Source organism: Oceanobacillus saliphilus, from assembly GCF_023522835.1.
GTDB lineage: Bacteria > Bacillota > Bacilli > Bacillales > Amphibacillaceae > Oceanobacillus > Oceanobacillus saliphilus.
This window is the reverse complement of record NZ_JALCZU010000008.1, coordinates 173,014-228,754: the sequence shown is the minus strand read 5'-3', so window position 1 is coordinate 228,754 and position 55,741 is coordinate 173,014. Positions and strand designations below refer to the sequence as shown.

The 55,741-nt window shown below is 37.9% G+C and carries 52 protein-coding genes and 1 riboswitch (1 of these 53 cut by a window edge); of the genes, 2 read left to right on the top strand and 50 right to left on the bottom strand.

Annotated features, from left to right (window positions below; translation table 11 throughout):
* From MN204_RS14450 to MN204_RS14415, 8 genes are all read right to left on the bottom strand, one after another.
* On the bottom strand, window positions 1-282 hold a 282-nt coding region (locus MN204_RS14450; RefSeq protein ID WP_249871790.1), incomplete at its 3' end, for a hypothetical protein.
* A gap of 348 nt (window positions 283-630) precedes the next feature.
* Entirely contained in the window at window positions 631-819 is a 189-nt protein-coding gene (locus tag MN204_RS14445) for a hypothetical protein (RefSeq protein ID WP_249871789.1), read from the bottom strand.
* A 219-nt stretch (window positions 820-1,038) separates the two neighbouring features.
* The gene (locus MN204_RS14440; RefSeq protein ID WP_249871788.1) at window positions 1,039-1,935 is read right to left on the bottom strand and encodes a serine hydrolase domain-containing protein; all 897 of its coding nucleotides are present in this window, start codon (window positions 1,933-1,935) and stop codon (window positions 1,039-1,041) included.
* Window positions 1,936-1,951: 16 nt separating this feature from the next.
* Window positions 1,952-2,884, bottom strand: a complete 933-nt coding sequence (locus MN204_RS14435) for a GNAT family N-acetyltransferase (RefSeq protein ID WP_249871787.1) — start codon at window positions 2,882-2,884, stop codon at window positions 1,952-1,954.
* Between the two features lie 709 nt (window positions 2,885-3,593).
* Window positions 3,594-4,166: a histidine phosphatase family protein gene (locus MN204_RS14430; RefSeq protein ID WP_249871786.1), complete on the bottom strand. Its 573-nt coding sequence runs from the start codon at window positions 4,164-4,166 to the stop codon at window positions 3,594-3,596.
* 80 nt (window positions 4,167-4,246) lie between these two features.
* The gene (locus tag MN204_RS14425; RefSeq protein WP_249871785.1) at window positions 4,247-4,531 is read right to left on the bottom strand and encodes a hypothetical protein; all 285 of its coding nucleotides are present in this window, start codon (window positions 4,529-4,531) and stop codon (window positions 4,247-4,249) included.
* 32 nt (window positions 4,532-4,563) lie between these two features.
* The gene (locus tag MN204_RS14420) at window positions 4,564-4,782 is read right to left on the bottom strand and encodes a helix-turn-helix domain-containing protein (protein ID WP_118890171.1); all 219 of its coding nucleotides are present in this window, start codon (window positions 4,780-4,782) and stop codon (window positions 4,564-4,566) included.
* A 10-nt stretch (window positions 4,783-4,792) separates the two neighbouring features.
* The gene (locus MN204_RS14415; protein WP_249871784.1) at window positions 4,793-5,269 is read right to left on the bottom strand and encodes a DUF2975 domain-containing protein; all 477 of its coding nucleotides are present in this window, start codon (window positions 5,267-5,269) and stop codon (window positions 4,793-4,795) included.
* Between the two features lie 1,219 nt (window positions 5,270-6,488).
* Here MN204_RS14415 and MN204_RS14410 point away from each other — a divergent pair.
* Together MN204_RS14410 and MN204_RS14405 are read left to right on the top strand one after the other, a co-directional pair.
* Complete coding sequence (locus MN204_RS14410) at window positions 6,489-6,791, top strand: hypothetical protein (RefSeq protein WP_249871783.1); 303 nt, start codon at window positions 6,489-6,491, stop codon at window positions 6,789-6,791.
* Window positions 6,792-6,995: a helix-turn-helix transcriptional regulator gene (locus tag MN204_RS14405; protein ID WP_249871782.1), complete on the top strand. Its 204-nt coding sequence runs from the start codon at window positions 6,792-6,794 to the stop codon at window positions 6,993-6,995. It abuts the gene before it with no gap.
* 214 nt (window positions 6,996-7,209) lie between these two features.
* On the opposite strand, the gene MN204_RS14400 is transcribed toward MN204_RS14405, so the two are convergent.
* From MN204_RS14400 to phaZ, 42 genes are all read right to left on the bottom strand, one after another.
* Window positions 7,210-8,244: a serine hydrolase domain-containing protein gene (locus MN204_RS14400; protein WP_306798714.1), complete on the bottom strand. Its 1,035-nt coding sequence runs from the start codon at window positions 8,242-8,244 to the stop codon at window positions 7,210-7,212.
* A 308-nt stretch (window positions 8,245-8,552) separates the two neighbouring features.
* The gene (locus tag MN204_RS14395; RefSeq protein WP_249871780.1) at window positions 8,553-8,819 is read right to left on the bottom strand and encodes a hypothetical protein; all 267 of its coding nucleotides are present in this window, start codon (window positions 8,817-8,819) and stop codon (window positions 8,553-8,555) included.
* 111 nt (window positions 8,820-8,930) lie between these two features.
* Window positions 8,931-9,509 (bottom strand): hypothetical protein, encoded by a 579-nt coding sequence (locus tag MN204_RS14390; RefSeq protein WP_249871779.1) that lies wholly within the window; start codon window positions 9,507-9,509, stop codon window positions 8,931-8,933.
* A gap of 140 nt (window positions 9,510-9,649) precedes the next feature.
* On the bottom strand, window positions 9,650-10,195 hold the full coding sequence (locus MN204_RS14385) for a GNAT family N-acetyltransferase (RefSeq protein ID WP_249871778.1): 546 nt from the start codon (window positions 10,193-10,195) through the stop codon (window positions 9,650-9,652).
* Window positions 10,196-10,356: 161 nt separating this feature from the next.
* A complete protein-coding gene (locus tag MN204_RS14380; protein ID WP_249871777.1) occupies window positions 10,357-10,812 on the bottom strand; it encodes a GNAT family N-acetyltransferase in 456 nt (151 codons plus the stop codon).
* A 142-nt stretch (window positions 10,813-10,954) separates the two neighbouring features.
* Entirely contained in the window at window positions 10,955-11,512 is a 558-nt protein-coding gene (locus tag MN204_RS14375; RefSeq protein ID WP_249871776.1) for a hypothetical protein, read from the bottom strand.
* Window positions 11,513-12,093: 581 nt separating this feature from the next.
* Entirely contained in the window at window positions 12,094-13,764 is a 1,671-nt protein-coding gene (locus tag MN204_RS14370; protein WP_249871775.1) for a hypothetical protein, read from the bottom strand.
* A gap of 440 nt (window positions 13,765-14,204) precedes the next feature.
* Entirely contained in the window at window positions 14,205-14,633 is a 429-nt protein-coding gene (locus tag MN204_RS14365) for a hypothetical protein (protein ID WP_249871774.1), read from the bottom strand.
* Between the two features lie 126 nt (window positions 14,634-14,759).
* Window positions 14,760-15,182 carry a hypothetical protein gene (locus MN204_RS14360; RefSeq protein ID WP_249871773.1) on the bottom strand — a complete coding sequence of 141 codons (423 nt, stop codon included), beginning with the start codon at window positions 15,180-15,182 and terminating at the stop codon, window positions 14,760-14,762.
* Window positions 15,183-16,014: 832 nt separating this feature from the next.
* Window positions 16,015-17,394 (bottom strand): 23S rRNA (uracil(1939)-C(5))-methyltransferase RlmD, encoded by a 1,380-nt coding sequence (gene rlmD, locus MN204_RS14355; protein ID WP_249871772.1) that lies wholly within the window; start codon window positions 17,392-17,394, stop codon window positions 16,015-16,017.
* Between the two features lie 189 nt (window positions 17,395-17,583).
* A complete protein-coding gene (locus MN204_RS14350; RefSeq protein WP_249871771.1) occupies window positions 17,584-18,492 on the bottom strand; it encodes a diacylglycerol kinase in 909 nt (302 codons plus the stop codon).
* Window positions 18,493-18,653: 161 nt separating this feature from the next.
* On the bottom strand, window positions 18,654-20,084 hold the full coding sequence (gatB, locus tag MN204_RS14345; RefSeq protein ID WP_249871770.1) for an Asp-tRNA(Asn)/Glu-tRNA(Gln) amidotransferase subunit GatB: 1,431 nt from the start codon (window positions 20,082-20,084) through the stop codon (window positions 18,654-18,656).
* Window positions 20,084-21,550 carry an Asp-tRNA(Asn)/Glu-tRNA(Gln) amidotransferase subunit GatA gene (gene gatA, locus MN204_RS14340; protein WP_249871769.1) on the bottom strand — a complete coding sequence of 489 codons (1,467 nt, stop codon included), beginning with the start codon at window positions 21,548-21,550 and terminating at the stop codon, window positions 20,084-20,086. Before gatA ends, gatB begins: the two co-directional genes overlap by 1 nt.
* A 75-nt stretch (window positions 21,551-21,625) precedes the next feature.
* Window positions 21,626-21,922: an Asp-tRNA(Asn)/Glu-tRNA(Gln) amidotransferase subunit GatC gene (gene gatC, locus MN204_RS14335; RefSeq protein ID WP_249871768.1), complete on the bottom strand. Its 297-nt coding sequence runs from the start codon at window positions 21,920-21,922 to the stop codon at window positions 21,626-21,628.
* Window positions 21,923-22,693: 771 nt separating this feature from the next.
* Entirely contained in the window at window positions 22,694-24,217 is a 1,524-nt protein-coding gene (gene putP / locus MN204_RS14330) for a sodium/proline symporter PutP (protein ID WP_249871767.1), read from the bottom strand.
* Between the two features lie 517 nt (window positions 24,218-24,734).
* The gene (locus MN204_RS14325; protein WP_249871766.1) at window positions 24,735-24,878 is read right to left on the bottom strand and encodes a hypothetical protein; all 144 of its coding nucleotides are present in this window, start codon (window positions 24,876-24,878) and stop codon (window positions 24,735-24,737) included.
* Between the two features lie 25 nt (window positions 24,879-24,903).
* Window positions 24,904-26,184, bottom strand: coding sequence for a helix-turn-helix domain-containing protein (locus tag MN204_RS14320; RefSeq protein WP_368858672.1), 1,281 nt, complete (start codon window positions 26,182-26,184; stop codon window positions 24,904-24,906).
* A gap of 279 nt (window positions 26,185-26,463) precedes the next feature.
* On the bottom strand, window positions 26,464-27,567 hold the full coding sequence (locus tag MN204_RS14315; protein WP_249871764.1) for a CamS family sex pheromone protein: 1,104 nt from the start codon (window positions 27,565-27,567) through the stop codon (window positions 26,464-26,466).
* 12 nt (window positions 27,568-27,579) lie between these two features.
* Window positions 27,580-29,583 carry an NAD-dependent DNA ligase LigA gene (ligA, locus tag MN204_RS14310; RefSeq protein WP_249871763.1) on the bottom strand — a complete coding sequence of 668 codons (2,004 nt, stop codon included), beginning with the start codon at window positions 29,581-29,583 and terminating at the stop codon, window positions 27,580-27,582.
* A 13-nt stretch (window positions 29,584-29,596) separates the two neighbouring features.
* Window positions 29,597-31,816: a DNA helicase PcrA gene (pcrA, locus tag MN204_RS14305; RefSeq protein ID WP_249871762.1), complete on the bottom strand. Its 2,220-nt coding sequence runs from the start codon at window positions 31,814-31,816 to the stop codon at window positions 29,597-29,599.
* 19 nt (window positions 31,817-31,835) lie between these two features.
* Window positions 31,836-32,525 carry a heptaprenylglyceryl phosphate synthase gene (gene pcrB / locus MN204_RS14300; protein WP_249871761.1) on the bottom strand — a complete coding sequence of 230 codons (690 nt, stop codon included), beginning with the start codon at window positions 32,523-32,525 and terminating at the stop codon, window positions 31,836-31,838.
* 307 nt (window positions 32,526-32,832) lie between these two features.
* The gene (locus tag MN204_RS14295) at window positions 32,833-33,129 is read right to left on the bottom strand and encodes a YerC/YecD family TrpR-related protein (RefSeq protein WP_249871760.1); all 297 of its coding nucleotides are present in this window, start codon (window positions 33,127-33,129) and stop codon (window positions 32,833-32,835) included.
* Window positions 33,130-33,152: 23 nt separating this feature from the next.
* Window positions 33,153-34,220: a DUF3048 domain-containing protein gene (locus tag MN204_RS14290; RefSeq protein WP_249871759.1), complete on the bottom strand. Its 1,068-nt coding sequence runs from the start codon at window positions 34,218-34,220 to the stop codon at window positions 33,153-33,155.
* A 52-nt stretch (window positions 34,221-34,272) separates the two neighbouring features.
* Entirely contained in the window at window positions 34,273-36,015 is a 1,743-nt protein-coding gene (locus MN204_RS14285; RefSeq protein WP_249871758.1) for an adenine deaminase C-terminal domain-containing protein, read from the bottom strand.
* Between the two features lie 341 nt (window positions 36,016-36,356).
* On the bottom strand, window positions 36,357-37,055 hold the full coding sequence (locus tag MN204_RS14280; protein WP_249871757.1) for a DJ-1/PfpI family protein: 699 nt from the start codon (window positions 37,053-37,055) through the stop codon (window positions 36,357-36,359).
* A gap of 516 nt (window positions 37,056-37,571) precedes the next feature.
* Window positions 37,572-38,147, bottom strand: coding sequence for a hypothetical protein (locus MN204_RS14275; protein ID WP_249871756.1), 576 nt, complete (start codon window positions 38,145-38,147; stop codon window positions 37,572-37,574).
* Window positions 38,148-38,352: 205 nt separating this feature from the next.
* Window positions 38,353-38,778, bottom strand: a complete 426-nt coding sequence (locus tag MN204_RS14270) for a MaoC family dehydratase (protein ID WP_249871755.1) — start codon at window positions 38,776-38,778, stop codon at window positions 38,353-38,355.
* Window positions 38,779-39,132: 354 nt separating this feature from the next.
* Window positions 39,133-40,380 carry a phosphoribosylamine--glycine ligase gene (purD, locus tag MN204_RS14265; RefSeq protein ID WP_249871754.1) on the bottom strand — a complete coding sequence of 416 codons (1,248 nt, stop codon included), beginning with the start codon at window positions 40,378-40,380 and terminating at the stop codon, window positions 39,133-39,135.
* Window positions 40,381-40,441: 61 nt separating this feature from the next.
* Window positions 40,442-41,974: a bifunctional phosphoribosylaminoimidazolecarboxamide formyltransferase/IMP cyclohydrolase gene (gene purH / locus MN204_RS14260; protein ID WP_249871753.1), complete on the bottom strand. Its 1,533-nt coding sequence runs from the start codon at window positions 41,972-41,974 to the stop codon at window positions 40,442-40,444.
* Window positions 41,975-41,990: 16 nt separating this feature from the next.
* Window positions 41,991-42,551, bottom strand: a complete 561-nt coding sequence (gene purN / locus MN204_RS14255) for a phosphoribosylglycinamide formyltransferase (protein ID WP_249871752.1) — start codon at window positions 42,549-42,551, stop codon at window positions 41,991-41,993.
* Window positions 42,548-43,567, bottom strand: coding sequence for a phosphoribosylformylglycinamidine cyclo-ligase (gene purM / locus MN204_RS14250; protein ID WP_249871751.1), 1,020 nt, complete (start codon window positions 43,565-43,567; stop codon window positions 42,548-42,550). Before purM ends, purN begins: the two co-directional genes overlap by 4 nt.
* A 350-nt stretch (window positions 43,568-43,917) precedes the next feature.
* Window positions 43,918-45,327 carry an amidophosphoribosyltransferase gene (gene purF, locus MN204_RS14245; protein WP_249871750.1) on the bottom strand — a complete coding sequence of 470 codons (1,410 nt, stop codon included), beginning with the start codon at window positions 45,325-45,327 and terminating at the stop codon, window positions 43,918-43,920.
* Entirely contained in the window at window positions 45,303-47,531 is a 2,229-nt protein-coding gene (gene purL, locus MN204_RS14240; protein WP_249871749.1) for a phosphoribosylformylglycinamidine synthase subunit PurL, read from the bottom strand. The genes purF and purL overlap by 25 nt, the downstream gene beginning before the upstream one ends.
* Window positions 47,515-48,198 (bottom strand): phosphoribosylformylglycinamidine synthase subunit PurQ, encoded by a 684-nt coding sequence (gene purQ / locus MN204_RS14235; RefSeq protein WP_249871748.1) that lies wholly within the window; start codon window positions 48,196-48,198, stop codon window positions 47,515-47,517. The genes purL and purQ overlap by 17 nt, the downstream gene beginning before the upstream one ends.
* The gene (gene purS / locus MN204_RS14230) at window positions 48,195-48,446 is read right to left on the bottom strand and encodes a phosphoribosylformylglycinamidine synthase subunit PurS (protein ID WP_067725220.1); all 252 of its coding nucleotides are present in this window, start codon (window positions 48,444-48,446) and stop codon (window positions 48,195-48,197) included. The genes purQ and purS overlap by 4 nt, the downstream gene beginning before the upstream one ends.
* Window positions 48,443-49,156: a phosphoribosylaminoimidazolesuccinocarboxamide synthase gene (gene purC, locus MN204_RS14225; protein WP_249871747.1), complete on the bottom strand. Its 714-nt coding sequence runs from the start codon at window positions 49,154-49,156 to the stop codon at window positions 48,443-48,445. Before purC ends, purS begins: the two co-directional genes overlap by 4 nt.
* Entirely contained in the window at window positions 49,153-50,460 is a 1,308-nt protein-coding gene (gene purB / locus MN204_RS14220; RefSeq protein WP_249871746.1) for an adenylosuccinate lyase, read from the bottom strand. The genes purC and purB overlap by 4 nt, the downstream gene beginning before the upstream one ends.
* Window positions 50,457-51,587: a 5-(carboxyamino)imidazole ribonucleotide synthase gene (purK, locus tag MN204_RS14215; protein WP_249871745.1), complete on the bottom strand. Its 1,131-nt coding sequence runs from the start codon at window positions 51,585-51,587 to the stop codon at window positions 50,457-50,459. Before purK ends, purB begins: the two co-directional genes overlap by 4 nt.
* Window positions 51,574-52,065 (bottom strand): 5-(carboxyamino)imidazole ribonucleotide mutase, encoded by a 492-nt coding sequence (gene purE, locus MN204_RS14210; protein WP_249871744.1) that lies wholly within the window; start codon window positions 52,063-52,065, stop codon window positions 51,574-51,576. The genes purK and purE overlap by 14 nt, the downstream gene beginning before the upstream one ends.
* Window positions 52,066-52,226: 161 nt before the next feature.
* A riboswitch (purine riboswitch) is annotated at window positions 52,227-52,328 on the bottom strand.
* A gap of 354 nt (window positions 52,329-52,682) precedes the next feature.
* Window positions 52,683-54,188 (bottom strand): acyl-CoA synthetase, encoded by a 1,506-nt coding sequence (locus tag MN204_RS14205; protein WP_249871743.1) that lies wholly within the window; start codon window positions 54,186-54,188, stop codon window positions 52,683-52,685.
* A 459-nt stretch (window positions 54,189-54,647) separates the two neighbouring features.
* Window positions 54,648-55,391 carry a 3-oxoacyl-ACP reductase FabG gene (fabG, locus tag MN204_RS14200; RefSeq protein ID WP_249871742.1) on the bottom strand — a complete coding sequence of 248 codons (744 nt, stop codon included), beginning with the start codon at window positions 55,389-55,391 and terminating at the stop codon, window positions 54,648-54,650.
* Window positions 55,388-55,741: the final stretch of an intracellular short-chain-length polyhydroxyalkanoate depolymerase gene (phaZ, locus tag MN204_RS14195; protein ID WP_249871741.1), read on the bottom strand. 567 nt of this gene lie beyond the right edge of the window; only the last 354 of its 921 coding nucleotides appear in the window; the start codon falls outside the window, past its right edge; its stop codon occupies window positions 55,388-55,390. The genes fabG and phaZ overlap by 4 nt, the downstream gene beginning before the upstream one ends.

Sequence of the window (55,741 nt, the reverse complement as noted above, 5' to 3'; positions counted from 1 at the left end):
AGGCCCAATCCGTTTACTATTCTCACTTTTTCTTACTAGTTTCACAGCAGCTTTATTTATAATAATCGGTAACAATAAAGCGAAGATAACCGTCGAAACGATATTAATAGCAATATGGATTGGCTGAGGGGATGGATTAATGAAAAATATTGTGAAGATAAACAGCAGAATCGCTAAAATTTTTAAGATAGTAATTCGTTTTCTTGACTTATCTAGCGTTTTTAGAGAATCCCGTTGAAGTGCAACCAGATTTTCAAATTTCAGTTCACCCTTTAAATTCATCTTCCTATAATCACTCCTTTACTTTAAAAATTCATCTCTGTCCTTATTGTAAATTCAACAAAAAGAGGGGCTTAACCTCCATAGGGAAAGCACCCGTTAGATATAATAGCTTATATCTTTTAAGAACGCATAAAGTTCAAGTAAGTAATACAATATAAACGGAACTGTCAAAATTATTAACGCTAAAATAGATAAATAAACAACTTTCAAATGACTTTTCTATTTAATGGGTAAAAATAATAAAAAGGAAATCATGAAAATGAAACACCACCACTAACATCTACTATTTGTGTTCGCAAAGAAGCTAATGTTCTTGTTGAATAATCGCACCATTTAGTTTAATATTTTTTATTCATTCAATCTCAAAAATTCAGCAATAATATCGGAGCTACCTGGTGTAAATAAAAAGATTGATAAACCAATAACGCCTAATATACCCCTTTTTTTTGACAATGAATGATGTTTAAACGCTTGTAATCCTGCTCCTAAAATAAAAAAAATCCCTACAAAAAGAATTATGAAATAATAAAACCCCACTACATCACCTCATTTTTTAATTTGTAAAACTAATCTGCTCTGTTAGCTCAATATCTCTATATCAATAATAACATAAAATTCCGAAAATAATCTTCACAAAAAAGACAAAGGCAATCAATTTCAATGACCACCTTGTTTAACTCTTGCACCAGTTAGTTCAATAAAAAAAGGGATAATTAATAACTAGATAATAATAAACTAAGGAGCACTAAAAAGCACTTACTGACTGAGCGTATAAGGCAATAGGAAGTCCTTAAAATATTGTAAAGGACTTGCTTCATCATCTTTCATACTACCTGTCAAAACCACTACCAATTGATAGTCAGGTGCGACAATGATATATTGTCCCTCATATCCAGACGCAAAAAATATCTTACCTATTTGATTGTCGAAATCCATATTCCACCAGTGATATGCGTATGTATAATTTTCATCAATTTTAACCTTGGAGCTTGTAGATTCCTCAATCCAATAAAGGGGTACAATTTGTTTGGATTTCCATACTCCATTTTTAAAATATAGTGTACCGATTTTTAACATATCAACTGTTTTCATCGTTAATCCGAATCCACCAATGGCTATACCTTGAGCATCATGGTTCCACTTATAGTTTGTTATTCCAAGAGGAGTAAATAGATGCTTTTTGGCGAAGATTTCGGTATTTAATCCTGTTGTTTTTTGTAAAATTGCACTTAATAAATGTGAAGAACCACAACTGTAGACCATTTCTTCTCCAGGGAGGTTTTCGATTTCCTGTTTAAGTACAAAATTTACCCAATTTTTGCTGGGTATCATACTACTATTACCCGGCCAGTGTAGCCCTGAAGTCATTGTCAACAGGTGTTTGATTGTGATTTTCTGATTCTCTATATCTTTATTTAATCTTGGAAAGTAATTAATTATTGGTGTGTTAACATGTTCGATATACCCTTTGTCTATCGCAATCCCGATCAATGCGGATAAAATGCTTTTTGTCACAGAATATATTTTATGTTGTTTTTCTTTCATTTTATTGTTTCGATAATATTCAAATATCACAGTATTATTCCTCTGGACAAGTGCACTATCAACTTTGTCTTTTTTTAGTTTATTTTCAAAATCGTTTAATGAATTCATTCTCCTGGTTATCCCCCTATATGTTAATCCAATATCTTCTTTCTTCTTTTTTAAATTCAAAACCAATCGACTTATAAAGTTTTAATGCAGATTCATTTTTAGTTTCAACGAGAAGCTGTATGTATTCAAGATTGCAGTTGTTTTTCAGATGACGAATCCCTTCTGTTATTAAATGCTTGGCGAGACGACGGTTTCTCCAATTAGGCTTAACAAAAACATTTTCTATTGTGCCTATATTCTCATCTGTTTCCTTCCAAGCCATAACACTGCCAATGATTTCATCGTTGTAAAAAGCAGTAATGGAAGTCCAGTATCGATTACTCTTATATACACGAAGTTTCCCTAAACCCGTAGGATTTTCTGGCCAAATTTCATTTTCCGTCTGTAAATATTTTATTTCTTCTTCGTAGGTGTCCATATTCCAATGTTTTATATTGACAGGACTTAGCGTTAAGTTTGATTTAGGAACAGATTTACCTATTGCAAAATTCATCCAAAAAAGACTTTCAAAATGTTTAAATCCTTTTGATTCAAGGTAGGAATTATCTTTTGTTTCGGCTGCATAGTTACCTGCACATAATTTTATAGGAAACTGCGGTGGTAGTTGCTTCTTGAGTAATATAGCCCTTTGTAGTAAACGCTCATAAAGAAGATTCCTAATTTCGTTATGATTTTCCCACTCCGGATCAACTTTTATATTGAAAAAGATTAAATGGTCGGTATCAGCTTGATAATCCTCAGCAATCGAATTAATCACTTGCACTTGTCCTTTTGCAATCAATGATCTTTTGTTAAAAACGCAGTATACATTATCCCATGTATTTTTTGGACCCGGCCACCAATAGATCACATCTTCTCGGTGTTTGATCAATTTCTTATATAATTGTACTACTGAGCCCCAGTCTCGTTCATGATAGCTTCTAACGTAAAAACTGCCCTCTACAATCATCGTATAATACCCCCTTTTTTTTAGTTTAAAGTACATTAGTTAATAATATTTCTTATTGAACGCTACTGCCTCTACAGTATAAATTCAACAAAAAAGAGTGCTTCTCCTTCTTTAAGGATTGCACCAGTTAGTACAGTAAGAGTAAATGACTATAGATTCATTCTGCTTCTTCAATTTTAACGAAACGTTTAATTATAATATCGAAAAATAACAGGTATCAGATACTCCCATCCCTTATAAAGTTGCTCTTTTGAAAGTATCTTCCAAGGATTAAACATCGTTTGGCCATGCGTATTAAAATATAATTCCTCCCCAATATGATAAGCTGCATGTTGAACTATTCCATTTTCATCTTTCCAAATCACAATGTCCCCTTGAGATGTTCTGTCGATAGAAAAAATAAATCCTTATCAGGTACGTAATTGTCCATCCATGACATTAAGACTTTTTCTGTCGGTTTAATTATCATAATTTATTCTTCCAACTTGTGTTTCTGCTCATTAACGCAGTACCTATAAACAAATAGTAACATAATATTTACATATTAATTTTAAGATTCCGAAATTATTAGTTTAGAAAGGTCTATCAAGTGAAATTATAGTTCTTCAACTCCTGCACTCGCTTATTTAAGTGTGTTTCTTCACTAGTTACATAATCTAACAGGTTGTTACATCATATTTTTCCAATACTTTTAGTATCATATATACCCCTATGTAAACTTCCACATTCTATTAACTTCCACCAGTTCTTCTCCATTAAATTCCATTCTGTATACATCTGGTTTTGATGTTTGGAGTAAAAATTCCAAATCATAGTTACTATCAAAATAACCCATCATTAAAGTCATTACAGCTCCGTGAGTACCTACAACTACTTTCTGTCCTTGATAAGTATTTAATATTTCTTTTAAGGTTTTTGTAGCTCTTGCCTGGCAGTCTGCATTAGACTCTCCTCCAGGTAAAGTAAAGTTTGGTTCAAAAAACGACTTGCTTAACAACGGGAATAATTCTTTATCAGAAATTCGCTTATTTTCCCTTGTAAAGATTCTCTCTTTAAGGTCTTCGAATACCAAAACGTTTTGCCCTAATCGATCTGCTAGTTCCTGAACAGTTAGGATTGAACGCTTGTATGGACTGGATGTAACAACGTTAATACCTTCCTCTTTTAAGACATTAGTTATTCGTTGAGCATCTATTTTCCCTTTAATAGTTAACCCTCTTGATCTTTCATTTCCGACTTTTGGTGAATCACCATGTCTCACCATATATATATAAGTTTTCATATATAATTGCCCCCAGTATTTATCTTTCTACAGTGACGTTTATTCCGCAATTGTGCCCGTTTGCTTTAAAAAATTAAAAATTACCAATCTAATTTCAGCAGTTCTGCAATTAAATCAGAACTACCAGGCATCAATAAAACTATCGACACCACAACGAATAAGATTCCAATTACAAATAATAAAATTACTACCTTAACCGCTGAAGAGACACCTTTTTTCATGATTCCTATAATTATCAAAATGACACCTATTAAAAGCAATAGTAAATACCAAAAACCCATGACATCACCCCTTCTGTAAATCACCTGTTCTTCAACAATCTTGGCCCGATTGTTGAACACAAGTTGAAGAACACTCTTCCACAATCCTGCCCCGATATTAAAGTAGTCTAAATAAGTTAGTCAATATCTTTGTCGCTTCTGTACTCTAAGATGTCACCAGGCTGGCATTCCAACACCTCACAAATAGCCTCTAAGGTTGAAAATCTGATAGCCTTTGCCTTTCCATTTTTTAATATAGAAATATTAGCCATCGTTATCCCAACCCTATTTGAGAGCTCAGTTACACTCATTTTCCTTTTTGCTAACATCACATCAATATTGATTATAATTGCCATTGTTTTCACCTCAAACTGTTAAATCATTCTCTGACTTTATATCTAGTGCATTTCTTAATAATTTTTGAAGAACTCCAGCAAATACTGCTATAACAACCGAGGCAAAAAATATTATAAAGCCGATAATTGCTATTCCTGGATGCAAAGCACTTTGTGACATAAGTAAGATGGACCCTATTACATACAAGATATTTATAGTAATTGCACAATACTTAATTAGGTTTAAAGAGTTTACAGATGACTCCGAAAAGGCATCTTCATTATCAATTAATTTCAGAAGTCTTATAGCCTGATACAGAGCAACAAAAAATGGGATAGTAGTTAAATACAAACCTAATAAAACAGGATACTGTAAAAAAGCAAACTCTGGAAACATTTCTGCCGTATCATTTGCCAACCACGGTAGGAAAAAAATACACAAAGAAAGTACGATAACTCCAATAAGAAAAACAGCTATCTTTAAGAAAATTGTTGAACTTCGTTTCATTAAAAAGCACCTCACTTATTAACTGATAATTACACCTTAATACATTATTTATTGAATAGCAATAAATATTTATCATATCTTGTTATTTCTTTATTTTTATATTTAATACCTTCAATTTCTAGCAAAATTAAAAGCATACCTTCTTCACAAAGGAATGCCTTTATACTTCGAGTTACTCATAATTAATAATCCTTCTTCAACTAAACTGCCATATAGTTTAAGTACATTCCTTCACAATACCTATATTATTTTCCATTTTACTATATATTCAAAATAATTATAACCCATTTATAGCATATTCAACTTAATTCTAAAGGCAAGAAATTAAGATCTTACAGAGAAGGGAAAGGATTAGGGAGGATAATAACACCTATAATTATAAGATTATTTTTCCGTATGTAGTGTACTTTAGGTATAAATCACCTTAGTTAGTCACTGGTTAAAACCTATGTGGTCGGTTGTTCCACATAAGCTCCCCCATATAAGATGAAAAAATTGTCCACTATTTAATAGAGATAACCAACTACAAAATGTACTTCATAACCAACCAGAATAAAAAACGAAGGCCTATTGAAGGGTAACGGGTTCTGTTTTGAGGTGCAAATTGTAAATTAAATGCACTTTTAGAGTCTGATTTGGATAGCAAATCAGACTCTTTATTTTTGTAGTTATATCAATGTTTATGTTATAAAGCTCTTATTTTTAGATATTACTTTAGACAGTGAATTATCCTATGTACAGAAGTTTCTGTACATAGGATAATTCCTTTGATAAAACAACTTCTTCTCTTACAATGCCACAAAATATACAATACTTCATTTTTTAAAACCTCCATTCTTCATTAAGAACTTTTTTGCCTTCAAACAAAGCATCCGTTACTTTAAGTGCATATTTTTATAAGAAAGAAATTGTTGCTTAATTATATACTCATTGTCTTATAAAAAAATGTTGCACCTATTTAAAGGTGCATCTCTTATTTTTATGTTTTTTCAATAACAAAATGTTTTTAAATTAATCCATCTAACTTAACTTAACGAATGCGACTAAAGAACCCTCACGCAAGATTGGAAACCATTCTTTTCATAAGGCTGTTTTCCAAAAGATTGTTGTTTTTAGTTATAATTTAAAAAATGTAAAAAGTATTTGACATTTCCGAAGCTAATGCTACAATGATAAATGTCAAATACTTTTTACATTTTTATTGAGGAGGGAACAAAAAATGGATTGGGTAAAAATTGTGTATTCAGTCATATTGTTAGTTTGCGGAATTTTGATTCTTGTTGCGGCAAGTTCTCGAAAGGGTGATGAAAGAAGGGAGTTTATCAAAGCGAAAGCTCAATCATATTCATTTATCGTAGTTATAGGTGTGCTAATTTTAGAAGTTGCACAATCAATTTATCTAACTTTTCAAGAGAATGCTTCATATAATGGTTATAAAATTTCGCCAATAATGTTTCTGACGCTGATTTTAATTATATACCTGGTAACATTACTAATTTACAGAAAAAAATATGGTGATTAAATGAAAAATCACATTAAGAAATTAAGAAAATCAGCTAAATTATCGCAGGAAGAACTGGCTAAGCACTGTAAGGTATCCAGGCAAACAATAAATGCAATTGAAAATGATAAATACGACCCTACTTTACAATTAGCGTTTGACATAGCCTCTGTATTGGATACCAAAGTAGATGAGCTTTTCATCAGTAGTGCTATTAGAAAGTGATAAATTGACCTCATATCGAGGTCTTTTTTATGCACTCCTCAACACTTGAACAATTCTTCTGTGTACTATCCTGCCATTTACATAAATGAATAGCATTACCATTGTTGCGGTAATGCACCCGTTAGCAAAACAATAATAAGGCTCTAATTACCAAAGTCTAATAATAATTCTCAACTTTTCTTGGAGTTGTTGTGGATATTTGGAACAGCTTCCATTATTGAGTTGTACTTGTTTTTATGGAACATTCATAAACAATGTCTCCAAAAGCCCGAATGTTATTGAGATAATCAAATCCTTCAGATGAACCATAACGGTTTAACATTCTTACTGCTACTAGGTTTTCCTTTGGAATGACGAGCAGGGCTACATTTGTGTAGCCGAGTAATTGATAAGAACCTTTTGGTACTTTATCGCCTATTTGGTTAAAGGAATGGTTCGTATCTTTAACAAACCATAAAAATCCATTCTTATGTATAGGGAGTCTCGGGTTAGGAGTCTGAATGGATGTTGCCATTTGAATGATTTCTTTAGGGATTAGTTGTTTCCCTCCCCATTCCCCTTCTTTTAAATGAAGGTAGCCCCACAAGGCAAGCTCTTTTGCAGACACATACATATTCATTCCAGAACCATCTATTACATCTGTCTCCGTCCAGGTGAGGTTATCTGCATCTCGAATAGTGCCAGCAATTTTTGAATGAGGCTGACTCATCTTAATCCATTCTGTCGATTGAAAATCGACAGGCTTAAATACCTGCTCTTTAACAATATCAGCAACGGACTGTCCCGTTGTTTTTCTGATAATTGTTGTCAACAAGTCAATACTGGGACCTCTATATGCCCACGATTCACCTGGTTTATATTCACTTTTTAGTTTACCATCAACTATTCTAAGTCCATGTGTGTGTGTTAATAAGTGACGAATGGTCACACCTTCATATGCGGAAAGATGGGAATTTTTAACAAACTGTCGAATCGGATCATCAATAGAAAAATAGCCATTGTAAATAGCGTAAGCAGCAGCAAAACCAATATAAGCCTTTCTTACAGATGCAATGTGGAATTGAGTGTCTACTTGAACATCTCGAGCATGTTTACCATGCGACTGTTTACCCAAATAAGACTCTGTTACGATCTTTTCGTTATGAATAATAAATAGAGCACCACCACTTGAACCCAACTTTTCAGCACTTTCTTTTACATGAGTATGTACATCTTCAAACAAGTTTGTGTTATCATTTTTTAATAGCAATTTATTCACTCTCCCTTTGAATATTAAAAAATACCCCCAATATGATTGGAGGCACTCTGCAACATTACTGTTTTAACCATTAAGGAAACCAACAAAAATTATCTCACTTATGTCATCTGGATAAGTATTGTGAGAGTAGCATAGCCCGATAATTTTAGCAATACTCTGTTATATACCAAACATTGTATACACTTTAGTTTCCATTTCTTTAACTTTCCTGCCCGTTAGCTCAATAAGGAACAAGGCTTTGCCCTCTTCTTGAAGTAAAGCACCAAATTGTTGAATAAGAAAAATAATATTATTAATTTTTATTCGTTAATATTAAGCATCTTATAATAAGCAAAAAGAGTGATAGGAATGCCTATACCAAAAAGGATACTTCCAGCAGCTAAGAAGTTATTTATATTACCTTCGATTATTATTAGGTATGTTGCAGTGTCCGTGCCACCTTGTTTGACTAACCAATTTTCAGCAAGTGATGTTCCGAAATTAACACTGAAGAATAGTAATATAGCACCAATTGCGGTTAATAAGGAGCCTAAAACAACAAAACCTTTTAATTTATCTCTTGTCATCACACTTCCCCCAATTCCCTCTTTTACTTTATGCACTGCTGTTATTTCTATAGATTCAACATAAAAGGGTGCTGATCATTCTTTTTGAATCGCACCCATTAGTTTAATAAGTTAATTTTCAAGTTCATTCAGATCAAATCTTGCTATTTCTTCATTTTCGACTGTAATAACTAAAAATGCATTAAATGCATTATCTCTAAGCTCTTCTAATTTTTCTTTTGAAGGCACAAGGATTGGTACGTCGGGATTTTTTTCACTTACACCTAAAAGATAATGAAGAGTATACTTTGCATTTTGGTCAGGTTCAAGAACTAATGAAGAAGTTTGGCCGAAGCCTAATCCACTTTCATTGTAATCTTCAGGGTTATAAATATTAAAGCCTATTACATCTTCTGACACGGATTTTAATATTTCTTTGGGTTCAATCTCAAGTACGATTCCTTTATCAACTTCTCCAATACCTAATGTTTTATTACCAGTATTTTTAATCGTGAACTCATAAAACAAAGCTGTAGGTATTAGCTCCTCTCCCTCTCGTCCTCCTTCCGTTATCCCAATTGACCCAAGTAAATTTTTATCTTTAACAATATCAACAGTCGCATCTAACAGTTCCAGAGATGAATTTGATGAACAAGCTGATAAAATGAATAAAACAAAAATTAGGCTGATAAAATGTTTCCATAACCTCAAGAAATCACCTCCCTAATCTTCAATACGGATTAATTATCGCATAAGTTTCAATATTATGGTTATTTATAGCGTAATTAACAAAAAGGGTGCTTCTCCTTCTTTTCGGATTGCACCAGTTAGTTGAATAAGAAGCGTTTTAATTACTTCCATTCATCAACCAAAAGTCCGTAAAAAACGTGATCAACATAATGGTCATATAGCCACTCTGCTTGTCTAATTACACCTTCTTTTGTGAAGCCAAATCGTTCAGGAAGAGCTCTACTTTTATGATTTTCAACTGCAACAGTTACTTCAATCCTATTTAATTTAAGTTCTTTAAAACCATAATCAATTACATTTTTAAATGCTTTGGACATTATGCCTTTACCTTGAAATTTTTCACCCAACCAATAACCTATAACTCCAATTCTGTTAGTCTTATCTATATCATTAAATCCAATTGTACCAGCGATTTCTCCACTATATATAATTGCAAATGACTTTGGATAACCTCCATTTTGTACTAATTCATTAAGTCTAGTTTTAATATTTTTAGCAGAATCTTCAACAGTCTTTATATTATCAAGCCAACCAAGCCATTCTTTCAAATATGATTTCGAACTAATAGTTAAATTAAAAAATTCCTCAGCATCATCTTCATTAAACAATCTTAAAGAAACTTCTTCATCAATTTTATGTGTAAGCAAACCTTACTCCCCCTCGTTGTTATCCTTTAATTTATACTTTTCCATCTTACACTAACCTGCTTCGTTTAAGTAGATTGCTTCACAATCTCAATCTCCTTCATTAATTAATTTAAGAAAGGCAATGCCTTTTTTAAGCATCGCCCCAGGTAATTAAAGAAATTTTACTGTTGATATGGAGTTTTAAGTACCTTTTGCATAAATAGTTCGGGATTAACATTCTGTTCAAAGCCATATTGGCTATATAATAAATGTGCATCATTAGTAGCTAACATAAATCTCCGAACTCCCTTTAGATCGGAATGGCTTGTAATAATATCCATTAACCATTTTGATAGCCCTAATTTCCGATAATCTGGTAATATAAACACATCACAAAGATAAGCGAAAGTCGCTAAATCAGTAATTATCCTTGCAAAACCAACTTGTTCAAAAACATCTTTACCTACTTCACCTTTATAAATTCCAAAACATAACTGAGAATTTTCAATTGCCTTTTTTACTGTTTGCTTGAGTATCCCCTTTGACCAATATGCTTCTTTACTTAAGAAGTTATGTATTAATGATAACTCTAAATAATCTTTATTCGTAGAAATTGAAAATCCATTATTAATCCACATATCTAATTTACCCTCCAATTTTAAAACTGTAATTAAATTACTGTTCTAAATTATGTTAAACTAAACTGCCCCTATACTTCGATAAAAAGGGTACGATCTCCTTCTTGAAGAAACGCACCCGATAGTTTAATAAATCATTATTCTATCTCTCCTCATAAAGTAACTTTCCAGTCGTAGAGTAAGCAGTAATTTTGTTTATAGTTTCATTGCCATCATCCTGCTTAGAAATAAGATACCAAAATTTTCTATCCTTATTTTTTACAATACTTGCTTCCTCCGTAAAATCGTCATATTCGACAATAATACGTTCAATTTTGGGATCAAATACTTCGCCAAAGAATACCGATGAATAAAAATTTTCTTTTTCTAAAGAAATTTCCCCTTTGTGCCAAGTTGATTGGCTAAAGGTAAATGATGTTGTTTCCATATTGGCAGTATACTCAAAACTATAATTCCCTTGAGAAACCAATTCATTTTCTGTATTGGAAAAGTTAAGAATGCCATAACCATTAGGTGATTGATACAGAGAGAATCCATTATCATCTATTTCATTAGTATAAAATATATCTTCTGATGAGATATTACTTTCTAATGCTACTTGTTGTATAACGTTAGTTTCTGATATTTCTTCATCATTTACGTCACTACAACCAGACACAAATACAATAATTACGAAGAAAATCGATAATAGTAATTTCATCAAAACACCCCCATTACACACTTAATTCAAGGAATAGGTAAATAAAATCCAACGCCATCCATTTTCTCACCCTTTCTTATTCTCTATATATAATTTCTATTTCTGATCCTCAATATCCTTCTTCCACTAACCTGCCATATAGTTTAAGTACATTCCTTCACAATATCTATATTCACTTCTATTTTACTATATATTCCGAATAGTTATAACCCACCTCTAGCATATTTAATCTTGATTCTCCCCTTTACTTTTACCTTGCCTATTAAATCTCAAGGCAATGGAATTCATAGAAGAGAGAAGGGACAGGATTAGGGAGGTTAATAACACTTACAATTATATATTTAATTTTTCAGAGGATAAAACTATATAATTAGAGTGGTTAACGTAAACACGCAAAAGATTACGCTTCGCTGGAGAAATAATCTAGCTTATTTCTCCGTATTTAGTGTATTTGAGGTGTAGATCATCTTAGTTAGTTACCAGGTAAAACCTATGTTGTCGGTTGTTCCACATAAGCTCCCCCATATAAGATGAGAAAATTGTCCACTATTTAATAGAGATAACCAACTACAAAATGTACTTCATAACCAACCAGAATAAAAAACGAAGGCCCGCCTATTGAAGGGAGCCATCACTTTTAATTCTCTGATCCGTCTTTGTAGTGTCTTAGGGTGAATCCTCAATATATTACATATATCTTTTTTCTTCAAACCTTCATCTAAAAGGCTTTTTATTTTTTGCTTTTCTCCCTCAATTAACGCCCGTTTACTGATATTTGGGTCTCCGTATGTCTCTTCTCTATACTGTCTTACCTTCTTCACCCTGTTCCTTCGTTTTTTCTCTGTACCGCTTATAATTGTCTCCAACTTCATTTTTTCTTCCATTTCTGGAGTAATGCAGAGCCATTCTAAAATTGTTTCGTTTTTATAAAAGTACTGTTTACGCTCTACATTTCGGGTATTTTGTTCGATGAGGTGTGATTTTAGTGGGATTTTAAAGTGGTCATTTATTTCAAGCATTAAGTTCTTGGCTTCCATTGGGGTATATCCAGCCGAAAGAGCATGTGATCTGACCATGAAGCATAAGAACTTTCTTCCATCCAAGTCTCCATTAAAGTACTCGACAATCCGAAAGTAATCTCTTAATCTTTTTTTGTTGAGGGTAAAAGTATTAAGAGGAGGGACGACCTTGTCTTTATTCTTTGTCTTTGATTTCCATTCCAAGTACCAATCTGGTAGGGGATCTAGCCATTTCTCTTTTATCTCTTCTATCTCATACTCATAGCCAAACTGCTTAATTTGGATTGTGCTGCCATCTTTGCTATTGATACTGCCTGCAATTCGTCCATGAGACGTGATAGGTTGAGCTTCCGCCCCATAATTGGATAATCTTTTGGCAAACACTTTTGAAATCCTTCTTGCTATATTCTTTAATGCTTCGGAACCTTTTTTCACGTATAGGTCCTTAATTTTGAATAGCAATCTTAGTTGGTGACCATATTCAATAGCTGATGGAAACGGAATTGTGTTCCCAACCTCAGATTCAAGAATTGACTGCCATACTTGCTCAGGTGACTTTCCCTTATGCTTTGGACTTTTTCTGTAATCTACATCTACCTGTATCAACGGGATGGAGAATACATTCTCATCGGTTGAACTTTTCATTGTTTTGTAAGTGGACAGGGAATACATAAGTTCTACATTACGACTAAAAGTGTAGGAGTGTAAAATTGCGGAGAGTTTTGTCTTATCTTTGAGGGTATCTATTGGGTAGAAGTAGGTTTCCTTAGTCTCCTTGTTCAAAAAATGAACAAAAACATTGGCATCAGTATCAAAAGCAAAAGAAAAGAAATTAGCCATTTGAGAAATGTTAATACTCTGACTATCAGTTATCCTAACAGTGGTTTTTGGGGTTATTGTAGATTCAGTCGCTTTAGTGGATTTCTTCTTTTTCTTATTTCTATTCTTCTCTGTTAATTGTAATCGCTTATAAACATAATGTCGATGTATGAAAAAACCATACCTCTTTAGCAGCCTGTCAACATCTTCAGTTGAAAGGCCAATCATTATCTCCAATAAGTCGTCTACACTCCTTGGTTTGTAAACACAATATACTTTCTTCGTCTTTTGATCATATGTAGGAATCATGTTAGGATATTTAATCAATTTTTCCTTATGGTTTTTATGATATTCCGCAATGGCTCGTTCAGATTCTGAATCTTGATTTTGAAATAATTGTTCTGCTAAACTCACAATAAAAAAACCTCCTTTTTATAGAAAATCATAGATGACTTCTAATGATTTATTTGTTTTGTCTTTATTCTACTTGCCCATGGCTATGGTTTTACCTCTATACACGTCTTAGGAGGTTCTAGTAATTCCTTGGATAAATTCTATTTAACTTGAAGATGGTATTATGGGGCTATTATGAAGCTGGTTAAATTAGCGGAAACATATTGGCTTAAATGCGGGAGATAAGCAATCCAAACTTTAGAATAATAATCCGCTTTATCTTTCAGATTGTAGGGGTCTGGAATAAAAAAACACGATTAGATTCAGATTTTAACTTCTCTTAAAAAGTGAAATTGGTTCAATGTTAATTTTGTCATAAAAAACCGAAGGCCTACCGAAAAAACACTAGTAAAACCCTCGGTTTAATTTTAATTTTATTTAAGGCAGAGACTTTCTGTTCATTACTTCTTTCTATTCTTATAGTCTGATAAAGAAACAACATTACTTGGAAGTGCTACATTACTATAATCTGTATCTTCCTTCTCCTCCACCTTTTTAAGATATTCACAAGGAATATATAAATCAAATCCAATAATAGCTTGTCCTTTGTCATCAACAATAAAAGTGCCGCCTGATTCTTCAACTTTCTTAATTGGATAAAGCTCATTTATAGAAAAATTCTCACCATGCTCTTCTGCTAACGCTAGGTCTAATTCAGAAAATACTACATGGGTTGCTTCTTGCATGGGACAAACTGTATACCCTCTTGTTTCAGGTACTTTAGTGTGCCAATTTTCGGTAATGAATTCTAAATAATCACTAGATAATTCTAAATCTTCGGGATCGAACTTGGGATTTTCACTTAGATCTATGATAGTCTTCTTTGTCATATGCCTTCATCCTTTACTTGTATTTGATTGTTTGGAAATCACCATTTCGATACAACCCGATTTGGTATTGGATCGGCTAAAAGTGATTGATTGTTTATTGAAATGCCATTAACATTCATGATTCTACTACCAATTAACTTTTTCGAAATCCGATAATATCACTTGTCTGACATTAATTGCGTTTTCTTTCTTACTTTGCATAGATTGCGATTGGAAAGCTACACTTAACTCATGAATTATCTTTAAAAAGTCTGATAATACATTGTCAAGATATAAGTCATAAACATCTTTTACAATTCTATAAACTTGAATTTCTTGCAAATAATCTCCACTGTACATTGTAAAAGAAAACGCATCAATATCATTAAAGTGTTGAACGTTTATCCAAGTTTCAACACTCCACTCTTCTTTTCCATCAGAAGAGTCTTCGTAAACAAACGTATCTACCGATATAATTAGGTTTTGCTCTAACATATCTTTGCTGTAGTATATAAACTCTACATCTGTACCTTCAACATATTTTCGATTTAATCCGTTAATTAAGTTCATATTTACCTCTCCATTCTTCTTATTATCTTTTCTACTATTCATTTAACTTTATATTTTTATTTTATCTGCTGAAAAGATCTAATAGGTTGCCTGGCAAGTCACATTTGCAATATATTTTGTACTTAAACCAAAAAAGACTAATCTACTGATTAGCCCTTATTAAAGATTATGTGCTTGTATTTCCTATCAAAATGGAGAACGCACAGCTCAGAACGCCATATTAAATCGAACCCATTCAGTTCTCATTTCTCTTATTTCCATTTCCACATTATGGATGAAATATTACAAACTCAACTGAATTCTTTTCTCTACTATGTACAACCTTTTTATAAATCACCGAAAACCTCCCCCTCAAACCCGCATTTCACCGTTTCAGTTAAAATAAAGTTTTCCGACCTAACCCCACTTTTTCATAATTTTATGATAAAGTTTTGCCGTTTTCCGCCGCTTTTTCACCTGTTTTTTCACCTTTTTTTCGGTTTTATAATAAAGATTTCTCATTTTGTTGCGTGATAGAAAGATAGTAGAACACAGGAAAGAGAGAAAAGAAAATACGAAATAATATTGAGGAAAACCTGAATGGTTTGTTGATACAAAACACGGGTGGGATATTGGACAAACCCAGTATTGATAATGGTTATGGCGATAATAAATTCATAAATGAACTATTGAAAAGATATTGAAATGTATTGATTTAGACATGAAAAATCCCGGGTTTCTATTGAAAAAAACCCGAGAAAATATTGGATCCAATCCCGAAATCGGAAATGTTTATTATTACGAAATCCGGGGTGTAATCGGAAATGTTTATTATGTTTACGGGATGTTTAAATTAGTTAGACACCCGTTTCTCCAACCACGCTACCGCCTCCACATGCGGTGTCTGAGGAAACATATCAACTGGTTGGACTTCTTTTGTCTCATAACCGCCATCTTCGAGAATTCGGAGATCACGTGCCAATGTTGATGGATTGCAGGATACATATACAATTCGTTTCGGCTCCATATCAAGCATTGCCTGCAGGAAGTCTACGTCACAGCCTTTGCGTGGTGGATCGACGACAATGACATCTGGATCAAGACCGTTTTTCTTCCATTCCGGCATGACTTTTTCAGCTTCGCCCACAAAGAATTCCGCATTGTCTATACCATTGAGCTTCGCATTGTTGTTGGCGTCATTAATTGCCTCAGGCACTACTTCGATTCCATACACTTTTTTAGCCTTTTGGGCAAGGAACAATGAAATAGTACCAATACCGCAATAGGCGTCAATAACGGTATCATTGCTGTCAATTTTGGCATATTCCAATGCCTTGTCATAAAGTGTCTTTGTCTGCGCAGGGTTTACCTGGAAGAAGGATTTTGCCGAGATAGCAAATGTGATATCACCAATTTTGTCATATATATATTCTTCGCCCCAGAGTACTTTTGTCTTATTTCCTAAAATGACACTTGTACGCTGATCATTAATATTTTGGACAATTGACTTGATTTGCGGGAATTGCTTTGTCAGTTCTTTGATAATCAGTTCTTTACCAGGCAGCTTATTCGATCGCGTAATTAATACAACCATTGCTTCGTTCGTTGCATAGCCTGTCCGAACCATAATATGACGCAATTCACCACTGTGTTTTTCCTCGTTATAGGCTTTGACGCCCATACGATTTGCAATCTCTCTCGTTGCTTTCACGATTTCATTGATTGTTTCATCCTGAATGCTGCATGTGTCCATATTTTCAAGGATTCGGTGACTTCGTTTTTGATAAAACCCAACAATAAGTTCTCCGTTCTTTTCGCCAACAGGAATCTGAACTTTATTGCGGTAATTCAGTGGGTTTTCCATTCCGATTATCGGATGTACGGGGACATGATCGAGATGTGCAACCTTTTTCATCACGTTTCTCACTTGATTTTCTTTCATTTCCAACTGCAGTTTGTAGCTCATATGTTGCAATTGGCAGCCGCCACAGTGGACATGACAGGAAGCTGTAACACGTTCGGGACTTTCCGTTTTGAGCTCGAGCAATTTACCGAAGCCAAAATTTTTATTTACTTTAACTACTTTAATAATCGCTTCTTCACCGGGTAAACCATTAGGTACAAATAATGGATAGCCGTCAATTTTGGCAACGCCATTTCCTTCATGTGTTAAGTCCTCGAAGGTCAATGTTACCGTATCATTTTTCTTAACAGGAGCTGTATGTTTAGCCATTTATATATCTTCCTTTTACGTACAAATTTATGTGTTATCTATCTTACCATATTTTCTCCGGGAAGTTTATGAATTACCCGCATGGTTCTTATTCGACAAATTTCGGGAGTGACAGGAACTGTTCGGTTTTCGACATAATTCGGGAAGTGACAGGCACCAAAAAGTCACCAAAAAAGGAAGACTTCAATATCAGTCTTCCTCTTTTTCGATGAAGTCTTCTGGTACACAAAATTCAATGTGCTGCTGTAGGTTTATGAATTCGCCCGGTAGCATTCCGCCATATTCTCCATCAATATTCAATTGCATGGTTTCATCGGTGTTCACTTTTATGTTCCTTGCCTGTGTATAGATGATGTTCTTACTTTTCAAATGCTCACCTCTTAAAGCAAGGGTTGCGATTTGGATAAATTCGGCGAGGTTTGTTTTGCGCAATATCAGCAAATCAAATAAACCATCATTCATTTTAGCATTAGGGGCAAGTTTTTCAAATCCGCCTACCGAATTTGTGTTGGAAACGAGAAACAGCATGATATCTTCTTCCATTACCTGGCCATCATACTCAATCTTGACTTTGGAAGGTTTCAGGGATGGAAGCATTTCGATTCCCTTTATATAATATGCCAACTGTCCAAGCACTGTTTTTAGTTTACTTGGTACATCATAGGTCAGTTCCGTCAATTTTCCGCCACCGGCTATGTTCATGAAGTAATGTTCGTTTACTTTACCAATGTCAAGCAACATGGATTTTCCAGATAAAATAATATCGACAGCTTTTTTGATATCCCTTGGAATATGCAATGCTCTGGCAAAATCATTTGTTGTACCGGCTGGGATGATTCCAAGTCGAGGTCGTTTTTCATAGCCTGCTAGCCCATTTATAACTTCATTTATCGTGCCATCTCCACCAGCGGCTACCACGAGATCATAACCACGTTCTACGGCAAATTTTGCTGCGTTAATGGCATCGCCTTCGGATGTGGTCGCATGTGCAGATGTTTCATACCCCGCTACTTCAAACCTTTCCAGAACACTTGGCAATGCTCTTTTTATTGCTTCGCGTCCAGATGTTGGATTGTATATGATACGGGCCTTTTCCATTTTATTTCCTCCCCTACATGTTCACAATACAGGGTTTCTTTGATGAAATTTTTTCTTGATCTTCATTCCTATCATAGTTCTTTTCTCAGTGGTTGAAAAGATTTATGAAGCTATACTACGGAGGCTGTCATTTCATGAAATGACAGCCCTGGAAAATACATTTATCTTTTATCCAATTCTTCTGCAAGAATTTTGTTTACCAATGGTGGGTTTGCCTGGCCTTTCGTTGCTTTCATAATTTGCCCAACGAGGAATCCTTTAGCCTTCCCTTTCCCATTTTTAAAATCGATGATGGATTGTTCATTCTCATCAAGGATTTTATTGACAACTTCTTTTAACTGTTCTGGGTCTGAGATTTGTACAAGTCCCTGGTCCTTCACGATTTGTTCTGGATCTCCACCTTTTTCAACCAGTTCTGCAAATACTTTCTTTGCGATTTTGGAAGAAATGGTTCCATCTTCAATCAGTTTAATCATTTTTGCCAATGCTTCTGGTGTAATGGCTAATTCCTGGAGCTCTTTATAATGCTTATTCATATAGGCAGATACTTCACCCATCAACCAGTTGGATACTTGCTTGATATCGGCACCATGGTCCACTGCCTCTTCGAAGAAATCAGACATTTGCTTAGACGCTGTAAGTACATCGGCATCATATTCTGATAATCCTAACTCAGATACGTAACGCTGTCTGCGGGCATCCGGAAGCTCTGGAATTTCACTGCGCACGCGTTCTTTCCATTCCTCATCAATATATAATGGCACAAGATCCGGTTCTGGGAAGTAACGGTAGTCATCAGATCCTTCTTTGACACGCATTAAGATGGTTTCTTTTGTCTTTTCATCGTAGCGACGTGTTTCCTGCAGAATTTCTCCGCCGGAAAGTAATACTTTCTCCTGACGTTTCTCTTCAAATTCAAGACCTTTTTGTACGAAAGAGAAGGAATTCAGGTTTTTCAGTTCTGCTTTTGTTCCGAATTTTTCCTGTCCAATTGGTCTGAGTGAAATATTGGCATCACATCTAAGTGAACCTTCCTGCATCTTCACATCGGATACTCCTGTATATTGAATAATATTTTTCAGTTTTTCCAAATATGCATATGCTTCTTCCGGTGAACGCATATCCGGCTCTGATACGATTTCGATCAACGGTGTTCCTTGACGGTTAAAGTCAACATAGGAGTAGCCATCTTCGCCATGTGTCAGTTTTCCTGCATCTTCTTCCAAATGTAGGCGTGTAATACCGATTTTCTTTTTCTTGCCATTCACTTCGATTTCGATCCAACCATGTTCACCGATGGGCTGATCAAATTGAGAGATTTGATATGCTTTCGGATTATCCGGATAAAAGTAGTTTTTACGGTCAAATTTTGTATTCGTCGCAACTTCACAGTTTAGTGCCATTGCAGCTTTCATAGCAAAGTTTACCGCTTCTTCGTTTAATACCGGGAGTGTACCTGGGTAACCAAGGTCAATCGGGTTTACATTCGTATTTGGGTCAGACCCGAATTCATTGATGCTCGGGCTGAATATTTTTGAATTTGTTTTTAATTCTACGTGTACCTCAAGTCCAATAATCGTTTCAAAATTCATTAGTTGGCACCTCCAAGCTGAGGTCGTTTTTTGTGATGTTCTGTTGCCTGCTCAAATGCATGTGCAGTCCGATATACCGTACTTTCATCAAAGTGCTTTCCGATAATCTGCAATCCGATTGGAAGACCATCTGCAGAGAATCCGCATGGAATGGAGATTCCAGGTACTCCTGCCAGGTTAACAGGGATTGTCAGGATGTCATTGGCATACATGGTTAATGGATCATCTGTTTTCTCGCCTACTTTAAATGCTGGCGTCGGTGTTGTCGGTCCAATAACAACGTCATAATCTTCAAAGATTTTGTCAAAGTCATTTTTAATTAATGTCCGCACTTTTTGCGCTTTTTTATAGTAAGCATCATAATAACCAGAACTTAGGGCGAACGTTCCAAGCATGATTCGACGTTTAACTTCAGGACCAAACCCTTCACTGCGGGAATTCTTGAACATATCAATCATGTTATCTGCATTTTCAGTACGTACACCGTAACGGACACCATCAAAGCGGGCCAGGTTGGCAGATGCTTCAGATGATGAAAGCAGGTAATAGGTCGCTACTGCATATTTGGAATGTGGCAAGGATACTTCTTCCCATGTTGCACCTAATGATTCATAAACCTTTAATGCTTCCAGTATAGATTCCCTTACTTCGGGTGTGACACCTTCAGCCAAGTATTCTTTTGGAACTGCTATTTTCAGGCCACTTACATCATTTGTAAGTGCTTCTGTATAGTTAGGTACGTCCAAATTTGCACTTGTCGAATCCATTTGATCATGCCCAGCGATAACCTCAAGAACACGAGCATTGTCCTCAACAGTACGCGTAATCGGTCCAATCTGATCCAGGGAGGATGCGAATGCGACTAGTCCGAAACGGGATACACGTCCATACGTAGGCTTCATTCCCACCACGCCACAGAAAGCTGCAGGTTGACGAATAGAACCACCAGTATCGGAGCCAAGAGAGAATAATACTTCTCCAGCTGCTACTGCTGCTGCAGATCCACCGCTTGATCCACCAGGAACGTAATCGGTGTTCCAAGGATTTCTTGTTGGGTCATAGCTTGAGTTTTCGTTAGACGATCCCATTGCAAATTCATCCATATTTAATTTACCGACAGCTACCATTTGTTCTTTATTCAATTTCTGAACAACGGTGGCATCATATAACGGGTCTGTGAAGTTATCGAGGAATTGACTCGCACACGTTGTACGTAGTCCCTTCGTCATGATGTTGTCCTTAATTCCACCAGGCATACCAAACAGGCTTGCGGAAGTATCCGTTGCCTCGTCCAGTTCTTTCGCCTTTGCTCTAGCGTTTTCTTCATCCAATGTTAAAAATGCATGAACCTGATCATCTACCTCATTAATCCTTTTGTAGGATTCATCAACCAGATCCTGCACTGTTATTTCCTTATTATGTAACATTTCTTCCAATTCTTTAATCGTATGGTCAAATAATGCCATGTAAGGTTTCCCTCCTTATTCTTAGAAAAACTTGGTTATTACATTTTTGCACGTATCCAGATTAAAGATGGATACTTAGCTATCTGCCATTATGGATGGCACGCGGAATTGACCGCCATGGTGATCAGGAGCATTTTTTAATGCATCTTCCTGTGTGATCCACTCTTTCGCTTCATCTTTACGCATAATATTTTTCAAATCAAGAACATGGGTTGTTGGCTCTATACCATCCGTATCCAGTTCATTCAGCTGCTCTGCATAGTCGATGATTGCACTTAATTCATCTGACAGTTTATCGACTTCTTCATCTGTTACAGCAAGTCTCGCCAAATGTGCCACGTGTTTTACTTGCTCTTTTGAAATGTCTGCCATTGCTCATACCTCCAACTAGAAGTTTTATATATTGTTGTACTTTTTCTCATTACATTATTATAACACTATTGATAATAGCAGAGATAGTCACTTGTAGGCAAATCCTGTCGCACGAAGGTGAATTTTTGCGAATATTGATTGAAGAAAAGTGCAAGGCCTTGATACCCCGACATAAAAAAAGTGCAGCTAATGACACCACATTCTGTAGCAATGCGTAGCTTGTGAAGGTCTTTTGTCTATGCTTTTTTGTCTTGTTTTGATCTTCATGGCGGTGAATGAAGATCTTTTGTGATGCTTTCTTGTTTTGTTTTGATCTTCATGGCAGTGATGAAGGTCTTTTGTGATGCTTTCTTGTCTTGTTTTGATCTTCATGGCAGCTATGAAGGTCTTTTGCGATGCTTTCTTCTCTTGTTTTGATCTTCATGGCAGCGATAAAGGTCTTTTCAGATGCTTTCTTCTCTTGTTTTGATCTTCATAACAGCGATGAAGGTCTTTTCAGGCACTTTCTTCTCTTGTTTTGATCTTCATGGCAGCGATAAAGGTCTTTTCAGATGCTTTCTTCTCTTGTTTTGATCTTCATAACAGCGATGAAGGTCTTTTCAGGCGCTTGCTTCTCTTGTTTTGATCTTCATAACAGTGATGAGCGACTTTTCTTTGAAACATCGATACTTGACTCCTTTATGAGGACCGATGTGGTTGTTTATGTATGAGAATTAATTAAACTACTTAAAAAAACATCCACCTCTATTCAAATAGAAGTGGATGTATGGACTACCTTTCTTTTGTTATGCGGACCGCTTGGTCAAATTCCGCTTCGACTTCTGGTGCAGGTTTGCCCAGAAGACTTACGATTACGATAATAACCATACTAATGAGGAAACCAGGCAGTAATTCATACAAGTCAAAAATTCCGCCTTCCAAGATATCTCCCCAGACTATAACTGTAAGAGCACCTGACAGAATACCTGCAAGCGCACCATTTCTTGTTACGCCTTTCCAGAATAGGGAAAGGATAATCAATGGTCCAAATGCGGCACCAAACCCTGCCCAAGCATAACTTACGAGTTCCAGCACGGAACTTTCCGGATTCATCGCAATAATAACCGCAATTAATGCAATCATGACAGTTGCAATTCGTCCGACCCATACGAGTTCTTTTCCTGAAGCTTTTTTACGGAAGATTGCTTTATAAAAATCTTCCGCTACAGCTGAAGATGAGACGAGTAATTGCGAATCAATCGTACTCATAATCGCTGAAAGGATTGCGGCCAACAGAATTCCTGCGATTACCGGGTGGAATAATAGTTGTGAAAAAGCAATAAAGATTTTCTCCGGATCTGCAAGCATTTGTATTCCATTTTCGGATCCAACCTGTATTCCAAAACCGCCAAGTACGGAAACGTCCTGGGTACTTATAAATGCCAACCCGACAAACCCGGTAAATATGGCACCATATAAGCCCAATACCATCCAAGCAGTACCAATGAAACGCGCTTTAGGCACATCTTTAGCAGAGCGTAATGCCATAAACCTGACCAGGATATGCGGCTGACCGAAATATCCAAGCCCCCATGCTAATGATGAGATAATCGCAATCATACTAACACCTTGAACCATATTAAGATGTGTGGAATCAATTTCTCCAACAGCTTGTACTGCTGCGTTCCATCCACCCATTTCATTTAATGCCACAATGGGAACAACAATCAAGGCCAGGAACATCAATATGCCTTGAATGAAATCTGTCCATGCTACAGCAAGGAAACCTCCCAGCAACGTGTACCCTACTACAACAATAGCTCCAATCCACAATGCCGTATCATAGGAAAGTCCAAATGATGCTTCAAAGAGTTTAGCACCTGCTACCATCCCTGAAGAAGTGTAGAACGTAAAGAACAGGAGAATTACTAAAGCAGATAAAACGCGAAGAATATGGGACTTATCTTTAAAACGATTCTCAAGGAAATCCGGAAGTGTAATGGAATTGGCGGATACCTCTGTATAAACGCGCAATCGCTTTGCAACGAATTGCCAGTTCAAATAGGCACCGATTGCCAGACCGACTGCCATCCAGGCCTCTGACATTCCGGCCGCATAGATAGCACCGGGCAACCCGAGTAAGAGCCATCCACTCATATCTGAAGCACCAGCACTCAATGCAGCTACACCAGGCCCTAAATTTCTTCCTCCCAAAACATAGTCTGATAAATTATTAGTTCGACGATACATGATTAAACCTATTACAAGCATTCCAATTAAATAAATGGTAAAAGTAATTAATGTTGTAAGACTCACTCTCTATTTTCTCCTCTCTGTAAACATTGTAATGATGGATAATAAAAGGACAATCGGCATTGGCACAAATAACCAAAACCATGTAGCACCCCTGATTGCATATTCCATCCTATCTACCTCCCCTGATTCAGTTTTTTTATGATTCCCCGTGAAATGACCTTTATTATGATTTCATAGATTACAAATATTTTCAACCCAAGAAAGTTGATCCAGAGCCATTTTCAAGTTTTTTAACAGGTACAAACCTGGTATATTCAGCTCTATCTTTTTATAAACTACGATATGTCGTTATATAATGAATTGAAGTCGCTTAGAACATAAAATACTGCTGTTTTATCCAAATACCTTCTTTTCCCTTCATCTTTTAATGAGACGAAATTTATTTTAAAAAATTATTATCGAAAGTTTTCCCTCTCTAAAAATTGGAAAAAAAAATACCTGAAACAGGTTCCACTCCGTTTCAGGTCAATCCATCATATAGTAATAGGGTAAAGAAAATAAATTGATTAAAAACTTATTAGAACTGTACTGTTGTGCTATAAGCTTTCAAAATACTTGGCTCGCGATCCATACTTAGTTCTACTGGGTTAGTTTCTTGAACAAATGCAAACCCACCTATCAAAAGAATTCCTAACGATAATCCAGCTAAAAATTTTTTCATAATTTTTCCCTCCCTTTAGGAAATATCATATATTTGTAATTTGCTCATAGGCAAAATTAGCCTCTTTGTAATATTTTGCAGCATCTTTATATTTATAAAGTTGTTCATAATATTTAGCTATTAATTCCGCATAAATTATTATACTTGCATAATCCTTATGTTTCTTAAGATAAGGTATAAAATTCTTTACAACCATATTTTCGAAATCAGTAAATCGTTCTGATAACAAATAATTATAAGTATGAATAACGTAATAGAAAATCTTATAAGGTTTAATATCATTGAATTGGTCAATTAACTCTAAACCATATTTAATGCTCTTTTTAGCTTCCTCATAGTCCTCAATATTATAATATTCTCTTACCAAGGAAGACACTGAAGCTAATCTTTCAACTAAACTTACTTCTGTATCAAAAATAATCTCTTTATAATACTTAATTGCTTCAACTGGTTCACCTTTTGATGAATATAAATATCCTAAGTTTTGATTAGTAAGTTGAATCAGTTGTCTATTTTTATTTAACTTTCCAAGGTGTAAAGCTAAATTAAAATTTTTAATTGCTTTGTCATACAATTTTATACGTCTATAAGAGATCCCCAATACATTATGACATTGGGCACATCTTATAAAGTTATACTGTTTCATAAAAACATTTAAAGCCTTATTAGCATATTCTATAGTTTCCAAAGTATTGCGAAGCTTACTTTGAGTGACTGCAATAATGTAATTTAGATCAGCAACTTCCTCTTCAGAAACATCAATCTGATTAATCTTTTCCTCAGCCATTTTATACATTCTCATGCTTTGGTAATACTCTGAATCTTTCAACGTGCTATAATTCCCTCTAAACTTATACCAATAAAATTGCTGCAAATTATCAAATGTACTTGAAACCTCATTCAACTCATTGATCTTTTTCAATGCCTCGTCATATTCGCCCAGAATCAGATAATACCTAACTTTATGAATTTCAAACATCATCAGGCTGTCGGAAAGGTTCCTGTCCATCATTTCCTGGATTTTCTTATAAGTAGCGATAATTTCTTCTTTGTTGTTAACCTCAAAGAGCATACTGTACCATTGTTTGCATGTTTCCTTTATGGCTTCTTCCTGACTGTTATCCACTTCAATACCTAGGCGATTACACAGTAGTTGTATAATCTCTGGACTTGCCTGGGTTTTTTGGTTTTCGATTTTTGATAAATAGGATACAGAAACAATCCCTTCAGAAAGTTCGCCTAAAGTCATTTCCTGTTTCGTTCGCTGGAGTTTAATAAATGACCCTATCTCTATCAAAATACCCACCCTATCATCAAATTCAGAAATATTTTAATTAACCTTATTATATCATAGTATCCGAGAATTCATATTGGGAAAATCATAGGGGAAAACCATGTTTTAAAGCATGAAAAACTTTCCGATTTTCCTCAAATAGGAAAGTTTTTCGCTTTTCAAGGCTAATAACAGTCGAAACATGGTAAATTCGTAGTATGATGTATATCACAGTCTAACATACCGAATATTACAATAATTAAAACCAGTTAGAATGCCACAATTTATCAGTGGCATTCCATAATCTTATATTTAATCAAAAATATGAACCGTGGGGGATTCATCACCAGCATTACGGAAAATCAGACTTTCCATCTTTTGGCTTGAAATGATTTTGATTTCGAGATCATAATAATTTGGGAACATCTCCTGGACGAGCGAATATGCGTATTGTGTGAAACCAAGGACTTCCGCTTTCCCATAAAATTCTAACGGGACTTCAATGGTCAATTTTTGAAGATCTTCATCGATGTAGAATCCTTCTCCAATCAGACCAACATAATTTGGAAAGAATTGTGCAATTTCATTTCCAAAGCTTGAGACAATTTCCTGATCTTCATAATATTTTTCCCTGCCTTCATCTGACGGGAAAAGAATATTTTCTTCATTTACGGATTGCCAATTATCCACGGTATCGCTACCACCTGGAATATTTGCTTTTGCAACAAAATTCCCCGGCACTGGTGAAGCCTGTTCAGCTTCCTGATAGATAGCTATCATAATAGGGACTTCCATCAACCCTTCCATTTGGCGTATTTCTTCGACGATGGTTTGGGCAATTTCGTTTGCCTGTGACAGCATTACTTCTTCAGAAATATTTTCATAGAAATACGGACCGCCTATTTCAGTCTGGAAACGATATACTGATTTCATCGCAATTCCAATGGAAAGACCTGCAAGACTCACCGTTTGGTCTTCATGATGCCTCATATAATTTTGTTCAAGTATATGGGACAGATACCGTGGATTCTCCCGATATGTCTCCTCATCGGAGTCACTCTCTACGATAGGATTAAGCTCATCTATCCAGCTGTATATGGTGTTTGTATTTAAGTACTGGCCCTCCTGAAAATATAATTCACCAGGATCATATACTTCTTTTGACAGCCTTCTGAGTCCTTCCTCCATCTCATCAATATCGACCCGGTTAGCCATCTGATTAACGATTACCCCACGTGCCTGACTTGTTTTATAGGGTAAGATCATCCGGTAATTTTCATCTGATAATTGATACCTCGGGACAATGGATATTTCCTGTTCCGTCGTATCATTTTGTAAAACCTCTTCATTCGTATCCTGCACACAGCCTGTTATAAAAAGGAGTGTACATAGTAATAACACACTTATTTTTTTCAAGTGAAACACTCCTTAACCTTCCACAGCCTCTTTCAGTTGCTGCTCATTCCATATTTCAATACCGAGCTTCTGTGCCTTATCCAATTTGGAACCTGCATCTTCTCCAGCGACAAGCATATCCGTTTTCTTGCTGACACTTCCCGTGACAGTGCCACCAAGGGATTCAATCAGTTCTTTTGCTTCATTCCTTGAGTAATTCTCCATCTTTCCAGTAAGTACAACTGTTTTACCGGCAAATGCGGAGTCAATCTCTGCCTCGGGTTTCTTCGGTCCCTTATATTCCATGTTGATATTCAGGTCCCGTAAATCTTGCAACAGTTCAGTCACTTTGTCTTCAGAGAAATATTGTACAATCGAATCTGCCATTTTATCTCCAATTTCATCAACTGCAATTAACGCTTCAAAGGATGCCTGCTGAAGCTTATCCATTGTCCCGAATTCCATTGCCAATGTCTTTGCTGCCTTCGCTCCAATAAAGCGAATACCAAGTCCAAATAATAACCTTTCCAGGGAATTCTCTTTGGATGCTTCGATTGCCTGTAGCAAATTCGTTACAGACTTATCTCCCATCCGCTCCAGACGAAGCAGTTCGTCTCGATTTAATCGATATAAGTCTGCTATGGTGTGGATGAGCTTTTCCTGGAAAAGCTGGATAATGACTTTTTCTCCCAGTCCATCGATATTCATCGCATTTCTGGACACAAAATGAATAAGTCCTTCCATCAATTGTGCTGGACAGTTTGGATTTATACAACGCAAAGCAACCTCTTCTTCGAGTCTGACCAATTCGCTGCCACACGCCGGGCATTCGGTTGGCATGTGGAATTCCTGCTCTTCACCTGTTCTTTTTTCGATAACTGCGCGAACTACTTTCGGTATAATGTCGCCTGCCTTCTTAATGACAACCGTATCCCCAATCCGAATATCCTGTTCACGGATTAAATCTTCGTTGTGCAGGGATGCACGCTGTACGGTAGTTCCCGCTACTTTCACCGGATCGAGGATGGCGGTCGGTGTGATGACTCCTGTACGGCCAATGCTTAGCTCGATCTCCCTAAGCTTTGTTATTGCTTCTTCGGCAGGGAACTTATATGCAATCGCCCAACGTGGACTTTTTGCGGTATATCCCAACTCTTCCTGTTGGTTCAGGTCATCCACTTTTACGACAATCCCATCAATTTCATACGACAAATTGGGACGTTCCGTTGTCCAATAGGAGACAAATTCAAGAACTTCTTCAATGCTCTCACATTTTTTCCATTCCGGATTTGTTTTGAAACCAAGCGCTTTTAGCTTTTCAAGACGTCCACTATGGGAAGTAATCTCACTTCCTTCCCATTCGCCAACTCCGTATAAAAAGATATCCAGATTACGCTGTGCAGCAATCTTCGGATCCAGTTGTCTCAATGAACCTGCCGCAGCATTCCTTGGGTTTGCAAAGGGTTCTTCCTCGTTTTTTTCCTTTGCTTCGTTCAATGCAAGAAAAGACTTGTGTGGCATAAAAGCTTCCCCACGTACTTCCAATGTGCCTTTTTCTTTGATGGTGAGCGGAATGCTTCGGATTGTTCTCAAATTGTTTGTAATGTCTTCACCTGTTGTGCCATCCCCACGTGTTGCACCTCGAACAAATTTGCCATTTTCGTAGGTAAGGGAAATGGCAAGACCATCTATTTTAAGTTCGCAAACGTATGTCACCGGCTGATCGGTACCACTGCTTGCCCGTCTTGCAAAGTCTCTAAGATCCTGTTCATGAAACGCATTGCCAAGACTTAGCATCGGAACATTATGCTGTACTTTTTTAAACGCATCAAGCGGTTCGCCCCCAATACGCTGTGTCGGGGATTCATCTGTTATGAGCTCGGGAAATTCCTGCTCCAATTTTTGAAGTTCCCTCAGCTTTTCATCATATTCCGCATCAGGGACACTTGGCTGATCCAGTACATAATATTCATATCCATATTGATTTAATAGTTCTACTAATGCTTTTATTTGATTTTCTGCCTTTTGTTTATCCATCACTGGGGTACTCCTATTCTTTCGTAATCGGCGCAAATTTGGCTAGAAGTCGCTTGATTCCAACAGGAGCTGGGAATGCAACATCCAATTCCATTTTTTCTCCCTCACCCTGCACCTTAACAACCGTGCCGACTCCCCATTTTTTATGGTTCGCTTTATCGCCTGCAGACCATCCTTGACTCTCGGCACCGGTAGTTTTCTGCATGTGTACTGCTCTTCTTTTAATTGGAGAAGGTTCGTCCTTACGACTATTCATTGGTCTGCCAAACATGGACTCTCTTGCCTGCTCGATACCCTCAATCAGTTCCTGGGGAATTTCATTGATAAACCGGCTGATTGGGTTCATATTTGTTCTACCATAAAGTGTCCGCATCTTGGCATGGGTCAAATATAATTCTTTTTCCGCCCTTGTAATACCAACATATGCCAGACGCCTTTCTTCTTCCATTTCCTCATCATCCATCATCGAGCGGCTGTGTGGGAAAACATTCTCCTCCATACCAATTAAAAAGATAATTGGAAACTCTAGCCCTTTGGATGCATGCAGTGTCATCAATGTAATTTTTTCCTCATTATCCGGATCTTCCTCATCGACACGGTCAATGTCGGCAATCAGGGCAAGATCTGTAAGAAAAGCAATCAATGATTTATCTTCACTTGTTTCTTCAAAATCCTGTGTTACGGTCATAAACTCTTCCAAGTTTTCCAAACGGCTCTGTGCTTCAATTGTTTTTTCATTTTTTAGCATTTGTTCATAGCCTGTCCGTTCAAGAACCGCTTCAACCATATCTGTCGCTGTTAAGAATTCCTGCTGCTGTGTTAATGTTTTGATTAAGTTGCCAAATCCAGCCAGCGCATTTGCCGCTTTTGCCGGTACCCCTGTAAAATCAACCTCTTTAACTGCTTCGTACATGGAAATATCATGTTGTGCAGCATAGGCACGCAATCGTTCTACAGATGTTTTACCGATTCCACGTTTCGGCTCATTGACAACACGTTCAAAGCTCAGGTCGTCATCTGGATTGGTGATTAATCGCAGGTATGAGACCATATCTTTAATTTCTTTCCGCTCATAGAACTTCATCCCACCGACCATCTGATAGGATATTCCTGATTTGAGCAACGTATCCTCAATCGCACGGGATTGTGCATTTGTCCGGTATAGAATTGCTACATCACTAGGGGAATAGCCTTCATTCCTGGTTAGTTCCTGTATTTTATTTGTTACAAAAAGTGCTTCTTCCTGTTCTGTTGTACCTTGGAAATAATTGATCTTCTTCCCTTCTGCATTATCCGTCCAAAGATTTTTCGGTTTACGTCCGGAGTTATTTCCAATTACTTTGTTTGCAGCTGCAAGAATGGATTTGGTTGAACGATAATTCTGTTCCAAGAATACAGTCCGTGCCGTTGGATAATCTTTTTCAAAAGAGAGGATGTTTTTGATATCTGCCCCTCTCCAGCGGTAGATTGACTGATCGGAGTCACCTACAACACAAAGGTTTTGATACTTCCTCGCAAGCTGCTTCACGAGGAAATACTGGGCATGGTTCGTATCCTGATACTCATCGACATGTATATACTGGAAGCGTCTCTGATAGTACTCCAGCACCTCTGGCACCCTTTCAAACAGGTGGATTGTCTGCATTATTAAATCATCAAAATCAAGTGACTGATTTTTCTGCAGCATTTTCTGATAGCCTTCATATACTTTGGCTACTTGAATTTCATAGAAATTACCCGCGTTTTTGCTGAATTCCTCATGCGTGACCAGTTCATTTTTTGCAGAACTAATTTGTCCGAGCATGGCCCGTGGGTCAAATTTCTTTGGATCTATATTTAAATTTTTAAGTATTTGTTTGATAACGGACAATTGATCTCCACTATCAAGGATTGTGAAATTGCTGCTGTAACCAATACGGTCGATATCCCTGCGCAAGATCCGCACACACATGGAGTGGAACGTGGAGACCCACATGTTTACCCCTTGTGGACCAACCAATTTACTCACACGGTCCTTCATCTCTCTGGCAGCCTTATTCGTAAATGTAATAGCAAGAATATTTCTAGGGGATACTTCCTTTTCGCCCATCAAATATGCAATACGATGTGTCAATACTCTCGTTTTACCGCTCCCTGCACCTGCCATAATTAACAGTGGGCCCTCTGTATGTCTTACAGCTTCCTGCTGCTCTTTATTCAATCCGTTTATCATTTCGTCTATCGTCTGACTCATTATTACACCGTCCCTTGAATCAATTATCTTTTACTGCTGCCACTGTTTTTAATGCATTCTTAATATCTGTATAAATGCTATTTCCAACGATGATTACATCTGCATGCTCTTTCATCTCCACTGCCTGCATACTGTTCTCAATTCCGCCACCATAGAAAAGGAGTGTATTATCCAGATCATCTTTAATTTCTTTAACGAGCACCGGATCACCATATTTCCCACTGTATTCCATGTAGAAAATCGGAAGGTGGAAAACATGCTCCGCCATATAGGCGTAAGCTTTAACATCTTCTGCATCCGGAAGATAGCTGTTCGTACGCTTGAATGCCTTCGCATCTTCATTTAAAATACAGTATCCTTCAAAAAAGATTTCACTGTATTCCATCATATCGATATATTCCTTAATTGCTTTGTGCTGGATATCCATCATGAATTTCTTTTCTTTGGAGTTCAGCACCATCGGAATAAAATAATAATCAAATCCCGGTGTAATTGCTTCTTCATCCGAAACTTCCAGGATACACGGAACGGTATGACGGCGGCGAATGCGGGATAATAAATCAAGTACACCGTCCAATGTCACATTATCCGTTCCACCTACAATGATAGCGTCTGTACCCGATTCACAGATCATATCCAGATGTTCGTCCGAAATTTCTTTTGCAGGGTCAAGCTTAAATATATGTTGCAATTCATTTAAGTTCATCAACAGTTCGATCCTCCATCATCTTGATTCATTTTATTATACCAAAAATGTTAGGCGGAATTTAGGGATATGGTTAATCTTTTTTGGCAGGTAGGAATGTTTAAATTTTCTACCTGCATACGTGCAACTAAGGTTGTTAGCGAAAGGCTTGGTGACAACCAAGTTTTCTAATAAAACAATCGTGTTTCGTTTGATTAGCGTGATGTTACTTAAATTTATGCGGGGATACGCGAGTTATCGACGGTACTGGCACCAAGCGATACGATCACATAAAAATTAGAAACCGCCAACCCAGTTGGGCTTGCGGTTTCTATTTATTTTCGCTTATTCTCTCCAAAACCATCTGATATCCGTCACTGCCATAATTAATGCAGCGGCGGACACGTGAAATCGTGGCTGTCGATGCTTTTGTTTCTTTCTCAATTAAACTGTACGTGTTACCTTCTGTCAGCATCTTCGCAACCTGTAATCGCTGCGAAATCGACTGAATCTCAGACATTGTTGCGATATCATCAAAGAATCGGTAGCATTCTTCCCTGTCTTTTAATGATAGGATGGCATCAAACAATTGATCCAATTGCTCTCCGCGTAATTTATCGATTTGCACAGAAAAACCTCCTGATCGTTATACTAGTTTGAAAAGGTTACAGATTGCTGCATTCCAGGATTTGTTGGCACAACATTAATCCAAGTCTTTCCGGGAACAAATCCGGCAAGCTGACCATCTTTTACAGGAACAATTCTGCCATCCCTGTTCTCCCATTGAACTTCCTGCATATGACCTTTTTGAATCAAATAACCATTCCCACCTGATTCGAGGTCAATTGCCCTCCGCCCGGCATCATCGATTACTTCATGGTAAGTTTCTACAATAAAAATATTCTCCACTTTTACAGGGGCTTCTGTATTCAACTCAACTGTCCGTTCTCCGTCACTTGATCTAAAGTAGTTGCCACCTGCTTTATCATAGGTATATTCCACTACCCACGATGGGCTGTTGCTATAAATTATTTTAACATATTCTGCAGTATCACCTGACAGATTATCGATTCCTTCTTCTGTCAAAAATTCCATCGGTTCATAGGAAATGGCCGTTTCATATCCTTTTCCCCCTGCAATATCATAGACTGCATCGAGCAGTAAATAGGAATTATGAGGTGCTTTTCGGAAGGTCTCCCTTTTAAAGAGATTACCATCATTATCATAGATTGCGCCATCCAAATAGTTTATACCACGATTTTTGATCATGTCATTTATAAAACCAGCTGCCCCATGATAAACATAAATGGAATCATAACCGTTTGCCAGCTCAAAATAATACTCCCGCGCACTTCTTACCGGACCAACAATATCCGGCATTTCACTCTGATATAAAGCAAGTAATCGGGTAATCATTCCTTCTGCCAGGATTTCATAAACAACATCTGCTTGTGACAACCCTGACTGTGGCCTTGCAGCTGGATGATTATTCATCATAACACTTATGATACGATTATCAACCTCTTCATCTGTTCCAATACCTGTAAGTGGAAAAATAGTTTCATTTTCCTTCTTATTTCCGGGTGCTTCTATCCCGGACTTTTCACCACTACGTTCATTTTCTTTTGTCTCGTTATCCGTTCCGGTCAGTCCCTCTTTGGAACAAGCAGAAAGGAAAATTACGAAAATGGCAAGCAGTACAAAACTCAGCTTTCTCATTCTTCCCCAACACGCTTTCTCTAAATATAGTTTAATCTATTTCTATTATATGCTACCGCATTGTTGCTGGGAAGAGAATTTCTTTATTCTTAACATCCATTAGCCCTTGTTGGGTAACTCGTAAATATGGTAAATGTATGGTGGATAGAAACAGCAAACTGTTGGCAGGGTCATCGAAGGCATACCCGAATTTCTTCAAACATTCTTTCAATTCCCTTTCCTTTACGATGAGATTTTCCATTGTATCATCTGACATGGCCCCACCGAGATTGAGTGGAACTTCCACCAGTACTTCTCCTTTGTGCACGACGACAATTCCTCCACCGATTTCCTTCAGCCGCTGCCAGCTAAGCAAAATATCCTGTTTATTTTTACCGATAAAAATCAAATCTCCAGTAATAGAAAAGGAACTTGCTAACGCACCCAATCCTGGAGCAAACCCACGTATTGCAGTATTCACTCTCCACTTTCCATTCCTATCTATTAAAAGTAAAAATTGGTCCCCATTTGTTTTGGTCAAATCTTCCACTGCGATGTCCGTATCAATCGTATAAGGCTTCACAATAACATTATTGACCATTTCCATCCCTACCGGAGCCGAAAATTGCAAATCACCTTCATCAAGTTCCCAATCAAATTTCAGTGAGCCAATATCGAATCGTTTCCAGTCAATTTTGGATTGGTATTCCTTATTTTTGGCTTCCTTCACAATCCATTGACCTTTTGCCAATACACTTTCAGGATGAGGATTGGTTTTGTCTTTCAATATATTAATATGGGCAACCCGTCCTGGAGCAATGCTACCAAGCTGTTCATCGAGGCGGAAATGTCTTGCAGCATTATAACTCGCCATGCGGTATGCCTCTATCAGTGGGATCCCTTTTTCGATTGCAATCTCCAAGCAGACATTCATCATTCCTTTTTCCATAAATTCAAGTGATGGACCGTCCATTGTCATGGTCAGATTATCAAATGTCTCGAGGCCTGCCTCCAATATTTCTTCAATAAGTTTCGGCAAATCCGGTCTGATGGAAGAATAACGCAACCCTACATGGTACCCCATTTGCAGACGGGTCATGACATCTTCTCCTGTCATCGATTCATGATCCGCGCTCACACCAAGCAGTTTCATTTTCGTAAGTGTCTTCGGTGATGCTCCCGGAAGATGCCCTTCCACCGGTTTCCCAAGTCTTTTGGCTTCCTGTATCCAATAAAGCAATCGATCATTTCCATCAAGCAGACTCGGCCAACCGGTCAACTCTCCACCTTGCACGACGCTCGGATGTGAAAGCCATGACAGCACATCTATTGTATTAAAATATTTTTCCTCATCATGCAACGCAGTCTGCGAATCAAATCTAGCCCACCAGTACATGGAAACTGGTAGATTATTAAACTCATCCAGTATAGAAAACGCTTTCTTTTTATCCAACAAAAAATTCCATGGCAGATTATCATTGATTAATGTCGTCGTACCATACCGTGCCGCAGTTAAAGCAATCTCTTCCGGATTTGACAGCTGAAATGGATGTGAATGTGGTTCAATATAACCCGGCACCAAATACTTTCCGCTACAGTCTACCAGTTCCGCCTGATCGGTTTGTTCTGGCAATTTATCACCGACATAAACAATGCGTTCATTGAAAATCCATATATTCGCTTTCAACCATTGCTTTGTATATACATTCAAGTACGTCGCATTCGTAAGTATAAGTGTTGGTGCTTCGAGACCATCGATTACTTTTATATGTTGTCTGAGTTCACGGTTTCTCCAGTTCAATCCATTATCCATCATATGTCAACTCTCCAATAAGTCATTTTCTTTATCTTATCATAAATCACGCTTTAATTAAGTAAAGTTTTTGTCAAACTCATTAAATTTTTTAAATAAAGTTGGCTATTAGCTTGAAATCTTTTAGCACGTGTTCAAGCCTTCCGTATATACATGAAATACTTCTCATCCCCTTCGCAGTCAGGAAAGGGGGGTTACTTTTCCAAGGAACAGATTAGATAAGCACTCTGACCATTCGTTATGTCATTTACAGTACTTTTTGAACATCCTTTTTATCCAAGCATAATAAAGCAATCCTTAGTAGGGGATTCCGATTTTAATGTCATCTAAGGGTTGCAGCACAACTATTTCATCATTTTAAGAATATGTTTGGAGTTTTTTATCATACCGAGTAATCCAAGCCCTTTTTTAGCATCTTTTGTTAATTTCTTCTCTGCTAATTTTATAATCTTTTCATCTGCATTCGAATAATTACCAGAGTCAACTATTGGTTGCGGGTCATATTCTATCATGAGTTGAATTGCTTTCGTTTCATCTTCTCCAACCATTTTATTCGATAAATATAAAGCCATATCTATTCCTGCAGATACTCCTGCAGCAGTTATATATTTTCCTTGCTCTACTACTCTTTCTCTCGTGGGAGTAACTCCGAAGTCACTTAACAGATTGATTGGCTTCCAATGTGATGTTGCTTTTAATCCAGTAAGTAAACCTGCTGAAGCCAGTAACACGGAACCTGAACATACAGATGTCGTCCAGGTTGTCGTTTTATCTACTTCCTTTATCCATTTCAATACGTTCTCGTTTTTCATTTCTTTCATAAACCCTATGGTTGAACCCGGTATTATTAATATATCCGCACTTTTTATATCATCGATACTATATTTCACATGAATATCTATAAAGCCAGAATCAGCCTTTATTTCACCTGTTTTTTCAGCAACAAAATATACTTCAGCATCATCCATATTCCTTAAAACCTCATAAGGTCCAATAGCATCAAGCATCGTTATTCCATTATAAAGATAGATAATTATTTTCATAATCTCCTCCAGATTTTAAAAAACTTCTTATTATATAATTTGCCTTTTTAGCTTAGGAACTCCTACTTAATTCATAAAAGCGTTAATTTTCCTTATCGAATCGTGAATATTTTTTATCAGCAGCAATTACTATGAATAGTATAGCCACACCGAAAACAATTCCTTGTATGATCATCGTAGTCCAATTACTAAATGAGAACAATTCTTGCAACAAAAATAACAATAACGGACTCACTAAAATTACCGTTAAGCTTATTGCAAATACGACCTTTTTAGGTAAGGCTTTAATTTTATCTACCATTAATATCACCACACTGCGTTTTTTAAATGACAAAAGTTATTTTTTGCTTATTCAACATAGCTATAGACTTTAGTTCAAGATTACATAAGTTGATATTAATATAATATACCAATTACCCATTATAAAAATCGAAATTTTCCGATATGACAGATCAAGAAAAAGTTTATTTAGATGATAATCTTCTTGTATAAAACTTCACTAGCTTGTTTAATAAGTTAATTCTTAGGTTTATTCAAATCAAATCTTGCTACTTCTTCATTTTCGACTGTTACAACAAAAAAAGCATTAAATGCATTCTCTTTAAGCTCATCTAATTTCTCCTTTGTAGGTACAAGAAGGGGAACTTGGGGGTTTTCTTCACTTACACCTAATTCGTAGTAGAGAGTAAACTTTCCATTTTGGTCAGATTTAAGAACTGGCTGAATTTTATGACCAAACCCTACTCCGCTCTCGTTATAATCTTCAGGATTATAAATGTTGAAGCCTATTACGTCTTCTGATACCATTTTCAATTTGTCTTTTGGCTCAATCGTAATACTAATTCCTTTATCAACACCCCTAATACCTACTGTTTTATTGCCTGTATTTTTAATGGTGAACTCATAATATAAAGCCGTTGGTACCAACTCTTCTCCCTGTCTTTCTCCTTCAGTAATCCCAATTGAACCAAGTAAATTTTTATCTTTAACAATATCAACATTCGCATCGACAAGTTCGAGTGAAGGATCGGATGAACAAGCTGATAATATACCTATAATAATAATGGCTAAAAGTGATGATCTCATTTTCAATACAATTCCCCCTTTTTTGTATACTAACTATACGAATCAAGGTAGAAAAAAGTTCCACTATTTGCTTCTGAATAAAATTTGTGAAAACCTATACATAAACGAACGGGTGCGACTATTCAATAAGAGTAATCACACTTTGTTCTATTCTAAAGCAACAGTTTAGTTATCGATTGTGTTCTTCATCATCAAAGATACAACATAACCTTCATCGCTTTATCAATACAGTTAATTCACCCTCAAAAACTTTTTCTTCCCTATCATTGAAAGTAGATAACAATACCGTAAGGAGACCCGATTCATTCTTTATTGCTTTTTTATCAATAACCTCAACAATGATATGTAGTTCATCATCAGGATACACTGGCTTTATAAATTTAATATTATTCATTCTTGTTCCAGCAATAACCTCTTCACCATACCTACCTTCCTCAACCCATAACTTAAATGAAATAGCCAATGTATGCATTCCAGAAGCAATGATTCCATTAAATCTTCCCTGATTTGCTTTTTCCTCATCCAAATGCATATATTGGGGGTCAAATTCACCTGCAAACCTCACAATATCCTCTTTTGTTAATTTATGTGATTTAGTTTCGAAGACATCTCCAATTGTAAATTCATCTAACTTCATACAAAACACCTCTTAATTATTAGTTAACCCTAGTACTTAATCCAATTTTAACATCTGTTGTTAAGAGTTGGTACTATTTTTTCCTCTTAAACAACCTGTCCGTTAGTTTAAATTTCTTCACAATCTTATAATTAAGTTTAACAAAATATGTATGTCTAAAATATTAATAATATCCATAAGTAAAATTGATTTTAATAAGCGATATAAACCTTGTTTGATATAATGCTAAAAGCTCTGCTAAAATGCAAAGCAGAGCTTTTCTTATATAATTTGTAAGTTAATTTAATTATTTAATTCGTGTTTTGAACCTTAAAACGGACCCTTTACCTTGGGTAGAGTGGTTCTTTTTTCGAGTTACTGTTTGCCAATATCTTTTCTATAGAAAAATGCTTCGGTAATAGTTGCATGTTCAAGGATTTCATACACGCTTTGTGCAGCAGCTGCCAGTTCATCTGCTTTAGCACCCGCAAGCAATACTCGTCCACCATCAGAAACAATGGATGTACCTGTCTGTTTTGTACCAGCATGAACAATAAATGTATTCTCACCCTGATTAAATTCGGGAATCGGAATCCCTTTTTCATAGGATCCCGGATATCCAGCAGATGCCAGTACCACTCCTACACAAGCCTGATCTTCCCATCTGAGATTAGGATTTTTCCCATCTAGTACATCCGTAAAAACTTGAACCAAATCATTCTTCAATAACGGCAGAACAACCTGTGTTTCAGGATCACCAAATCGTGTATTAAATTCAATAACTTTTGGTCCATTGGAAGTCATGATTAATCCAGCATATAAAATCCCCGTAAACGTACGACCTTCTTTTATCATTCCATCAGCCGTTTTTTGCAAAATTTGTTCCATGGAAAAATCAAGGTGTTCTTGCGTTACATCTGGAACTGGCGCAAAGGCACCCATCCCACCAGTGTTCGGCCCCTGATCATTATCAAAAGCACGTTTATGATCTCTTGCGGTTACCATCGGAAATACTTGATTTCCATGAACGAAAGCCATCAGAGAGAATTCTTTCCCTTCCAGAAACTCTTCAATGACAACAGTTGCTCCAGCACCTGCGAAAGCTTTCGAAACGAGCATATCATCTACAGCCTGCAATGCTTCTTCTTTTGTCAAAGCTACGATAACACCTTTACCTGCTGCAAGACCGTCCGCTTTGATAACAATCGGAGCACCTTTTTCTTCAATATATGTCTTCGCCTCCTGTGGATCGGTAAATACCGCATAATCCGCAGTTGGAACATCATATTTCTTCATAAATTCTTTTGCAAAGCTCTTGCTTCCTTCCAGAAGAGCTGCTTCTTTTGTAGGTGCAAACACCCGTAATCCCTCTTCCTGAAAACGATCGGCAATTCCTGCATTCAATGGGTTTTCCGGACCGACAACAGTGAGGTCAACTGCATTTTCTTTAGCAAAGTCAATTAAACCTTCGATATCCATTTCATCAATGTTCACACAAACCGCCTGCTCCTGAATCCCGCCATTGCCTGGGGCAGCATAAAGATTGCTGACCTGGTCACTTTCTGCAAGTTTCATCACAATGCTATGTTCCCGTCCACCCCGTCCGACTACTAGTACATTCATGGGAAAACCTCCTATTCAAAGCATCAGGAAGTACCGAGTTGGTAACTTCCTGATGGACATTTTAATGTTTAAAGTGACGCATTCCTGTAAATACCATTGCGATTCCATGTTCATCACATACAGCGATGGAATCCTGGTCACGCTTAGAACCACCTGGTTGGATAATCGCAGTGATGCCTGCTTTAACCGCCGCTTCTACTGTATCTGGCATCGGGAAAAATGCATCAGAAGCCATTACTGCGCCCTCAGCCTTCTCGCCAGCTTGTTCAATTGCGATCGTTGCAGAACCAATTCGATTCATTTGCCCAGCACCGACACCAATTGTCTGGTTATCTTTTGCAAGTAAAATGGCATTTGATTTTACATGTTTTACAGCTTTCCAGGCAAATAGCAGATTTTCAATTTCCTCTTCTGTCGGCTGACGTTTCGTAGCAACAGTCAAATCTTCTGCAGCAACTGTTCCATTGTCACTATTTTGAATTAATACGCCACCATTGACAGTAGTAAGCTTCTTCGTTACGGTGTCACTCGTTTTCAATTCCAGTTCAAGTAGTCGGATATTTTTCTTTCTTGTTAAAATTTCGAGTGCCTCTTCATTGAATCCTGGTGCGATGACAATTTCAAGGAAGATTTCACTTAATTTCTCTGCGGTGGCAGCATCGATTTCCCTGTTGCATGCTACGATTCCTCCAAAAATAGAAATTGGGTCGGCATCATAAGCACGCTGGAAAGCACCGGATAGTGTTTCAGAAACACCGATACCACACGGATTCATATGTTTAACAGCTACTGCTGCCGGGTTATCATATTCCGCTAAAATTTCCAATGCCGCATTTGCATCCTGAATATTGTTATAGGAAAGTTCCTTGCCGTGCAATTGTTTCGCTGTAGCAAGGCTCATACTTTTGTGGATTGGATTTTTATAGAATGCTGCCTGCTGGTGTGGGTTTTCCCCATAACGCAGATCTTGTACTTTTTCATATGTAACGGTATATGTTTCAGGGAATTCTTCCTTCGTTTCACCCATGAAATACTGGGCAATCATTGCATCATAATTGGCCGTATGGCGGAACACTTTCGCTGCAAGTTCTTGTAATAGGTGGAATTCCAATTTGTCTGCCTGCACTGCCTGCAGTACTCTTTCATAATCTGATGGGTCCACAACAACAGCAACATCTTCAAAGTTCTTTGCAGCAGAACGAAGCATTGTCGGACCGCCGATATCAATATTTTCAATGATTTCTTCTTTTGATACGCCGTCTTTTTCCAATGTCTGTTTGAAAGGATATAAGTTAACGACGACGATATCAATTGGAGCAATATTGTTTGCTTCCATTTGCTTCATATGATCCGGATTGGAACGTTTTCCAAGCAATCCACCATGGATTAGTGGATGCAATGTTTTCACACGGCCATCCATAATTTCAGGAAAGCCCGTAATTTCATCTACAGCTTTCGCTTCAATACCTGCATTCACCAATGCGCGTAATGTACCACCAGTAGAAATGACCTCATAGCCTGCTTGGACGAGGCCTTTGGCAAATTCCTCAATATTCGTTTTATCGGAAACACTGATCAGCGCTCTTTTACTCATTGCATATCCCTCACTTTTATTGTAGAAGTTGATTGATTACACGTGGATACAGCTCATGTTCCACTTTTTGTATGCGTTCCTTCAAAGATGTCTCTGTATCTTCCTTTAATATGTCAACTGGCTCCTGTGCAATAATGGGTCCTGTATCAATTCCTGCATCAATGAAGTGAACCGTCACTCCGGTTACGTCAACATTGGCTTTAAAGGCTTGTCCAATTGCATCGATACCTGGAAAATCAGGAAGGAGGGAGGGATGGATATTTACGATTTTCCCTTCATAAGCCTCCAGTAAAGTTGGCCCTGCAATTCGCATATAGCCTGCAAGGAAAACCCATGTAACTCCTGACTCTTGAAGCTTTTGTACGATTAGTTTTTCATACTCTGCTTTGGAAGCGAACTGTTTCGGTTCGAATACGAACGATGGTACCCCGTACTTTTTTGCTTTTTCCAGCACGCCTGCACCCGGTTTATCACAGACTAGAAGTACAACATCACAGGCGAGATCGTTTGTTTCCATTATTGCCTGAAAGTTACTCCCGCTACCAGAAGCAAATACTGCTGCTTTCACTTTGCTCATGATGAAAAGTGCACTCCTTCGTTTGGAACAACCTTGCCGATTACTGCTGCATCCTCACCATTTCCCTGCAAAATTTCAAGTGTTTGATTGACATCTTTTTCAGAAACAACAAGCGCCATGCCAATTCCCATATTGAATACACCATACATATCCTTTTCGGGAATATTTCCTTTTTTCTGAAGGAACTTGAAGATCTCAGGGACGTTCCAGCTTTCCTTACTCAATTCCACACCTAAACCATTTGGCATCATACGCGGGAAGTTTTCATAAAATCCGCCACCGGTAATATGAGAAATACCTTTTACATTCGTTTCCTTTAAAACTGCAGCAACTGGCTTCGCGTAAATTTTTGTAGGTGTCATTACCGTATTACCAAGCGTATCTGATAGACCTTCGTAGCTTTCTTTTAAGTCCATACCTTCAATAATCTTACGGACGAGAGAATAACCATTCGAATGAATACCACTGGAACTCAGACCAATCACGCTGTCCCCGGCTTCAATCGTTTCTCCGGTCACTAGCTTTGATTTTTCTGCAATCCCGACAACAAAACCAGCCAGGTCATATTCATCTTCTTGGTACATTCCCGGCATTTCTGCTGTCTCTCCACCGATGAGCGCTGCCCCCGCTGCAACACATCCCTCTGAGACTCCAGCTACAATCTGTTCAATCATTTCTGGCTCATTTCTCCCACATGCAATGTAATCAAGGAAAAACAGAGGCTCGGCACCTTGGGCAACGATGTCATTGGCACACATTGCTACAAGATCAATCCCAACTGAATCATGTTTATTCAATTCAAAGGCAAGTTTTAATTTTGTTCCTACTCCGTCTGTTCCCGATACCATGACAGGTTCTCTATAGTTAAATCCGGAAAGGTCAAATAACCCAGCAAACGATCCGATTCCACCAAGTACTTCTGGTCGCGTGGTTTTGGCTATATGCTTTTTCATTCGTTCTACAGCTTCGTAGCCTTTTTCCACGTCTACTCCAGCATTTTTATATACATCTGACATGCTTGACACATCCTCACATGATTGATTATTGATTAGCAGGCTTTTTTAAAAGGCTATTTTCTTGAAGATTGGAACTGCGATAACATCCCACTGTTGTTTTTGTCCCAAAATTTGTAGTTTGCAGTGTAACTTCAACTATATTAGATTTCTAATCAGTTAATGGAAACAAGTTACTTCGGCAACCCTAGCCCATATACACTTCAAAAGCGCAGTGTATTTCCCAGAGTGGTTGCCGAAGTTGCTTATACGGCTTCGCATATGTCGCACTTTATATCAACGGCGAGAATTACAAAACAGCAATCATTAGGAAAAGAGCCTTTTAAAAGGGAAAAAAGAAATCCACTGCTGATTTAGCATCTAGTATAGTTAATTTCCGCTTCTCCTTCTTCCATCACAGGATATTCTCCTGTCATACATGCCATGCATACGCCCTGATTAATTGTTTTGTCTTTTACAATTGCATCTTCAAGACCTTTTGCCGATAAATAAGCAACACTGTCAGCTCCGATTATTTCGCGAATTTCATCTACCGTGTTATTGGCAGCGATCAATTCTTTTCTTGTGGACATATCAATGCCGTAGTAACATGGGTGCTCAATGGATGGTGAGGCAATCCGTACGTGAACCTCTTTCGCACCTGCATCCTTTAACATCTGTACAATACGTCGACTAGTCGTTCCTCTTACAATCGAATCATCAATCATGACAATGCGCTTACCTTCCACAATACCGCGTACTGGTGAAAGCTTCATCTTCACACCTAATTCGCGAAGCTCCTGGGAAGGTTGGATGAATGTCCTTCCAACATAACGGTTCTTAATAATACCCATTTCATATGGCAATCCACTCTCTTCAGCATATCCGATTGCGGCAGATATACTCGAATCCGGAACACCGACAACAATATCTGCATCGATCGGAGATTCTTTTGCCAATTCAATTCCCATCCGTTTACGGGATGCATGAACATTAACGTAATTCAGATCACTATCAGGTCTGGATAAATACACATATTCCATCGCACACATTTTCCGGCCATAACGCGGAGCAAATCTTGTTGATTTCATGCCTTCGTCGCTAATTGTGACAAGTTCGCCAGGTAAGACTTCTCTTTCAAAAGTTGCCCCAATTTGGTCAAATGCACACGTTTCCGAGGCTACAACATAAGCATCACCTAGTCTCCCGATGGATAATGGGCGAATTCCGGCTGGGTCCAGTGCAGCGTACATTTTATCTTCTTTAAGGATGAGATAGGCATAGGCACCAACAACCTGATTCAATGCATTTGAAATGGTTTCTTCATTTGTAATATTGCCGTTCCGCTTAATTAAATGAGCAAGAACTTCCGTATCAGAAGAGGTTTGCAGGATACTACCTTCGTTCTCCAGCTCTCCCCGCAGTTTATGTGCATTCATGAGGTTACCATTATGGGCGAGTGCCATCCCACCGGTTTGGGAACGGAATAATAAAGGTTGAATATTTTCCAGTCCTCTCCCACCTTGTGTAGGATAGCGTACATGCCCGACAGCCACTCGGCCGCTCAAATCATCAAACTTGGCATGTTTAAAAACATCGTTGACAAGTCCCATGCCTTTATGTGCTTTTAATTCTTTCCCATCACTGACAACAATTCCGGCACCTTCCTGTCCGCGGTGCTGCATGGCGTGTAAACCGTAGTAAGTTAATTCTGCTGCTTTCTCATGGCCCCATATTCCAAACACACCACATTCTTCATTTATGCCTTTGATTTCAGCAAGCATGGGATAGCTCCCCTCCATAAGTTCTCAAGTTGTTTGACATCGTCCTGAATAATCGTTTCATCATCAACGACTACATTTAACATACCATCATCGGTAACGAAACCAATTTGCTTGGCATCTGAAAGTTTATTTTCAAAAGAAGCTTTATTTTCTTCCTTTACGGTAACGAGGAATCTTGATTGGGTTTCACTAAATAGTGCAACGGTCGCTTCACCGGTAAGTTTTACATTTACACCCAACCCTTTGTTTGTAAACACACTCTCTGCCAATGCTACTGCAAGTCCGCCTTCTGATAGATCGTGCGCGGATTCAACCAAACCGGACTGGATGGCATCCAATAAATGCTTCTGTCTTGTTACTTCTATATTCAAATCGATTTTTGGTGCTTTGCCTTCATATTTTCCATTGATCACATTCTGCAGTTCACTTCCACCAAACTCAGCTTCCGTGTCTCCAATTAGATAAATTGCATCTCCAGAAGTCTGGAAATGGCTTGGTGTAATATGTTCCAATGATTCATGAAGCCCTACCATACCAACGACAGGAGTTGGGAAAATTGATTTTCCTTTTGATTGATTATATAAGGATACATTTCCGCTGATGACAGGCGTCTCTAATACTTCACATGCCTGACTCATGCCTTCAACCGTTTTCTCCATTTGCCAGAATACTTCCGGGTTTGTCGGATTACCGAAGTTCAACCCATCTGTTAAGCCAAGTGGTCTAGCACCGGAGCAAACAATATTACGTGCCGCTTCAGCAACAGCGATTTTTCCACCTGTTTCCGGATCCAGGTAAATATAGCGGGAATTACAATCTGTTGTAATTGCTAGCGCCTTATCTCTTCCTTTGATCCGAACAACTGCAGAATCAGACCCTGGTGTAACAACCGTGTTCGTTTGTACCATGGAATCATATTGATCATAAACCCATTCTTTACTTGCGATTGTTGGTTGTTGGAGTAATGTTCTTAACATCTCTTTATGGTTTCCTACTTGTGGAATGCTATTTTCCATCTGCTGGAATTCTTTAAAATATGCTGCTTCCTGTGAAGGCATATGGTAAACCGGTGCGTCATCAGCAAGCGAATCTACTGGAATGTCAGCAACGACTTCTCCATGATGCTTGATACGGAATACTTTTTCCTCGATAACTTCACCGACAGGTACAGCTTTCAGTCCGTATTTTTCAAAAATATCGATAATTTCCTGTTCACGTCCGCGTTTTACACAAAGCAACATACGCTCCTGTGATTCGGAAAGCATCATTTCATAGGCTGTCATGTTTTGTTCGCGCTGCGGAACGAGGTCCAGGTTCATTTCAAGACCGGTTCCGGCTTTACTTGCCATTTCACTGGCAGAAGAAGTAAGACCTGCAGCACCCATATCCTGCATACCAACCAATGCATCGGAATGAATAACTTCCAGGCAGGCTTCGATAAGGAGTTTTTCCATAAATGGATCGCCAACCTGGACTGCTGGACGATCTTTCGCTGCATCTTCCCCTAAATCATCGGAAGCGAATGTCGCACCATGGATTCCATCACGGCCTGTTGGAGGACCTGCATAAAGAATCGTATTTCCGATTCCTGCTGCAATTCCTTTTTGGATTTCATCATGGTTAATTAAACCGACACACATTGCATTCACGAGTGGATTATCTTCATAGCTGTCATCGAACTGAACTTCGCCGCCAACTGTTGGAACACCAACACAGTTTCCGTATCCGGCAATACCACCAACAACTTCAGAGAAAAGATATTTCGTACGATCGTTCGTCAAATTACCGAAGCGAAGGGAATTCATCGAAGCGATTGGACGAGCCCCCATCGAAAATACGTCACGAATAATCCCGCCAACACCTGTTGCAGCACCTTGGTAAGGTTCTACTGCAGAAGGGTGATTATGGCTTTCGACTTTAAAAACAACTGCCTGGTTATCACCAATATCAATAATCCCTGCACCTTCACCAGGTCCTTGTAGTACATGGGGTGCTTTTGTCGGGAATTTTCTTAAAAGCGGTTTTGATGTTTTATAACTGCAATGCTCCGACCACATGACGGAAAAAATCCCTGTCTCTGTGAAATTCGGAAGTCTTTTCATAATATCCTTAACCATGTCAAACTCCTGATCACTCAGGCCCATTTCACGATATAATTTATCACGTTCTATTTGCTCTGGACTTATATCATGCGTTTGCTGCATAGGTGTCCCTCCAATTCTGAACCATTGACTTGAATAATCTTAAACCATCGTCACTGCCGAGCAATTTTTCCACTGCCCGTTCTGGATGTGGCATCATACCAAGTACATTACCTTCTTTATTAATAATTCCTGCAATATTTTCAATGGAACCGTTTAGGTTATTCTTATACGTAAATACAATCTGATTGTTTGCTTTCAATTCGGCAAGTGTCTCCTCATCACAGTAATAATTGCCTTCACCGTGTGCGATTGGAAAACGTACTACTTCACCCTTATCATAACCGGAAGTAAAAGGAGTTATTTCATTTTGTACAATCAGTTCTTCCTGATGGCACATAAAGGAAAGCTCTTTATTACGCATTAAAGCACCAGGTAATAATCCAGCTTCAGTCAAAATCTGGAACCCATTACAAACGCCAAGCACTGGTTTACCTTTTGCTGCTTGTTCCTTAATTTGCTTCATCACGTCGGAAGTGGCAGCAACTGCCCCTGAACGTAGATAATCCCCATAGGAGAAGCCACCCGGTATTAAAATTCCATCATAATTTTCTAGATTACTGTTCGCATACCATACGAGGTCTGCTTCGGTTTGCAATACTTCTTTTACTGCATGGTACATGTCACGATCGCAATTTGATCCCGGAAAAACTACTACAGCGAATTTCACAAGCCTTCAGCCTCCTCCACATCAAAGCGGTAATCTTCTATCACAGGGTTTGCAAGCAACTTATCACACATCTCTGTCACACGCGCTTCCAAATTCGGACCATCTTCTACCTTCAATTCAATATATTTACCAACTCTTGCATCTTCAATTTCGTTATATCCAAGTGAGTTCAATGATTCCTGAATTGCCTTACCTTGTGGATCTAGAACCCCTTGCTTTAATGTAATATAAACCGTAACCTTTCTCATGCTTTTGCCTCCAGCCGTTTTAGAATTTCTTTATAGACTTCAATCAAATCTCCTGTACCTTGACGAAAAACATCTTTATCCAGCTTTTCTCCAGTTGAAGCATCCCATAACCGACATGTATCGGGGGAAATTTCATCAGAGAGTACAATGGACCCATTAGCTCTCCGTCCAAACTCAATCTTAAAATCAACGAGTGTAATATTTATGGAATGAAAGAGCTCCATTAATTGTTTATTGATTTCTAGTGCCTTTTCTTTTATTTCATTGATTTCCGATGGCGTCACATCTGTTACATACAATGCATGTTCGTCATTAATGAGCGGGTCGCCGAGCTCATCATTTTTATAGAAAAATTCAATAAGTGGTTTATCAAAACGAGTTTTTTCTTCAATTCCGAGACGTTTTGTAATGTTGCCTGAAGCAATGTTACGAACAACAACTTCCAGTGGGATGATTTCCGTTTGTTCAACCAGTTGTTCAGTCTCATTCAAGCGTTCGATAAAATGGGTTTCAATCCCTTTTTCATGGAGTGCTGTGAAAATAAGTGATGCTATTTCATTATTAAGTCTGCCTTTGCCGTCAAAGGAATCCTTTTTTACGCCGTTGAATGCTGTTGCATCATTTTTATAGGACAATACGAGCTCACCGCTTTTTCCTTCTGCCAAATATACTTTTTTTGCTTTTCCTTCATATAATAGCTCGGCTTTCATTTGATCACCCCTTTTAGACCGATTCTTTCAAAGATGACATCCACATTTTTCAAATGATACGTATAATCGAAGCAATCATCAATCTCATCCTGTGTCAGATACTTCGTAATGACCTCATCCGCTTCAACCAGATTTTTGAAATGCGTTTCCGTTTCCCATGCCTGCATCGCTTTTGGCTGAACAATATCATAAGCAGCCTCACGCGCCATTCCTTTGTCGATCAATTTAAGCAGGACACGCTGTGAAAAGATAACGCCATGTGTTTTATCGATATTGCGTTTCATATTTTCAGGAAATACCGTCAGATTTTTAACGATGTTTCCGAACCGATTAAGCATATAATTGAGTGCAATTGTCGCATCAGGCAGAATGATGCGTTCAGCTGATGAATGGGAAATATCCCGTTCATGCCAAAGTGATACATTTTCATAGGAAGTCAACATATACCCACGAATCACGCGTGCCATCCCAGTCATATTCTCAGATCCAATCGGATTACGTTTGTGAGGCATGGCAGATGATCCTTTTTGACCTTTCGCAAAACGTTCTTCCACTTCACGGGTTTCTGTTTTTTGCAAACCGCGAATTTCAGTGGCAAATTTTTCAATGGACGTTGCAATTAATGCCAATGTTGAAAAATAAGCTGCGTGACGGTCACGCTGTAATGTTTGTGTGGATACAGGGGCAGGTGAAGTCCCGAGCTTTTCACATACATATTGCTCAATAAATGGATCGATATTCGCATACGTCCCGACAGCGCCTGACATTTTACCAAATTCGATATTTTCAGCAGCAGCTTCAAAACGTACCAAATTACGTTTCATCTCTTCATACCAGAGAGCCATCTTCAAACCGAAAGTAGTGGGCTCGGCGTGAACACCGTGTGTACGTCCCATCATGACAGTATGTTTATGTTCAATGGCTTTTTCTTTCAAGATTTCGATAAAATGATGCAAATCTTTACGGATAATTTCGTTTGCTTGTTTAATTAAATAGGATAATGCAGTGTCCACTACATCTGTAGACGTTAAACCGTAATGAATCCATTTCCGCTCTTCCCCAAGTGTTTCCGATACTGCTCGTGTAAAGGCAACGACGTCATGACGTGTTTCTTCTTCAATCTCATAAATACGATCCATATCGAAGGATGCATTCTCTCTGATTTTCTTTACATCTTCCTTAGGTATAACACCTAATTCGCTCCATGCTTCACAAGCTAAAATCTCAACTTCAAGCCATGCTTTGAATTTGTTTTCTTCTGTCCAGATGTTTCCCATTTCTTCTCTTGTATACCGTTCAATCATCGTGTTGCCTCCTTGAAGTTCTCTATCTGTTTTTGTAATGCTTCTTCATTTTCAGCAATAAAGGTAATATGGCCCATTTTTCGTTTCGCTTTAGGTTCTGATTTGCCATACAAGTGAACAAAACCTTCCCCTGTTTGTGCCATTGCTTTGTGTATACCTTTCAGATCCTCACCGAGAACATTGATCATTACGGTGGGCATTAAAAGATGTACAGTGGTTAGAGGCAGTCCACAGATTGCACGAATATGCTGTGTGAATTGCGAGGTGTTGCATGCCTCAATCGTATAATGACCGGAGTTATGTGGTCTGGGAGCCATCTCATTCAAATAGATGTCGTCTCCCTTTACAAACATCTCAATCGCAAACGTCCCGACAATATTCATTCTTTCAGCCAGTGACTCTGCTGCTTGATATGCTTTTTTCTCAATCGTCTCAGTAATTTTTGCTGGAACAGTTGTTTTATATAAAATGTGGTCACGATGTTCATTTTCTGCAATTGGGAAGAAGGCAATCTTCCCGTCGATGGAACGAGAGAAAACAACAGATATTTCTTTATCAAAAGTTATCCATTGCTCAATAATGCAATGCTCGTTTTTCTCTGCAAACGCCATTGCCTCTTCTACATCATCTGTTGAGTTTAACTTCAATTGACCTTTTCCGTCATACCCACCGCGGCACGTTTTGATAACAGCTGGAAAAGCGAATTCCTTTAATGCTTCTTCACATTCCCTGGCATTTGTTACGATTGAAAACTGTGGGATGGGAAGGCTCGCATCCTTCATTAACTGTTTTTCCTTTTCACGATTTTGTGTAATTTCAAGTGCATATGCTCCTTGGGGTAGCTTTCCTTTTTCTTCTATATATGCTGCAGCGGCAAGATCAACATTTTCAAATTCATAGGTGACGACATCGCTGATTTCGGTCAATTCCTTGATTGCATCCATATCGTCATAGGCAGCGGTTATTTGAATATCTGCTACCTGTGCAGTCGGGCACTCAGGTGTCGGATCAAGAACAGCAATTTTATATCCCATATAGCGTGCTGCGATAGCCATCATTCTGCCTAGCTGGCCCCCACCAATAATTCCGATTGTTTGTGGTGGAAGAATCGTATTATTTTTTTGCAAGTTCTTCCCTCATTTCCGCAACATTTCCCTGCATTTTTTTACGATATTTTTCCAAACTTGCTGCGGTTGATTCATGAAATGCTCCAATCATCTGTGCAGCGAGTATTCCTGCATTGATTGCTCCCGCCTTACCAATAGCCACGGTTGCAGTTGGAACACCGCCGGGCATCTGTACAATGGACAATAAGGAATCCATTCCATTCAGTGCTTTGCTTTGAACAGGAACACCAATAACAGGCAATGTTGTTTGTGATGCAACCATACCAGGCAAATGTGCCGCTCCACCTGCACCTGCGATGATTACCTTTAGTCCGCGCTCACGGGCTGATTTTGCATAGGTAAACATCTCATCCGGTGTACGATGTGCCGATATAACATCTTTTTCATATGGAATATTTAACTCATCTAGAACGTTACACGTGTGTTCCATTGTTTCCCAATCAGAAATGCTTCCCATAATAACGCCAACCTGTGCCATCATATCCCTCTTTCTTCATATACATGTCAATTCGCGTTAAAAGCGCAGAATCGCTACTATTTTTAATTAAAAAAGTCTATTCGTCTCCCTCAGAATGAGAGAAGATGAATAGACTTAGATTACTCGAAAATTACATATTTAAACAGATCATCGCTCTTACGCAACGATTCATCCCCCCTCATAGTCCAGTCATTTACGGTGCTGGGTAGAAACTTCTGAGCCATATTCTCAGCAAATATATGAGGTACCGTATTTAATTGTCGCGTTAATCATAACAAATCAACTACGAAAAATCAATAAAACGGCGAACATTTTTTTAGTATTTATGTTTAACGTTCGGGTTTTGCTAATAACTTACTATTTTTAGCCTTATTTCAAATTTAATCTGATTTTTACTGGGATTTTCTGTAGAAAAAAGCAGAGGTGATTGCTCTAAAACATTGGACACTAGCAACATACTAGAAAGCGCCTCGTTTCCCTCTCCCTTAGAATATCCCTTGCTCATGAAGAGAGTTTCTAGGAATCAGATTAGAAGCGTTCGCTCAAATGTAAGAATGAATTGCTTTCAAAAATTTATCCTGCCATACGCTTACTTCATAAGGAAAGCACAATCTCCATTAGGAAACTGTGCTATCTTTATAATCGCTGAATTTTTCCTGCAACGCAACTTTATTAATTTTGCCAACATGTGTTTTAGGCAGTTCCTTTAAAAAGAAAAATTTCTTCGGAACCTTATACCTGGTTATTTTCTGATTACAAAACATTTCCAACTCTTGATCTGATAGCTCTACTTTTGAAACAACAAACGCAACTACAACCTCTCCCCATTTGTCATCAGGCAAACCTACAACAGCTGCCTCATCTATAGCAACATGGGATTCGAGCCAATGTTCCACTTCCAATGGATAGACATTCTCTCCCCCGGTAATAATCATATCTTTCTTTCTCCCGACAATATATACGAATCCATCTTCGTCCATTCTAGCTAGGTCACCAGTATGGATCCACCCATCTTTTATCGTTTCTTTTGTCGCTTCAGGTTTATTCCAATAATATTCGAATCCATGTTTTCCACGTAACAATAACTCACCGACTTCATCTGCTTTTACGATTACTCCATCTTCTCTTATTATTTTTATATCATTGAAGATCATAGGTTTACCGACAGAACCCAATTTTAGAGCGGTATCTTTCGAATCAATGTAGAAGTTATTCGGCCCCGCTTCAGTCAATCCATATCCTTCCTTGAATGCAAGCCCCTTTTTAGAGAAGGCATGATATATTTTGAGTGGACACGGTGCCCCGCCAGATACAAAGACTTTCATATGGGGAAAATTGGATCGTTTAAATAGATCTGTTTGAATGATCATGTGATACATGGTAGGAACAAATAATACAACGGTACATTTGTATTTGAGAATATCTTCCACCGCTCTATCGGCATCAAAATCCGAAGCAATTACTACCTTTCCGCCAACAAGCAATAGGGGGAGCGAATAGACATTCAACCCTCCTGTATGGAACATCGGTAGGCAGGTGAGAGTTGTATCGTCCTGACTCAAGTTCCAGCTGATGGTTGTGTTTAGTGCATTCCATAAAATGGATCGATGGGATAGAACAACACCTTTTGGCTGTCCGGTCGTTCCTCCTGTATAAATCATTGCTAAAGGGTCTTCTTCATTTATTACCGTATCGATAGCATATTGCCCGGACTGACAACTATTCAGATATTCATTGTCATCAATCATTACGAAGCTAGCATTTGTTTCCATGGACTCAAGCTTTTCCATAAATATTGGATCAACGCCAATTATCTTTGGTTTACAATCTTTGATCACATATTCAAGTTCTGCCTCTGACAGCCGCCAGTTCAGAGGTATAAAAATAGCACCTATCTTCATTACTGCAAAGAAGAAATCAAAATAAGCAATATGATTGGGGGCGAGTATTGCAACCCGATCTCCTTTTTGGATTCCTTTTTCATAAAAAAAATTCGCAACTTTAGCAACACGTTGTTGCAGCTCGGCATATGTCCATGATTCATTTGTTTGCGAATCAATAATTGCTGTTTCATTCGGTGTCAGGCAAACTCGACTATCGAACCAGTTGATATCATAATCCATGATCCCCACTCCTCCCATAAATCCAAACTTTTGATATATACTTTATTCTGAACCAAGTATAGGAAACAAAAGTTACAACACAGTTACATTTAAATTTGGGATCGTTTTTGAATCAACACTTCTTGATCGTTTGTGGGGCTATTTTCTTTAATGCCACTGACTTCCCCCATATAATAATGCTAATTTCATACTATTTATTGCTTTATAGTTGATGTAAAGTACGACAACTTCTTTCTATGTAAGATCTGTATCACTGGTAATGGAAGAATGTTTCTTAGGCAACCGCTGCCCGTATACACCCCGCTTTACCACGGGCGGCTGGTGAGACAGCGCAGTGTATTTCCTAGAGCGGTCGTCGAAGCTACTTATCCCATGTCGCAGTCAACAGATTTTGCACAAAAGCATCACCAACAAAAAAAGAAGCCATTCCAGTTACGGAAATAGCTTCTAACTTTCGTGTTACATCATAATTCCGCCATCCACATGGAGTGCGTGGCCATTTACATAGTCGGACTCATCGGAAGCAAGATATAAATAAGCATTGGCAATGTCTTCCGGACGGCCGAGGCGCTGCATCGGTATTTTTTCTTTCATTTGTTCAATGACCTTTTCAGGTACTGCTTCGACCATACTTGTTTCTGTAAAGCCCGGAACGACAGCATTGACATTAATTCCGTTACGGGCAAGTTCCTTGGCCCATGATTTAGTCATCCCGATAATACCCGCTTTTGCTGCTGCATAATTCGTTTGACCAACATTTCCATAGACGCCTGACACACTGGAAGTACTGATGATTTTCCCTTTCCCTTGTTCCACCATCGTTGGCAGTACTGCTTTTGTACAGTTGAATACACCGGTCAAATTAACATCAATAACTTGCTGGAATTGCTCTAAAGACATTTTTGACAGCATGGCATCTCTTGTTATTCCAGCATTATTTACTAAAATATCAATTCGACCAAATTCCTCCATCACCTGATCAGCCAGGCTATCTACACTCTCCTTGCTCGCTATATTAACTTGAATGAATTTACACTCAAACCCTTCAGCAATCAGGTCCTTTTCACTCTGTTCACCTTTGGTCTGGTCATAGTCAGCAATGATGACCTTTGCACCTTCTCCTGCAAATATTCGTGCAGCCTGGAGGCCGATCCCATTTGCTGCGCCAGTTATAATTGCGACTTTATTTTGCAATCGGTTCATTTAAGATTTCCCTCTCCTATTCGTTCCTCCGCCAAGAACTCCTCCATTACCTGCAGTAGTTGCCCCAGGTCATCGATAAGCGGAGAATGTCCGCAGCCTTTCAATTCTTTGTAAACGGCTTGTTCACCAAAATCTTCTATTAGTTCATCTGTCATTTGTTTTGTCACAACCATATCATGTTCACCCCATGCAATCATGACCGGAATATCGATATCTTTTACTCTATTCTCACCCGCTACCAGTCCGTTATGGGTATCGCTAATATTAAATATGTTCAATGCTTGATAGCACGCTGCAAGATTACGCTGCGTTGTCATGTCTTCCAAATATTTTTGATACCTTTCTGCATC

Bases quoted from the DNA above. Each gene is read 5' to 3' on its own strand.
- purS (WP_067725220.1), bottom strand. From the start codon at position 48,446: ATGAGAAAGGTTACGGTTTATATTACATTAAAGCAAGGGGTTCTAGAT.
- purC (WP_249871747.1), bottom strand. From the start codon at position 49,156: ATGAAAGCCGAGCTATTATATGAAGGAAAAGCAAAAAAAGTATATTTG.
- MN204_RS14325 (WP_249871766.1), bottom strand. From the start codon at position 24,878: ATGAAAAAATTTTTAGCTGGATTATCGTTAGGAATTCTTTTGATAGGT.
- rlmD (WP_249871772.1), bottom strand. From the start codon at position 17,394: ATGGCTAAACATACAGCTCCTGTTAAGAAAAATGATACGGTAACATTG.
- MN204_RS14415 (WP_249871784.1), bottom strand. From the start codon at position 5,269: ATGAAACGAAGTTCAACAATTTTCTTAAAGATAGCTGTTTTTCTTATT.
- gatA (WP_249871769.1), bottom strand. From the start codon at position 21,550: ATGGCATTATTTGACCATACGATTAAAGAATTGGAAGAAATGTTACAT.
- MN204_RS14420 (WP_118890171.1), bottom strand. From the start codon at position 4,782: ATGGCAATTATAATCAATATTGATGTGATGTTAGCAAAAAGGAAAATG.
- MN204_RS14270 (WP_249871755.1), bottom strand. From the start codon at position 38,778: ATGAAGTTAGATGAATTTACAATTGGAGATGTCTTCGAAACTAAATCA.
- MN204_RS14395 (WP_249871780.1), bottom strand. From the start codon at position 8,819: ATGACAAGAGATAAATTAAAAGGTTTTGTTGTTTTAGGCTCCTTATTA.
- MN204_RS14290 (WP_249871759.1), bottom strand. From the start codon at position 34,220: ATGAGAAAGCTGAGTTTTGTACTGCTTGCCATTTTCGTAATTTTCCTT.
- purE (WP_249871744.1), bottom strand. From the start codon at position 52,065: ATGGCACAGGTTGGCGTTATTATGGGAAGCATTTCTGATTGGGAAACA.
- fabG (WP_249871742.1), bottom strand. From the start codon at position 55,391: ATGAACCGATTGCAAAATAAAGTCGCAATTATAACTGGCGCAGCAAAT.
- MN204_RS14410 (WP_249871783.1), top strand. From the start codon at position 6,489: ATGGATTGGGTAAAAATTGTGTATTCAGTCATATTGTTAGTTTGCGGA.
- MN204_RS14280 (WP_249871757.1), bottom strand. From the start codon at position 37,055: ATGAAAATAATTATCTATCTTTATAATGGAATAACGATGCTTGATGCT.
- MN204_RS14285 (WP_249871758.1), bottom strand. From the start codon at position 36,015: ATGATGGATAATGGATTGAACTGGAGAAACCGTGAACTCAGACAACAT.
- MN204_RS14440 (WP_249871788.1), bottom strand. From the start codon at position 1,935: ATGAATTCATTAAACGATTTTGAAAATAAACTAAAAAAAGACAAAGTT.
- MN204_RS14350 (WP_249871771.1), bottom strand. From the start codon at position 18,492: ATGGAAAAGGCCCGTATCATATACAATCCAACATCTGGACGCGAAGCA.
- MN204_RS14205 (WP_249871743.1), bottom strand. From the start codon at position 54,188: ATGGATTATGATATCAACTGGTTCGATAGTCGAGTTTGCCTGACACCG.
- purB (WP_249871746.1), bottom strand. From the start codon at position 50,460: ATGATTGAACGGTATACAAGAGAAGAAATGGGAAACATCTGGACAGAA.
- gatC (WP_249871768.1), bottom strand. From the start codon at position 21,922: ATGGCAGACATTTCAAAAGAGCAAGTAAAACACGTGGCACATTTGGCG.
- purL (WP_249871749.1), bottom strand. From the start codon at position 47,531: ATGCAGCAAACGCATGATATAAGTCCAGAGCAAATAGAACGTGATAAA.
- pcrA (WP_249871762.1), bottom strand. From the start codon at position 31,816: ATGAGTCAGACGATAGACGAAATGATAAACGGATTGAATAAAGAGCAG.
- MN204_RS14380 (WP_249871777.1), bottom strand. From the start codon at position 10,812: ATGTGGATTAATAATGGATTTTCAATTTCTACGAATAAAGATTATTTA.
- purM (WP_249871751.1), bottom strand. From the start codon at position 43,567: ATGTCAGATGTATATAAAAATGCTGGAGTAGACGTGGAAAAAGGCTAC.
- MN204_RS14405 (WP_249871782.1), top strand. From the start codon at position 6,792: ATGAAAAATCACATTAAGAAATTAAGAAAATCAGCTAAATTATCGCAG.
- gatB (WP_249871770.1), bottom strand. From the start codon at position 20,084: ATGAATTTTGAAACGATTATTGGACTTGAGGTACACGTAGAATTAAAA.
- MN204_RS14365 (WP_249871774.1), bottom strand. From the start codon at position 14,633: ATGACAAAGAAGACTATCATAGATCTAAGTGAAAATCCCAAGTTCGAT.
- MN204_RS14375 (WP_249871776.1), bottom strand. From the start codon at position 11,512: ATGAAATTACTATTATCGATTTTCTTCGTAATTATTGTATTTGTGTCT.
- purF (WP_249871750.1), bottom strand. From the start codon at position 45,327: ATGCTTGCTGAAATCAAAGGCATAAATGAAGAATGTGGTGTGTTTGGA.
- purD (WP_249871754.1), bottom strand. From the start codon at position 40,380: ATGAATGTACTAGTAGTCGGACGGGGTGGACGGGAACATAGCATTGTG.
- ligA (WP_249871763.1), bottom strand. From the start codon at position 29,583: ATGGATAAACAAAAGGCAGAAAATCAAATAAAAGCATTAGTAGAACTA.
- MN204_RS14360 (WP_249871773.1), bottom strand. From the start codon at position 15,182: ATGAACTTAATTAACGGATTAAATCGAAAATATGTTGAAGGTACAGAT.
- MN204_RS14430 (WP_249871786.1), bottom strand. From the start codon at position 4,166: ATGAAAACTTATATATATATGGTGAGACATGGTGATTCACCAAAAGTC.
- purN (WP_249871752.1), bottom strand. From the start codon at position 42,551: ATGAGCAAAGTGAAAGCAGCAGTATTTGCTTCTGGTAGCGGGAGTAAC.
- MN204_RS14435 (WP_249871787.1), bottom strand. From the start codon at position 2,884: ATGATTGTAGAGGGCAGTTTTTACGTTAGAAGCTATCATGAACGAGAC.
- purH (WP_249871753.1), bottom strand. From the start codon at position 41,974: ATGAGTAAAAGAGCGCTGATCAGTGTTTCCGATAAAACGAATATTGAG.